The organism is Pseudomonas sp. 01L34 (assembly GCF_056400265.1).
Map to the genome: position 1 here is coordinate 112,716 of NZ_JBFTSX010000011.1, position 54,536 is coordinate 167,251.

A 54,536-nucleotide genomic window follows, 5' to 3' on the forward strand; every position below is an offset into this window, starting at 1 on the left:
ATGGACGCTGCCGGCAAGCTCGGTTTCAGCCACTTGCGCATGACCACTGTCGAGGCGGCGCCGGCGTCCTGATGGCCATGTCCGATCGATTGCTCGCCGCATGGTACGAAGGTCATCCGGCGTTGAAGCTGTTGCAGCCTCTTGAATGGCTGTATCGACGCGTGGTCAATGGCAAGCGCGAGCGCTTTTTGGCGGGCGAGGGCGAGATCTATCAGTCGCCGGTGCCGCTGATCGTGGTCGGCAACATCACGGTGGGCGGTACGGGCAAGACGCCGCTGATTTTGTGGATGATCCAGCACTGCCAGCGCAGCGGTCTGCGGGTCGGAGTGGTCAGCCGTGGTTACGGCGCCAAACCGCCGCAATTGCCGTGGCGGGTCGCGGCGGATCAAGGCGCGGACGTGGCGGGCGATGAGCCGCTGTTGATCGTCCAGCGCACCGGCGTGCCGCTGATGATCGACCCGGACCGCAGCCGTGCGGTCAAAGCCTTGCTGGCGAGTGAGCCGCTGGACCTGATCCTCTCCGACGACGGTATGCAGCATTACCGGCTGGCTCGAAACCTGGAACTGGTGCTGATCGACGCCGCTCGCGGCTTGGGCAACCGCCGTTGTCTGCCCGCCGGACCATTGCGCGAACCGGTCGAGCGCCTGCAAAGCGTCGATGCAGTGCTGTACAACGGCGCTGCCAATGATCGCGAAGACGGTTTTGCCTTTCAGTTGCAACCCACCGAACTGGTCAACCTGCACAGCGGCGAACGGCGGCCTCTGGACCACTTTCCCGCCGGTCAGGCCCTGCACGCCGTGGCCGGGATCGGCAATCCCCGGCGTTTCTTCACGACCCTCGAAACGCTACACTGGCGGCCAGTGCCCCATGCATTTGCCGACCACGCCGAATACAGCGTGCAGGCCTTGAATTTCACACCGTCATTGCCAGTGGTGATGACAGAAAAGGACGCGGTGAAGTGCCGTGCCTTCGCCGCCGCCGATTGGTGGTACCTGGCGGTCGATGCTGCGCCATCGCCGGCCTTCGTGGCCTGGTTCGATACACAGCTGATGCGCCTGTTGCCGGCTCGTCTTTTGCCTTAACTCCGTTTCTATCCAGGGAATGTACATGGACACCAAATTGCTCGACATCCTCGCTTGCCCAGTCTGCAAAGGCCCGCTCAAGCTCAGCGCCGACAAAACCGAGCTGATCAGCAAGGGCGCCGGCCTCGCGTACCCGATTCGCGACGGCATCCCGGTGATGCTCGAAAGCGAAGCGCGCACCCTGACCACCGATGAGCGTCTGGATAAATGACCACAGCCTTTACCGTTGTCATTCCATCGCGTTACGCCTCCACCCGCTTGCCGGGCAAGCCGCTGCTGCTGATCGCCGGCAAGCCGATGATCCAGCACGTCTGGGAACAGGCGAGCAAAAGCAGCGCCCAGCGCGTGGTGGTTGCCACTGACGATGCGCGCATCGTCGAGGCCTGCAAGGGCTTTGGTGCCGAAGTGGTGCTGACTCGCGAAGATCACAACTCCGGCACTGACCGCCTGGCTGAAGTTGCGGCGAAACTGGGCCTGGCCCCGGACGCGATCGTGGTCAATGTTCAGGGCGACGAGCCGTTGATCCCGCCAAGCGTGATCGATCAGGTCGCCGCCAACCTGGCTGCTCACACCGAAGCACGCATGGCCACCCTGGCCGAGCCGATCGAAGACGTCGAAACCCTGTTCAACCCCAATGTGGTCAAAGTGGTCAGCGACCTCAATGGCCTGGCGCTGACCTTCAGTCGTGCCACCTTGCCGTGGGCTCGGGACGCGTTTGCCAAGAGCCGCGAGCAATTGCCGGAAGGCGTGCCATATCGCCGCCACATCGGCATTTATGCTTACCGTGCCGGCTTCCTTCAGGACTTCGTCACCTGGGGCCCGTGCTGGCTGGAAAACACCGAGTCTCTGGAACAGCTGCGTGCCCTCTGGCACGGCGTGCGGATTCACGTCGCCGATGCGCTGATCGCACCGCCCACCGGCGTCGACACCGTTGAAGATCTCGAGCGCGTTCGTCGCCTGCTGGAGGCCTGATGCGGGTTCTGTTCGTCTGCCTGGGCAACATCTGCCGTTCCCCCACGGCTGAGGGCGTATTGCGGCACAAGCTGCGTGAGGCGGGGCTGGCCGATCAAGTCGAAGTGGCTTCTGCCGGCACCGGTGACTGGCACGTCGGCAAGGCCCCGGACAAGCGCAGCCAGGCTGCGGCGAAACTGCGCGGCTACGACCTGTCCGCCCAGCGCGCCCAGCAAGTGACCCGCGCCGATTTCGCCACTTACGACCTGATTCTGGCGATGGACAACAGCAACCTGCGCCACCTCAAGACCATGCAACCGGCCAAGGGCAAGGCCGAGCTGGATTTGTTCCTGCGTCGCTACCAGTCGGAAGTCGATGAAGTGCCGGATCCTTATTACGACGGCGACCAAGGCTTCGAACAGGTACTGGACCTGATCGAGCGCGCCAGCGATCTGCTGGTGATCGAATTGAAGGGACGGCTATGAGTTTGCAGGTTCAACCCCGGGTTTCGCTCAAACCGTACAACAGCTTTGGCGTGGACGTTCAGGCGCGGCTGTTTGCCGAAGCCCATAGCGATGCCGACGTGCGCGAAGCCCTGGCCTACGCGGTGGAACACGAAGTGCCGGTGCTGGTGATCGGTGGTGGCAGCAATTTGTTGCTGACCGCCGATGTGCCGGCACTGGTGTTGCGCATGGCCACACGGGGGATTCGCCTGCTGAGCGATGACGGCAACCAGGTGGTGATCGAAGCCGAGGCGGGCGAGCCGTGGCACCCGTTTGTGCAGCACACCCTGGCGCAAGGGTGGTCGGGGCTGGAAAACCTCAGCCTGATCCCCGGCACCGTCGGTGCGGCACCGATGCAGAACATCGGCGCTTACGGTGTCGAGATAAAGGACGTATTCGCCGGCCTGACAGCCCTCGATCGCCAGACCGGCGAGCTGCGGGACTTCACACTGGCCGAGTGCAACTTTGCCTACCGCGACAGCCTGTTCAAACAGGAGCCGGGGCGCTGGTTGATCCTGCGGGTGCGTTTCACCCTCACGCGCACCGCGCACCTGCACCTGGAATACGGCCCGGTGCGTCAGCGCCTGACCGAGCAGGGTATTGATCACCCGACGCCGACCGATGTCAGCCAGGCCATTTGCAGCATCCGCAGCGAAAAACTCCCGGACCCGGCGGTGCTCGGCAATGCCGGCAGCTTCTTCAAGAATCCGTTGGTGCCCGCCGCACTTGTGGCACAACTCAAGGGTGAATACCCGGATCTGGTGGCGTATGCGCAGCCCGATGGGCAAATGAAGCTGGCGGCGGGCTGGCTGATCGAACGCGCCGGCTGGAAAGGCTTTCGCGACGGCGATGCCGGTGTGCATAAATTACAGGCGCTGGTGCTGGTCAACTACGGCAGCGCAACGGGCCTGCAATTGCTGAATCTGGCGCAGCGCATTCAGAAAGACATTGCAGAGCGTTTCAAGGTCGACCTGGAAATGGAACCCAACCAGTATTGAGGCTACGCTTTCAGGCTGAATAAAAAGCCCTGCACATTTTCAAATGTGCAGGGCTTTTTTGTTAATGCTCAGTTAACTTAGCCAGCTAACGATGCAAACATTTGCTCCATCAAAGGCCCGGTGCAGACGTCGCGTCTACATATGAGAGCCGATTAGCCTGAGTCGATCTGCGTGTAGTGAACCGCGAACCCCAAGCGGCAGATTGCTCGACCCCATAACCTCTATAACTATGCGGGCGTGCCCATGATTACCCTGAAACTCAATGGTCAAGATCATCAACTCGATGTCACCGAGGACATGCCGCTGCTCTGGGCGATCCGTGACGTGGCTGGCTACAACGGCACCAAATTCGGCTGCGGCATGGGCCTGTGTGGCGCCTGCACCATTCATATCGACGGCGCGCCAGCGCGCAGTTGCATCACGCCGATCGGCTCGGTGGTCGGCCAGAATGTCAGCACCATCGACAACCTGCACGCCGACCCGGTGGGCAAAGTCGTCCAGCAAGCCTGGCTCGACAGCGCCGTGGCTCAGTGCGGTTATTGCCAGGGCGGACAGATCATGTCGGCCACCGCGCTGCTGAAAACCAACCCGAACCCCAGCGACGAGCAGATTGAAGAGGCGATGGTCGGCAATATTTGCCGTTGCGGCACCTACAACCGGATCAAGACCGCCATCCGCCAGGCATCCACTCACCTGAAGGAGGCCAAGGCATGAGCCAGCTACCGAATGATTTTGCGCTGAGTAATCTCAGCCGCCGCGGTTTCCTCAAGGGCGTGGGCGCCACCAGTGCGCTGGTGCTGGCCGCCAGTTGGGGCTGGCAGGATGCATTAGCCGCCGAAAAAGAGCAGAAATTCGGTGCCGACGGCATGCCCAACGGCTGGATCGATGATCCGAAGGTTTACATCAGCATCGCCGCCGATGGCAGCGTGACGGTGATTTGCAATCGTTCGGAAATGGGCCAGGGCGTGCGCACCAGTCTGTCCATGGTGGTGGGCGATGAACTGGACGCCGACTGGGCACAGGTCAAAGTGCAACAGGCGCCGGGCGACGAAGTGCGCTTCGGCAATCAGGACACCGACGGTTCACGCAGCATGCGTCACTGGTACGAGCCGATGCGCCGTTGCGGTGCTGCCGCGCGGACCATGCTTGAGCAAGCTGCCGCCGAACAGTGGAAAGTGCCGGTCGGCGAGTGTCATGCGCAGCTGCACAAAGTCATCCATAAGCCGAGCGGTCGTGAACTGGGCTACGGCGCATTGGCCGCGGCTGCCAGTGCGCTGGCGGTGCCGGCGCGCGACAGTTTGCGGCTCAAGCAACCGTCGGAGTTTCGTTACATCGGCAAGGAAGGCACCAAGGCTATCGACGGTGCGGACATCGTCAACGGTCGTGCGGTCTACGGCGCCGATGTGCATTTCGACGGCATGCTTTTCGCCACCATCGCCCGTCCGGCGGTCTACGGCGGCAAGGTCAAATCTTTCGATGCCAGCGCTGCGATGAAAGTCCCTGGGGTGATCAAGGTCCTTCAAGTCGAAAGTCGTCCACTGCCGTCCGAGTTCCAGCCTTTGGGTGGTGTGGCCGTGGTGGCCAGCAACACCTGGGCGGCGATCAAGGGCCGCGAAGCGCTGAAGATCGAGTGGGATGACGGCCCCAACGCCAGTTACGACTCGATCGCCTACCGCAAGGAACTCGAAGCCGCGTCGCTCAAGCCCGGCAAAGTGGTGCGCAACACCGGCAACATCGACCAGGCCATGAGCGCTGCCGACAGCACCCTTGAAGCTTCTTACTATCTGCCGCACCTGGCGCAATCGCCGATGGAGCCGATGGTCGCCATCGCCCGTTTCAAGGACGGTGTGTGTGAGGCCTGGGCGCCAAGCCAGGCGCCGCAAGTCACCCGCGAGCGGATTGGCGAGCGCCTGGGCATTCCGTTCGATAACGTCACGTTCAACGTCACCTTGCTCGGCGGCGGTTTTGGTCGTAAGTCCAAGCCGGACTTCGTGGTTGAAGCGGCGATCCTGGCCAAGGAATTCCCGGGCAAAGCGGTGCGGGTGCAGTGGACCCGTGAAGACGACATCCACCACTCGTATTTCCACACCGTGTCTGCCGAATACCTCAAGGCCAGTCTGAACAAGGACGGCTTGCCGTCTGGCTGGCTGCACCGCACGGTGGCGCCAAGCATCACCGCGCTGTTCGCGCCGGGGATGAACCATGAAGCGGCTTTCGAGCTGGGCATGGGTTTTACCAACATGGCTTATGCGATCCCCAGCGTGCGCCTGGAAAACCCTGAAGCAGCGGTCCACACGCGGGTCGGCTGGTATCGCTCTGTGTCGAACATCCCTCATGGCTTTGCGATTCAGAGCTTTGTCGATGAACTGGCACATAAGGCCGGCCAGGATCCGCTCAAATACCAGATCAAGCTGCTTGGCCCGGACCGTCAGATCGATCCGCGTACCTTGAGTGAAGAGTGGAACTACGGCGAATCCCCTGAGCGTTATCCGATTGATACCGCGCGGATGCGCACCGTGCTGGAAACCGCCGCTAAAGCCGCCGGATGGGGGCGTAAGCTACCCAAGGGCCGTGGCTTGGGCCTGGCGGTGCATTACAGCTTTGTCACTTATGTGGCAGCCGTGATCGAAGTCGAAGTCAAAGACGATGGCACACTGATCGTGCACAAAGCCGACATCGCCGTGGATTGCGGCCCGCAGATCAACCCCGAGCGAATTCGCTCGCAGTTCGAAGGCGCCTGCGTCATGGGCCTGGGCAACGCGGTGCTGGGGGAAATCAGCTTCAAGGACGGCAAGGTCCAGCAGGACAACTTTCACATGTACGAAGTGGCGCGCATGTCCCTGGCACCGAAGGAAGTCGCCGTGCACCTGGTCACGCCACCGGGCAATGTACCGTTGGGCGGGGTCGGTGAGCCGGGCGTGCCGCCGATTGCGCCAGCGCTGTGCAACGCGATCTTCGCGGCCACCGGCAAGCGCATCCGTGACTTGCCGGTTCGCTATCAGCTGCAAGGCTGGCAGAAGGCTGACGCCTGATGGATAGCGTCGATCTGAACGTCCTGCGCAGCGTGCTGGAATGGCGCCGCGCCGGTCAGCGGGTGATGTTGTACAGCGTGGTTCAGACCTGGGGTACCGCGCCCCGGGCACCTGGCGCCATGCTCGCCTTGCGTGGCGATGGCGTAGTGATTGGCTCGGTGTCCGGTGGCTGTGTCGAGGATGACCTGATTGCCCGGCTGCACGATGGCCGTATCCCGGCCGATGGGCCTCCGGTGCAGTTGATTACTTATGGCGTCACTCGTGAGGAGGCCGCGCGGTTTGGTTTGCCCTGCGGCGGCACGTTGCGCCTGACCGAGGAGCGCGTCGGCGATCCGGCGTGGGTCGCCCAGTTGCTGGCGCGCTGCGAGGCGCATGAAATTGTTGCGCGCTCGCTGGATATTGCGACCGGTGAAGTGGTTCTGCAGCCGGCGAACAAGCACGATGTGCTGAGTTTTGATGGCAACACACTGCGCGCCATTTACGGCCCGCGTTGGCGATTGTTGTTGATCGGCGCGGGGCAGCTATCGCGGTATGTCGCCGAGATGGCACGGTTGCTGGATTTCGAAGTGCTGATCTGCGATCCGCGCACTGAGTTCGTCTACGGCTGGGAAGAACAACACGGTCGCTTCGTTCCGGGCATGCCCGACGAAGCAGTGCTGACCATCCAGACCGACGAACGCACCGCCATCGTCGCACTCACCCATGATCCGCGCCTGGATGACATGGCGCTGCTCACGGCCCTGGATTCCAGGGCGTTTTATGTCGGTGCGCTGGGTTCGCGAGTCAACAGCCAGAAGCGCCGGGACAACCTGGCTCAGCTAGGCTTGTCCCAACAGGCCATCGAACGCTTGCACGGCCCGATCGGCTTGCACATCGGCAGCCATACTCCGGCGGAAATCGCCTTGTCGCTGCTGGCCGAGATTGTGGCGATCAAGAACGGCATCGAGCTCAAGCAGAAGAGGCCGTTGCAGGAGGGCGTATGAGTGACTCCATTGGCGTTATCGTTCTAGCCGCCGGGCAGGGCAGCCGGTTTCGACAGGTAGCGGGTGACGATAAGGACAAGTTGCTGGTGGACTGCACCGCCCGTGATGGCATCACCGTGCACTCAATGATCGAACAGGTGCTGGTGAATCTGCCAGCCACACTCGAGAAGCGTGTGCTGGTCACCACCGCGGACCGCCCGCAAGTGATTCGCATGGCGCAGGCTTATGGTTGCGAGATTGTGCGAATCGAGACGACCGGCCTGGGCGACAGCATTGCGGCGGGTGTGGCGGCCTGTTCGCACCTCGATGGCTGGCTGATCATGCTGGGGGATATGCCGTTTATCCTGCCGTCGAGCATTGAGCAGGTCGTCGCGGCCATTGCGGATGACACCATCAGCGTGCCGGTGCATGAAGGGCAATATGGGCATCCGGTGGGGTTTGGGCGAAGCTTCGGTCCGGGATTGATGGCGTTGACCGGCGATCAGGGCGCCAAGTCACTGTTTGCGCAGGCGAGGGTGGTCGAGGTGGCGGTGGAGGATCCGGGTGTGTTGTGGGATGTGGACACGCCAGAGAGGTTGGTCTTCGCCTGATGCACCGCCATCGCGGTTTTCCTGCGAAGCACGACATAAAAAAAGCCCCGCCTGGGATCGCCAGGCGGGGCTTTTTAGTGGCCGATGGAATCAGGCGAGGGGTTTAGGCTCGTGCTCTTTTTCCAGGGCTTGCTCGTGTTGCTCTACCGCTTCCTGTACGGAGCGCGGTGCTTCGTCGATCACGGATTCAACCGGCTCGGCAGACACTTCAGCGGCCGGGGCAGGGGCTGCCTCGACGACTTCAGCAACAACCGGTGCTGGCTCGGCAGCGGCCGGAGCAGCAGCGGCAGCCAGTTCGGCTTCCTTCTGCAGACGCTCGGCTTCACGCTTGCGACGACGTACTTCACGTGGGTCGTTCGGCGCACGGCCACTTGGAGTCAGAGCGCTGACAGGGGCAGCTTCGACCACGGGTGCAGCTTCGGCAGCCACCGGTGCTTCAAGCAGCGGAGCAGGCTCGGCAGCCGCAACCACTGGCTCGGAGACCGTGGCTTCAGCAGCCGGAGCTTCAGCGACTGGCGCTGGAGCTTCGACTGCCACAGGTGGCTCGGCAACCCAATTGAACGCGGTTTGCTCTTCACGAACTTCGCGCACAGCTTCGGTCACTGTTTCGGTCGATGTTTCGACAACCGGTTCTGCGGTAACCACAGTCTCGGCAACGAAAGCAGGCTCGGCGGCAGCCTGTACTTCCGGCTGTGCTTCACGAACCGGCGCCACTTCGATTTCCGGAGCGGCGGTGACGGCTACCGGCGTGGTCACTTCAACCACTGGCGCTTCAACCGGAGCGGTTTCCAGAGTGGCAGCAGTAGCGCGTTCGGCTTGCTCGTTGGCTTGTGCTTCAGCAGGTGCGCTGATCACGGTGCTGGCAACGGCTGCGGTAACAGCCAGGCCGGCGGCCAGATCGGCAGCGCTTGGGGCTTCGGCGTTTTCAGCGGATTCGGATTCTTCCGAACCTTCGATCACGTTGCCGTTGGCATCGCGCTGACGCTCACGACGGTTGCTGCGACGACGCTGGCCACGGGAGCGGCGGCGTGGACGATCGCCTTCGGCGACTTCCTGACCATCTTCCTGCAGTTGCTCTTCGTTGGTTGGCAGCTCTTCTTCGGCAGCGGCAGCAGTGGCTTGCTCGGTGCGTGGTTGACGTTCTTCACGCGGTGGGCGTGGAGCGCGCTCTTCGCGTGGCTGACGGGCCGGACGCTCTTCAGCGGTGGCAGCGGCGGCCGGAGCGGCATCCAGAGGCTCACGCAGTTCACGAACCGGACGTTCTTCACGATCGCCACGTGGCTTGCGATCTTCACGCGGTGCGCGCGGTGCACGTTCTTCACGAGGGGCACGTGGAGCGCGTTCTTCGCGGGCGACTGCTGGCGTTTCTTCGCGGGCTTCGCGTGGTTGACGCTCTTCGCGTGGCTCACGTGGTGCGCGCTCTTCACGCGGTGCACGTTCCTCACGAGGCTTGCGCTCTTCATCGCGGCGACCGTTACGGTTGCGGCTCTGCTGACGACCGTTGCGACGCTCTTCGTTGCGGGCAGGGCGCTCGGTAGTCGCTGGTTTTTCAACCACGACCGGCGCAACTGGCTCTTCCTTGGTCGCGAACAGGCTGATCAGCGACTTCACCAGGCCCTTGAACAGGCTTGGCTCAGGCGCGGCAACCGGCGCAGCTACTGGGGCGGCGACGACTTCGGTCGGCACCGGAGCATTGGCGCGAGCCGGTGCAGTCTTGACTGCGGCTTCCTGGCGAACCAAGGTGCGGGTCGCGGCGGCTGGCTGGACTTCTTCGACTTCCGCAGCGGCAGCAGCGATCTCGTAGCTGGACTGGTTGATGCTGGCTTCCGGGCTGTCATCACGCAGACGCTGAACTTCGAAGTGCGGCGTTTCGAGGTGATCGTTCGGCAGAATGACGATGCGGGCGCGGGTGCGCAGTTCGATCTTGGTGATCGAGTTGCGTTTTTCGTTGAGCAGGAACGCTGCCACCGGGATCGGCACTTGTGCGCGAACTTCGGCGGTGCGGTCTTTCAGGGCTTCTTCTTCGATCAGGCGCAGGATCGCCAGCGACAGCGATTCAACGTCACGGATGATGCCGGTGCCGTTGCAACGCGGGCAAACGATGCCGCTGCTTTCGCCCAGCGATGGACGCAGGCGCTGACGGGACATTTCCAGCAGGCCGAAGCGCGAGATGCGACCGACTTGCACGCGGGCGCGGTCGGCTTCCAGGCATTCGCGGACTTTCTCTTCCACGGCGCGCTGGTTCTTGGCAGGGGTCATGTCGATGAAGTCGATGACGATCAGGCCGCCGATGTCGCGCAAGCGCAACTGACGGGCGATTTCTTCGGCGGCTTCAAGGTTGGTCTGCAGAGCGGTTTCTTCGATGTCGCTGCCTTTGGTGGCGCGCGCCGAGTTGATGTCGATGGACACCAGGGCTTCGGTCGGATCGATGACGATGGAGCCGCCGGAAGGCAGTTCGACGACGCGCTGGAAGGCGGTTTCGATCTGGCTTTCGATCTGGAAGCGGTTGAACAGCGGAACGCTGTCTTCGTACAGCTTGATCTTGCTGGCGTACTGCGGCATCACCTGGCGAATGAAGGTCAGGGCTTCGTCCTGGGCTTCAACGCTGTCGATCAGCACTTCGCCGATGTCCTGGCGCAGGTAATCGCGGATGGCGCGGATGATCACGTTGCTTTCCTGGTAGATCAGGAACGGCGCGGCGCGGTCCAGCGAGGCTTCTTTGATGGCGGTCCAGAGTTGCAGCAGGTAGTCGAGGTCCCACTGCATTTCTTCGCTGCTGCGGCCAAGGCCGGCGGTGCGAACGATCAGACCCATGTCGGCCGGGGCAACCAGGCCGTTGAGGGCTTCACGCAGTTCGTTGCGCTCTTCACCTTCGATGCGACGGGAGATACCGCCGGCACGCGGGTTGTTCGGCATCAGAACCAGGTAACGACCGGCCAGGCTGATGAAGGTGGTCAGGGCGGCGCCCTTGTTGCCACGTTCTTCTTTTTCGACTTGAACGATGACTTCCTGGCCTTCGCTCAGGACGTCCTTGATGTTGACGCGGCCTTCGGGAGTTTTCTTGAAGTATTCGCGGGAGATTTCTTTGAGGGGCAGGAAGCCGTGGCGCTCAGAGCCGAAATCGACAAAGGCAGCCTCAAGGCTTGGTTCGATGCGAGTAATCCGGCCTTTATAGATGTTGGCCTTCTTCTGCTCGCGTGCACCGGATTCGATGTCCAGGTCGTAGAGACGTTGGCCATCTACCAGTGCAACACGCAACTCTTCAGGTTGAGTCGCGTTAATCAGCATTCTTTTCATGTAGTACCGTCGGTTTCCGGGCTGCCGGAAACGGCGTTCGGCACACACGACTTCTCACGGTCGGTGTCAGGTGCGTCGGGAGCGGTTGGCCATTCCCGTGTCCAGCGATGTCCGACCAATTGGGCCGGTATCGCGACGTACGCGTCCTGCTTGCTGTGGCTACTTAAGCACTCAGTCAGGAGGAGGAATCAACCGGCGGCTGTGGACGAGATGAAGCGTCTTGATAAAGCCTATTGCTACACAGTCCAGCGGTTGTGCATCTCCACCCTACACGTATCCCTGATAATTCGGGTGCTGCCGCGCGCAGAATCCGCAGCGGGTTGGCATTTACCGTGAGCTCCGAAAGGGGAGGTCACGCATCATGGCTAATTTAGGCGTTGTTTCCGAAGCGTTCGCTCGGGGTCGTTTGCAGCTGACTGCACTTTGTGAACTGGCCGTGAATATTTGCTCGGAAGGCGAGTGAAAACTCTGCTTTGCGGCATGATTCAGGCCTTATGTCACCTGCGCTTGTTACAACTGCAAACTCTGCCGTTACGTAGCGAAAGCCCCGTAGGACGGCCTCTCGTCCTCGTGAATTGCGTTGGTCAGGGCCGGTTTTTGACCGTTAGTCCGCTGTCCAGGCCACTTTTGGCGGCGTTCGCGACTATAGCAGCAATGATTAAGTGCTTCAATTCCATAAAAAATTGTTATCATCTGCACCATGACGACTACTGCCCCTTCGACCCCAGGCGTACAACTGCTTGAGGTCTCGCCGGAATATGCCGGCCAACGTATTGATAACTTCCTTCTCGCTCGGCTCAAAGGCGTGCCCAAGACCTTGATTTACCGCATTTTGCGTAAAGGCGAAGTGCGGGTGAACAAAGGTCGGATCAAGCCCGAATACAAGCTGCAGGCGGGCGACATCGTGCGCGTGCCGCCGGTTCGCGTGCCCGAACGCGACGAGCCCGTGCCACTGGCGCAGGGGCTGCTGCAGCGGCTCGAGGCCTCGATTGTCTACGAAGACAAGGCGCTGATCGTGATCAACAAGCCCGCTGGCATCGCGGTTCACGGCGGCAGCGGCTTGAATTACGGCGTCATCGAAGCCTTTCGTCAGTTACGTCCTGATGCAAAAGAGCTCGAGTTGGTTCACCGCCTCGACCGGGACACGTCCGGCCTGCTGATGATCGCCAAAAAGCGCAGCATGTTGCGTCACTTGCACGCCGCATTGCGCGGTGATGGCGTCGACAAGCGCTATATGGCGCTGGTGCGCGGCAACTGGGCGACCTCGATCAAACAAGTCCGTGCGCCGTTGCAAAAGAGCAATCTGCGCTCCGGCGAGCGCATGGTCGAAGTCGACGAAGAAGGCAAGGAGGCTCTTACCGTGTTCAAGGTGCTGCGCCGCTTCGGTGACTTTGCCACCATGGTCGAAGCCAAGCCAATCACCGGTCGCACTCACCAGATTCGCGTCCATACTTTGCATGCCGGGCATTGCATCGCCGGCGACACCAAGTACGGCAATGAAGATTTCAGCAAGGAAATTCGTGACCTGGGCGGCAAGCGTCTATTCCTGCATGCCTACATGCTGACCGTGCCGCTGCCTGATGGCGGCGAGCTGAAGTTGCAGGCGCCGGTCGACGAGATGTGGGCCAAAACCGTGGAGCGATTGAGTGCGCCCATCTGATTACAAACTGCTGATTTTCGATTGGGACGGTACGCTCGCAGACTCCATTGGTCGGATTGTCGAGGCGATGCACGTGGCGTCCAGGCGCTCTGGCTTCCCGTTGCGCGATGATTTTGCGGTCAAAGGCATTATCGGTCTCGGGTTGCCGGAGGCGATTCGGACTTTGTATCCCGAGATCGGCGATGGCGAGCTTATGGCTTTCCGTGACTATTATGCGGAGCACTACATCGCGGCAGAGGCTGTTCCTTCGCCGTTGTTCGAGGGCGTGCTTGAGTCGATGGAAGCGTTTCGTGCCGACGGCTATCACCTGGCGGTTGCCACCGGCAAGGCTCGGCGCGGGCTGGACCGGGTGCTGAAGGCTCACGGCTGGGAAGATTATTTTGATGTCACTCGCGCAGCCGATGAAACGGCCAGCAAGCCTCATCCGTTGATGCTTGAGCAGATTCTCGCCCATTGCGAGGTTCGTCCGGAGCAGGCGCTGATGGTCGGGGATTCGTCCTTCGATCTGCAGATGGCGCGCAACGCCGGCATGGATTCGGTGGCGGTCAGCTATGGTGCTCAATCGATTGAGGCGTTGCAGCAGTTCGAGCCACGGCTGTCCATTGATCGTTTTTCAGAATTGCGCGCCTGGCTGAGTCAGCGGGCATAACGGTTTTTTGCAGGGGTAAATGTCATGACCGACGAATGGAAAGCACCCGCCAAGGCGAGCGCGGAGAGCGGTGACGAAAAAAGCTGGAAGCTGCTGGAAAAGACCCTGCTGGCCAGTGTGCAGGAGCATCGCCGATCCCGTCGCTGGGGGATTTTCTTCAAGCTGCTGACCTTTGCATATCTGTTGCTTGCGTTGTTCTTGTTCTCGCCGCTGATGGATATGGAAAAAAGCGCCACTCGCGGTTCCGCTTACACGGCGCTGATCGATATAACCGGCATGATCGCCGACAAAGAACCGGCGAGTGCAGATAATATCGTAGGCAGTCTGCGTAAAGCCTTCGAGGACAACAAGGTCAAGGGTGTGATCCTGCGGATCAACAGTCCGGGCGGCAGTCCGGTGCAGTCGGGTTATGTCTATGACGAGATTCGTCGTTTGCGCGGCTTGCATCCGGATACCAAGGTTTACGCGGTGATCTCGGATCTGGGAGCTTCCGGTGCCTATTACATTGCCAGTGCGGCAGATCAGATCTATGCCGACAAGGCGAGCCTGGTGGGTTCCATTGGTGTGACCGCGGCCGGTTACGGTTTTGTCGGCACCATGGAAAAATTGGGTGTCGAGCGTCGTACCTACACCTCTGGCGAGCACAAATCATTCCTCGATCCGTTCCAGCCGCAGAAGCCTGAAGAAACTCAGTTCTGGCAGGGTGTGCTCGACACCACTCATCAGCAGTTCATCAGTAGCGTCAAGAAGGGGCGTGGCGATCGTCTCAAGGACAAAGATCATCCGGAGCTGTTCTCCGGGCTGGTCTGGTCCGGTGAGCAGGCGCTGCCGCTGGGCTTGATTGATGGTCTGGGCAGTGCCAGTTCGGTGGCGCGTGACGTGATTGGCGAGAAAGAGTTGGTGGACTTCACTATCGAGGAGTCGCCGTTTGATCGCTTCTCGAAAAAGCTCGGTGCCAGCGTGGCTGAGCATTTGGCAATGTGGATGGGCTTCCAGGGGCCGGCGTTGCGCTGATCGTTGGTTGCATAAGAAACCGGCCTGCGTGGCCGGTTTTTTGTGCGCTCGCAGTCGGTTCAGGGTATTTGCACGCCTTCAGCCAGCAACATGTCAACCAGGCGAATCAGTGGCAGGCCGATCAGGCTGGTGGCGTCAGGGCCTTCGGTGCTTTGAAACAGGCTCACCCCCAATCCTTCAGCCTTGAAGCTGCCAGCGCAGTCGTAGGGCTGTTCGGCGTGCAGGTAGCGTTCGATGCGTGCTTCGTCGAGTGCGCGCATGTGCACGGTAAACGGCACGCAGTCGACCTGGCAGTGGCCGGTCTGGCTGTTGAGCAATGCCAGGCCGGTGAGGAATGTCACGCTGGCACCGCTCGATGCCAGCAGTTGTTCGCGGGCCTTTTCGAAGCTGTGTGGCTTGCCGATAATTCGCTGGCCAAGTACCGCGACCTGGTCCGAACCGATGATCAGGTGAGCAGGATGACTGGCGGTAAGTGCCCGGGCTTTTTCTTCGGCGAGGCGCTTTACCAGTTCGATGGCTGACTCGTTCGGGCGATGGCTTTCGTCAATATCCGGCGAGCTGCAAGTAAACGGCAGCTGCAGGCGGGCCAGCAATTCCCGGCGATAAACCGAGCTTGAAGCGAGTAATAAAGGCAGCATGCGCATCTCCAAAGGGCAAGGGGCGAATTCTAACGCAGGCTCAAGTGGCGGACAGGGCTGAATTTCCTTTGACATGGCTGGGGGCATCCCTATAATGCTGCGCCTATGTTGAATGACCCGATTCCACCTCACGTTGACCCGCGCAAATTGGCTGACCGTGGCACCACCCTTCAAGGTGAAATGCTGCTGGCCGATTTGGAGAGACTCTGCGACCCGCTTTCCGACAATGTCGGTACGGTGCAGGCTAAATTCGTTTTTGAACGAGATGAACGTAAGTCTGTGGTAATCCACAGCTTTATCGACACCGAAGTCAAAATGGTTTGCCAGCGTTGTCTTGAGCTGGTCACCCTGCCGATCCATAGCGAATGCAGTTATGCTGTGGTGAAGGAGGGTGCGAATACCCAGTCGTTGCCGAAAGGTTATGACGTGCTGGAACTGGGCGAAGATCCATTGGATCTGCAGTCACTGATCGAGGAGGAGCTTCTGCTCGCCTTGCCCATTGTGCCTGCTCATCATCCGGAAGAATGCCAGCAGCCGGCGGGAGCAGATGAGCCCGAACCGAGCGAGGACGAGGTAACGCGGTCCAACCCGTTCAGTGTATTGGCGCAGTTAAAGCGTGACCCAAACGTTTAGGAGTTAATCAATTATGGCTGTTCAGCAGAACAAAAAATCCCGCTCTGCCCGTGACATGCGTCGTTCGCACGATGCTCTCGAGGCTAGCACCCTGTCTGTAGAAAAAACCACCGGTGAAGTTCACCTGCGTCACCACGTATCGCCAGAAGGCGTATACCGTGGCCGTAAAGTGATCGACAAGGGCGCTGACGAGTAATCCTTGTCCGCTCAAGTCATCGCGATTGACGCAATGGGCGGGGACTTCGGTCCCCGCAGCATTGTTCAGGCCAGCCTTGCTTGTCTGTCAGCTACGCCCTCGCTGCACCTGACCCTTGTCGGTCAACCCTCCCTACTTGAAGAACTGATCGCTGGCCAATCGGCTGCGGATCGCTCGCGCCTGTCGATTGTGCCGGCGTCCGAAGTCATCACCATGGACGAAAAGCCTGCCCAGGCCCTGCGCGGCAAGCCTGATTCGTCGATGCGCGTGGCGCTGGAGTTGTTGCGTGATGGCAAGGTCCAGGCGTGCGTCAGTGCCGGCAATACCGGTGCGCTGATGGCGTTGTCGCGGTTTGTGCTCAAAACCTTGCCGGGGATCGATCGGCCGGCCATGGTCGCCGCCATTCCGACCGAGAAAGGTTTCTGCCAGTTGCTCGATCTGGGCGCCAATGTCGATTGCAGTGCCGAGCATCTGTTGCAGTTTGCGGTGATGGGGTCTGTGGCGGCGCAAGCCCTGGGCGTCGTTCGTCCACGGGTCGCGTTGCTGAATATCGGCACCGAAGACATCAAGGGCAATCAGCAAGTCAAGCTGGCGGCGACCCTGCTGCAAAATGCGCGTGGCCTGAACTACATCGGGTTTGTCGAGGGCGACGGTTTGTACCGTGGCGAGGCGGATGTGGTGGTGTGTGACGGCTTTGTCGGCAATATCCTGCTCAAATCCAGCGAAGGCCTGGCGACCATGATCGCCGGGCGCATCGAGGCCCAGTTCAAGAAAAATTTCGCGTCGAAACTGGTAGGCGCACTGGCGCTGCCGCTGATGAAGCGCTTGCAGGCCGAGCTGGCGCCGGCACGCCATAACGGCGCAAGTTTTCTCGGTTTGCAGGGAATTGTCGTGAAAAGTCATGGTTCGGCGGGGGTTCAGGGCTTCCAGAGTGCGATTCAGCGCGCCTTGATCGAGATCCAGGAAAACTTGCCGGAACGTCTTCATGGGCGCCTGGAAGATTTGTTGCCTTAGGCGTTTTCGTCAGACAATGCTTAAATGTGACCGCTCAGTTCAATGAGCCATCCAACTGTCAGTTTCTTGCGTTCCCCTGGCGGGACGTCAATTCTCCGACGACAAGATCATTAGGGGCTTGTTACATGTCTGCTTCCCTCGCATTCGTCTTTCCAGGACAGGGTTCGCAGTCCCTCGGCATGCTGGCCGAGTTGGGCGCGCAACACCCGGTGGTCCTTGAAACATTCAAAGAAGCTTCCGATGCTCTGGGTTACGACCTGTGGGCGCTGACCCAGCAAGGGCCGGAAGAACTACTCAATCAAACCGATAAAACCCAACCGGCCATTCTGACTGCCTCGATCGCCTTGTGGCGTCTGTGGCTGGCTGAAGGCGGCGCGCGTCCGGCTTACGTTGCCGGTCACAGCCTGGGTGAATACAGCGCCCTGGTGGCTGCGGGCAGCCTGAGCCTGGGCGCCGCGGTGAAGCTGGTAGAGCGTCGCGGTCAATTGATGCAGGAGGCCGTTCCGGCCGGGCAGGGCGGCATGGCCGCTATCCTCGGTCTGGACGATGCTGATGTGCTGGCAGCCTGCGCCGAAGCGGCGCAAGGTGAAGTGGTCAGCGCAGTCAACTTCAACTCGCCGGGCCAGGTAGTGATTGCCGGCGCCAAGGCTGCGGTCGAACGCGCCATCGAAGGCTGCAAGGCGCGTGGTGCCAAGCGCGCCATGCCGTTGCCGGTCAGCGTGCCGTCCCACTGCGAGTTGATGCGTCCGGCCGCCGAGCGATTCGCTGAGTCGATCGCAGCGATCGACTGGCAGGCGCCGCAGATTCCGGTAGTGCAGAACGTCAGTGCCGACGTACCAGCCGATCTGGAAACCCTCAAGCGCGATCTGCTTGAGCAGCTTTACAAGCCTGTGCGCTGGGTCGAATCGGTCCAGGCACTGGCTGCCAAGGGTGCAACCCAACTGGTCGAGTGCGGTCCGGGCAAGGTCCTGGCCGGTCTGAACAAACGTTGCGCTGAAGGCGTGTCGACCTCTAACCTCAATACCCCAGATGCTTTCGCTGCCGCCCGTGCAGCGCTGGTCTGATCAAGGAGAAGCTTGCATGAGTCTGCAAGGTAAAGTTGCACTGGTCACCGGTGCCAGCCGTGGTATCGGCCAGGCTATCGCTCTGGAGCTGGGTCGTCAGGGTGCCATCGTTGTTGGCACTGCGACCTCCGCATCGGGTGCCGAGCGTATCGCCGCCACTCTGAAAGAAAACGGTATTCAGGGCACTGGCCTGGAACTCAATGTCACCAGCGACGAGTCCGTAGCGGCCGTGCTGGCGAGCATTCAGGAGCAGTTCGGTGCGCCGGCGATCCTGGTCAATAATGCCGGTATCACCCGCGATAACCTGATGATGCGCATGAAAGATGACGAATGGCATGACGTTGTCGATACCAACTTGAACAGTCTGTTCCGCCTGTCCAAGGGCGTTTTGCGCGGTATGACCAAAGCCCGTTGGGGACGAATTATCAGTATTGGCTCGGTTGTGGGTGCCATGGGCAACGCAGGCCAAGTAAACTACGCAGCCGCCAAGGCCGGTCTGGAAGGTTTCAGCCGTGCGCTGGCGCGTGAAGTCGGTTCGCGTTCGATTACGGTAAACTCGGTGGCCCCAGGGTTCATCGACACCGATATGACCCGCGAACTGCCCGATGCGCAGCGTGAAGCCTTGCAGACGCAAATTCCGCTGGGTCGTCTGGGGCAAGCTCAAGAGATCGCATCTGTGGTCGCTTTTCTTGCGTCCGACGGTGCGGCTTACGTTACTGGGGCTACAATCCCGGTGAACGGCGGGATGTACATGAGTTAAATGTGACGGATTGCTTCAAAAAAATGTCATACGAGCTGTCTAAAATCCGTTATAAAGCTGCAATCTATTTTATCGGCAGAGGGCCGCAGGGTTTGAGGAGTGAAGCTTTCAGTTGAAAAACTGAAAAGTCTTTCTATACACTTACCCACTGGCCAGCTGCCTGAATTTGTCCATTAGGAGTGAAAACAAGGTATGAGCACCATCGAAGAGCGCGTCAAGAAAATCGTTGCTGAGCAACTGGGCGTTAAAGAAGAAGAAGTGGTCAACACCGCTTCCTTCGTTGAAGACCTGGGTGCCGACTCCCTTGACACCGTTGAGCTGGTGATGGCTCTGGAAGAGGAATTCGAGACCGAAATCCCTGACGAAGAAGCTGAAAAGATCACTACTGTACAAGCAGCAATCGACTACGTTACCAGCCATCAGGCGTAATAGTTTTTAGTCGTCGCTCGCTGTCATGGAAAAACCGCACTGCCATCATGGCGTGCGGTTTTTTCTTTAGGCCTTGTGCGAAGTCGTCATTTGAAAAAAGGAGAGTGCTGTGTCGCGTAGACGCGTCGTAGTCACCGGTATGGGTATGTTGTCGCCACTGGGCACGGATGTGCCGAGCAGCTGGCAGGGCATTCTGGCTGGCCGCAGTGGCATTGGTCTGATCGAACACACCGACCTTTCTGCCTATTCCACCCGCTTTGGCGGCTCGGTAAAGGGCTTCAATGTCGAGGAATACTTGTCGGTCAAGGAAGCCCGCAAACTCGACCTGTTCATTCAATACGGTCTGGCTGCAGGTTTTCAAGCCGTGCGTAACGCAGGTCTTGAGGTTACCGACGCCAATCGCGAGCGTATCGGCGTGGCCATGGGGTCGGGTATTGGCGGTCTGACCAATATCGAAGACACCAGCCGCACACTGCATGATTCCGGCCCACGGCGGATTTCTCCGTTTTTCGTGCCTGGCTCGATCATCAATATGATTTCCGGTTTCCTGTCCATTCACTTGGGTGCACAGGGACCTAACTACGCCATCGCCACGGCGTGTACCACCGGTACGCACTGCATTGGCATGGCGGCACGTAACATCATGTACGACGAAGCCGACGTAATGATCGCCGGTGGCGCCGAGATGGCTGCATGTGGTCTGGGCATGGGCGGCTTTGGTGCCTCCCGCGCACTGTCGACCCGCAACGACGAGCCGGCCCGTGCCAGCCGTCCATGGGACAAGGGTCGTGATGGCTTCGTGCTGTCCGACGGTGCCGGCGCACTGGTTCTCGAAGAGCTGGAGCACGCCAAGGCCCGTGGCGCGACCATTTACGCCGAGCTGATCGGTTTCGGCACCAGTGGCGATGCCTACCACATGACCTCGCCACCGGCTGATGGCGCGGGTGCTGCGCGTTGCATCACCAATGCCTTGCGCGATGCGAAGATCAATGGTGATCAGGTGCAGTACATCAATGCCCATGGCACCTCGACCTCGGCTGGCGACCTCGCCGAAGCCTGTGCAATCAAATCGGTGTTCGGCGATCACGCCTACAAGCTGGCCGTCAGTTCGACCAAGTCCATGACCGGTCACCTGCTGGGTGCCGCAGGGGCGGTCGAGGCGATTTTCAGCGTGCTGGCAATCAACAGTCAGGTAGCCCCGCCGACCATCAACCTCGATGAGCCGGACGAAGGCTGCGACCTCGACTTCGTACCCCACACCGCGCGCGGCATGGATATCGACGTGGTGCTGTCCAACTCCTTCGGATTTGGCGGTACCAATGGCTCGCTGGTGTTCCGCCGGTTCGCTGACTGATGGACAGCTGGGTCGACGGTCAACCGGCTGACGCTTTGTCGCTGAAAGATCGCGGCCTGGCTTACGGCGATGGTCTGTTCGAGACCATCGCCGTCAAGGGCGGGCAGCCGTTGTTGCTGGATCGACATTTGTCGCGTCTGGCCGAGGGCTGTTCGCGCCTGGCGATTGCCGCCGATCATGAGCTGATCCGCGCGGAGCTGCTGGCCTATGCCGCCGCACTGGGCGAGGGCGTGCTCAAACTCATCCTCACCCGCGGCGACAGCCTGCGCGGTTACGCCCCCGATCCCTCGGCCCAGGCCCGGCGCATTCTGCAAGGCAATCCTCCTGCTGCCTATCCGGCTGTGCATGCGAAGCAGGGCGTGCGCCTGTTCCCTTGTACAACACGGCTTTCCAAGCAGCCATTGCTTGCCGGTCTCAAGCACCTGAATCGTCTGGAGCAGGTTATCGCCCGTTCCGAATGGCAGGACACCGAGCATGCTGAAGGCTTGATGCTGGATCAGGTCGGGCGAGTGATCGAAGGTGTGTTCAGTAATCTGTTCCTGGTGCGCGATGGCGTGCTGGTGACCGCCGATCTCAAACGTTGTGGCGTGGCAGGCGTGATGCGTGCCGAATTATTGTTTCAAGCCGAGTCATTGGGGATTCCCACACAAATCATCGACATTACCCTCGAACAGCTGCAATGGGCTGATGAGGTCTTTGTCTGCAACAGCGTTTATGGCGTTTGGCCGGTGCGCGCCTATGCCGCACTGAGCTGGCCGGTTGGGCCGCTCACCCGTAAACTCCAAACCATTGCCCGTGCGCTACTGGATGCCTGATTCGTGAGACGTAAATTATTGCTGCTGCTGGAAACCGGACTGGTTCTGGCGGGGCTGTTGGCGGGCGCTTGCGCCTGGAAAATCCATTCGGCGCTGGAACAGCCGCTGAACATCGCCCAGGAACAGCTGTTGGAAGTGCCCAAAGGCACTACGCCGAACCGCACTTTCATTCGACTTGAAGCCGATGGCGTCATCAAGGACGCTTTCTGGCTGCGTGTGTACTGGCGCTTCAACCTGGCGGGCCAACCGCTGCACAGCGGCGAATACCGCATGGTTCCCGGCATGACAGTCGAAGGGCTGATCGACCTGTGGAAGCGCGGGGAAATGGTTCAGTACAGCCTGACGCTGGTCGAAGGCTGGAATTTCCATCAGGTCCGCGCAGCCCTGGCCAAGGATGAAAAGCTCGAACAGACCCTCAACGGTTTGAGCGACAGCCAGGTGATGGACAAGCTCGGGCACGGCGGGATTTTCCCCGAAGGGCGCTTCTTCCCCGACACGTACCGTTTCGTGCGTGGCATGACTGACGTCGATCTGCTCAAGAAGGCTTACGACCGCCTCGACGAAGTCCTCGCCAAGGAATGGAGCCAGCGTGCTGCCGACGTGCCCTATACCGAACCCTATCAGGCACTGATCATGGCCTCGCTGGTGGAAAAGGAAACCGGCGTGCCGCAGGAGCGCGGGAAAATCGCCGGCGTGTTCGTGCGGCGTATGGAGATGGGCATGTTGCTGCAGACCGATCCGACGGTGATCTACGGCTTGGGCGATCGCTATAACGGCAAGTTGACCCGCGCCCATCTCAAGGAGCCGACGCCGTATAACACTTACCTGATCGCTGGCCTGCCGCCGACACCGATTGCGATGGTCGGCCGCGAGGCGATCCATGCGGCGTTGAATCCGGCGGACGGCAACAGCCTGTATTTTGTTGCGCGCGGTGATGGCAGCCACGTGTTCTCCGATGATCTGGACGCCCATAACAATGCGGTGCGGGAGTTCCAGCTCAATCGCCGTGCCGATTACCGTTCCAGCCCGGCACCGACTACCACGCCGCTGACGGAAGATGCCCAGGCGCCAATCCCGGCGGCTTCGCCTGATACGGCGGCCGAAGACGTGCCACAAGTAGCGCCGCAAGACTCTGCACAAGAGCCTGCGCCAGCACCCGAGCGGGATGCTCCGGCGCCGCAAAGCCCGCAATGACTCTGATTAAGGACTGCCTGTGACTGGCTTGTTTATTACCCTGGAAGGCCCGGAAGGTGCCGGCAAGAGCACCAATCGCGAATACCTGGCCGAGCGTCTGCGCGCCGCCGGGATCGAGGTGGTGTTGACCCGGGAGCCGGGGGGCACGCCCCTGGCCGAGCGGATCCGCGATGTGTTGTTGGCGCCGGTCGATGAGGTCATGAACCCTGACACCGAGCTGCTGTTGGTGTTCGCTGCGCGAGCCCAGCACCTGGCCGAGGTGATCCGCCCGGCGCTGGCCCGTGGCGCGGTGGTTCTGTGTGATCGTTTTACCGATTCGACCTATGCCTACCAGGGCGGTGGTCGCGGTTTGTCGCTGGAGCGCATCGCGACCCTCGAAACGTTCGTGCAGGGCGATCTGCGCCCGGACTTGACGCTGATCTTCGATCTGCCGGTGGAAGTGGGCCTGGCCCGCGCCAGCGCCCGCGGTCGCCTGGACCGTTTCGAGCTTGAAGGCCGCACGTTCTTCGATGCCGTGCGCAGTGCCTTCCTCGAGCGTGCCAAAGCGGATCCTGCGCGTTATGTCCTGGTGGATGCCGCTCAACCGCTGGCGCAGGTTCAGCAGTCTCTGGATGTCTTGCTGCCACGTCTGCTGGAGTTGACCCGTGGCTGAAGCCTATCCGTGGCAGGACAGTCTCTGGCAGCAATTGGCCGGTCGTGCCCAGCACGCCCATGCCTATCTGCTGCATGGCCCGGCCGGGATCGGCAAGCGTGCGCTGGCCGAGCGGTTGATGGCCAGTTTGTTGTGCCAGCGTCCGACCGCCCAGGGCGCCTGCGGTGAATGCAAATCCTGCCTTCTGCTCAAGGCCGGTAGTCATCCCGACAACTACGTCCTGGAACCGGAAGAGGCAGACAAGGCGATCAAGGTCGATCAGGTGCGTGACCTGGTCAGCTTCGTGGTTCAGACCTCGCAGATGGGCGGTCGCAAAGTGGTGCTGATCGAGCCGGTCGAGTCGATGAACATCAACGCCGCCAACGCCTTGCTAAAAAGCCTTGAAGAGCCGTCCGGCGACACCGTATTGCTGCTCGTCAGCCACCAGACCAGTCGTCTGCTGCCGACCATCAAGAGCCGTTGCGTACAGCAGGCCTGTCCTTTGCCGAGCGAAGCCATGAGTCTGGCGTGGCTGGCCAAGACGTTGCCGGACTGCTCGGAAGACGAGCGCATTGAACTGCTGACCCTTGCTGCCGGTTCGCCATTGGCCGCGGTCAAATTGCAGGCCCAGGGCGTGCGCGAGCAGCGGGCGCTGGTGGTCGAGGGCGTGAAGAAGTTGCTCAAGCAGCAGCAATCGCCGACGCAACTGGCCGAGGAATGGAAAACCATTCCCATGTTGCTGCTGTTCGACTGGTTCTGCGACTGGTCGAGCCTGATCCTGCGTTATCAGTTGACTCAGGATGAAGCGGGGCTGGGGCTGGCGGACATGCGCAAGGTCATTCAATACCTGGCGCAGAAAGCCGCTCAGGATAAAGTCCTGAATATTCAGGACTGGATTCTAGCCCAGCGGCAGAAAGTGATGAGCAAGGCCAACCTCAATCCGGCGCTGTTGCTGGAGGCGCTGTTGGTGCAATGGGTATCCTTGCCTGCCCAGAGGTGACTAGACTCTGATCATCAGAAATGGAGGTCAGCATGAATGAACCCATCAGTCCGGGGCCGCGCAATGGCATTTTGTCCTTGACCATCAAGGACAGGTCCGTGCTCTATGCGGCCTACATGCCATTCATCAAGAACGGTGGCCTGTTTATCCCGACCAACAAGAGCTACAAGTTGGGCGATGAGGTCTTCATGCTGCTGCACCTGATGGACGAACCGGAAAAGATCCCGGTCGCCGGCAGGGTCACCTGGATTACCCCCAAAGGTGCCCAGGGCAACCGCGCCGCTGGAGTCGGCGTGCAATTCAACGAAGGCGATAACACCGCGCGCAGTCGAATCGAAACCCATCTGGCCGGAGCCCTGAAGTCCGACCGTCCCACTCATACGATGTAAGTTGCAGCCCTTTTATGCTTGTAGATTCCCATTGCCACCTTGATCGCCTCGACCTCACCGCCCACGACGGCTCCCTGGATGCCGCGCTAGACGCAGCTCGTCAGAGGGGAGTAGGGCACTTTCTGTGCATTGGCGTCAGCGCCGATAACGCCGCCGATGTCAAAGCCCTGGCCGAACGCTACGACGACGTCGATTGTTCAGTCGGTGTGCATCCGCTGGACGTGCAGCCCGGTGCCGCTCCGGCGCTGGATTGGCTGTTGCGCGAACTCAATCATCCGCGGGTGGTGGCGATCGGGGAAACCGGCCTGGATTACCACTACGAACCGGAAGCGGCAGAGTTGCAGCAGGAGTCGTTCCGCCTGCACCTGCAAGCGGCGCAACAGACCGGCAAGCCGGTAATCATTCATACCCGGGGCGCCCGGGCCGACACCCTCGAACTGCTGCGTGAGGCGGCGCTGCCTCAAGCAGGCGTTCTGCATTGCTTCACCGAAGACTGGGAGATGGCCAAGGCCGCGCTGGATATGGGTTATTACATTTCCCTGTCCGGTATTGTCACTTTTCGCAATGCCGATGCCTTGCGCGATGTGGCCAGCAAAGTGCCGGCCGACCGCTTGCTGGTGGAAACCGACTCGCCGTACCTGGCGCCGATCCCGTATCGCGGCAAACCGAACCTGCCGCAGTACGTGCGTGAGGTAGCGGAATTTCTGGCAATGTTACGAGGCGAGCCCTACGAGCGATTTGCCGAGCAGACTACCGAGAATTTCAAGCGGTTATTTCCGTTGGCGCACGTCAGGGCATCGGCGTAACGTTGGAAAAAGTCGCAACCTGTGGCGGGCTTTGCTCCCAAATTGCAGGCAAAAAAAACCCGGGTTCTGGGGGGTGAATCCGGGTTAAGACCATTAGGAGTAAAACAAAGGCACGCAATCCTTTGGTACCTTCATCGGCGCGACACTTGGGGGAGATGCCTCGCCGACAGTTGAAGTATTGATCAGTATCGCGCCGAGTCCAGTTTGGTTGGTCGGGTTTTTAAACAAATTTGGAATACGTGCGCTTCGGTTGAGTTCTCATCAACCGGCGAGGTCGCGTGAATTCATCAAGAAACACATATATGGTCGGATGATCCGTGCATTTTGGCGTAAGTTAGGCATAATACGCGGCTTCGAATTTTGACCCCTACAGACCTTTTCTTATGCATAAAGAACCTCGTAAGGTCCGTGAGTTTCGTCGCCGCGAGCAAGAAATTCTCGATACCGCGCTCAAGCTGTTCCTCGAACAAGGTGAAGACAGTGTCACCGTCGAGATGATTGCTGATGCCGTAGGTATCGGCAAAGGCACGATCTACAAGCACTTCAAATCCAAGGCGGAGATCTACCTGCGCCTGATGCTCGACTACGAGCGTGATTTGAACGAGCTGTTGCATTCCGCCGATGTCGATAAGGACAAGGAAGCCCTGTCCCGGGCCTACTTCGAATTCCGCATGCGCGATCCGCAACGCTATCGGTTGTTCGATCGCCTGGAAGAAAAGGTGGTCAAGGGCAACCAGGTACCGGAGATGGTCGAGGAACTGCACAAGATCCGCGCCTCGAACTTCGAACGCCTGACCCTGCTGATCAAGGGCCGGATCAGCGAAGGCAAGCTCGAAGACGTGCCGCCTTACTTCCATTACTGCGCAGCCTGGGCGCTGGTGCATGGCGCCGTGGCGCTGTATCACTCGCCGTTCTGGAGCAATGTGCTGGAAGATCAGGAAGGTTTCTTCCAGTTCCTGATGGACATCGGCGTGCGCATGGGCAACAAGCGCAAGCGCGATACCGACACTCCGAGCAGCTGAGCCATCCAGTTGTCTAATTGCGCCATGAGCCATGATTTAGCTACGTGGCGCAGTATCGCAGGAATATACTCAGGCATAGGGCTTGCTAAAACTTGATTTGTGAGTCAAGTTTTGCGCGTTCGAATCTTCTTTCGCCGGAGTGATCCATGATCGTTGACCGTCAAGGCAGGCGTTTTCGCAATTTGCGGATCAGTCTGACCTCCGCCTGCAACTACGCCTGTACCTACTGCGTGCCCAACGGCAAACGGCTGGTGGCTGCGCAGGATGAGTTGTCGGCCGAGGCGATGGCACGCGGCGTGGCTTATCTGATCGAAGCAGCCGGCATCGAGCGTCTGCGCATTACCGGTGGCGAGCCACTGGTCAGCCCCAAGCTCGAAGCCTTCATGACCGCCGTCGGGCAGATGGGGCTGGCGGACATCAGCCTGACCACCAATGGCCAGCTGTTGGCGAAGAAGCTGCCGCTGCTGGTGGATGCCGGCATTCGGCGCATCAACGTTTCCCTCGATACCCTGGACGCCGGGGCTTTCCGCAGCATTGCCCGCGGCGGCGATCTGGCGACCGTGCTCGACGGCATGGCCCAGGCCGCGGCAGCCGGCATGAAGATCAAGGTCAATATGGTGCCGCTGCGTGGGCAAAACCTCGATCAGGTGATGCCATTGCTCGATTACTGCCTGGAACGCGGCTACGAACTGCGCTTCATCGAGTTGATGCGCATGGGGCACTTGGCCAGTGATTCCAACGCCTTCCTGCAACAGTTCGTCAGCCTTCAGCAATTGCTGAGCCTGATCGGCGAACACTACGAATACCTGCAGGCCGACGCGCCGGTCGATGCCACGGCGGTGCGCTACGAGATTCCGGGACAGGGCCACTTCGGCGTGATTGCCAACGAAAGCGTGCCGTTCTGCCGCACCTGCTCGCGTCTGCGCTTGTCGTCCACTGGCTGGCTGCATGGCTGCCTGTCGTCGAGCAATCGCCACTATGTCGGCGATCTGCTGGACAAACCCCGTCATCAGGCATTGCCGGCCTTGCAGCGACTGCTGGTGAAGGCTCTGGGGGACAAGCAGGAAGTGGCGTTCTCCGGTGGCGCGACCATCATGAAAATCATCGGCGGCTGAACGCGATCTGTAGCAGCCTTGGCAGCTGCTACAAAGATGATCCTGGCATGAGCTGGCGCGGAAGCTGCATCCCTCGGCCATTCGCCGGTTTTCCGTCACCGGCTTCTGGAGGGAAGGATGCGTAGCCTGGTTTTGCTGCTGGCCGTTTTGGCACTTGGCGGCTGCATGAATGTCAGCGATATGGCCGAAGGAACTCGCTACCACATGAGCGACGTGGGGCTGCTGGACCATAGCGACAGCCGTCGCGTGAATAACATCCGCATTCAGCCGGACTCCTTCATCTACATCGCCCAGGGCGCCTTCGCGCCACCGGGCATTGCTTCTCCGCGACCTAACGTGGTGGCCGAAGAAGCCTTCAACGGCTTTATCGAATATTTCCCGATGGTCCGCCGCGCCCGCGCACCGGAAGGCCTCGACGCCGCCATGGGAGAAGCCCGTGCCGCCGGTGCTCACTACCTGCTCTATACACGTTTTGCCAAGGCCGACGACCGCATCGGCAACGCGGACGATTTGATCGACCAGGAGCGCTCGGATCGCCTCGGGATCGACAGTGGCGTCATTCAGATCATGTTGATCGAGACCAGCACCCAGTATTTGATCGATACTGCACGTATCAAGAGTCGTGGCGGTTTACTGACGTTCTACGATAACAGGCCAGAAGATCTTCTGGGCCCGCCGCTGGAGCAATACGCTCGTAGCCTGTTGGGGCTCAGCGATCAGTAATTAAAAGGAGAACGCCATGAGTGGCCCGCAAAAAGCCAATGACCTGTTGGGACAAATCCCCAAAACCAAAGGTTTGCCACCGGTCCACTTGTGGAACCCCGACTTCTGCGGCGACATCGACATGCGCATCTCCCGCGACGGCACCTGGTATTACCTGGGCACGCCGATCGGGCGCAAGCCGATGGTCAAGCTGTTCTCCACCATCATTCGCCGCGACGGCGATGATTACTTTCTGATTACTCCAGTCGAAAAGGTCGGCATCAAGGTCGACGACGCACCGTTCGTGGCGATAGCCCTGGAAGTCGAAGGCGAGGGTGAGGCTCAGGTCTTGCGCTTTACCACCAACGTCGATGAAACCACCGACGCCGGTGTCGAGCACCCCATGCGCGTGGTGATCGACCCGGTGACTCAGGAGCCCGCGCCGTACGTGCATGTGCGCAGCAACCTTGAAGCGCTGATTCACCGCAATGTGTTCTACCAATTGGTAGAGCTGGCGGTGAGCCGTGAGATTGACGGGCAGGGCTGGCTCGGTGTCTGGAGCGGTGGCGAGTTTTTCCCGATCGGACTTGAGCCGTAAGCGCTGAACCCGAGAAATGAAACGGCCCGTTATTGCAACGGGCCTTTTTTTATGGGCTTACAAACCCTTGCTCTTCAGCCGGGCGGCATGTTCTAGGTAGAGCATCACCGGGCTCACGTTCCAGCTGTTGATCCCGGCCATCTGGTTGACTGCATCAAAGTGGTCCATGGGGTAATCCGAGCGGATCACTTTGCCCAAATGAGAGCTGTAGCGGCCGACCAGCCCATCATTGGCGTGCTTCTCTTTATAAAATAGCTGCGACAGCACTTTACAGTTCAAATGGGTCGGGTCGAGGAGTTGCAGGCTTTGAAAGTTCTGCACTATCCCGCTCCAGGAGTAGTAATACACGCCGTTCTCAACTTCGTTGCCTTCCCCGCCCCAAACCTTTGGCAGCCCTTGCGGGTACTTGCGATTGAAGGCGGCCAGGCCTGCGCTGGTCAGCGATTCGAACGCCGCTTGAGGGTCGATGGGGTTTTCCGGATGGCCACTGATCAACGAAATGAAGGTGCCGACTGCGCCTAACAGGGCTAATACCAAGGCTTCGGGTAATTCTCCGGGTGTCAGTGCCTTGTGCAGTTGGTCGGCAATCTCGGAGCCGTGGTTAGGGCAACTGACCGAGGTGACCGACGCAACCTTTTCCGGGTACAGGGCTGCGACGTAGCGTGCGGCCAGCGGACCTTGGCTATGGCCGATCAGATTGACCTTGGCGGCGCCCGTTTCCCGCAAAATACGGTCGACGTGTTCGAGCAGTTTTTCACCGCGTTCCTCATTACCGTTGACGGTTGGAATATTCACGGCAAACACCTGGGCACCAGCACGTTCCAGGGCTTCCTCGATTTCGAAGAAGTACGGATAGCCGGCGATTCTGTCGAAGCCGAAAAGACCGTGAACCAACACAATGGGGTATTTCGTAGACGCATCCATGTCCATGTTCATACCTGGCAATAGCGGATTTTAGTGAAACAGCCTGATCTGTTGCGGGCTAACCGTAGTTTACAAAGTGGGTGGGTTCAAAGCGCCGGGGGAGTAATCGGACGAACAGTCATGCCTGTGTTGGCAAGAACTCCAGAAAAATCCAATTGACACCCAATCATATGATGATTAGCGTGGGCATCCATTGCGAACGGCTTTCGTGTCGTTTCATTTTTATTTTCACCGGGCGGTGAGGTACCCATGTCCAGCAGTTTTCACGCGTCGACGGTTGATTGGCTAGGGTGCTGGATTGCCGCTGGCCAGGTGAAGCCCGGTCAGACCATCAAGGTTGAAGCCGACTTGGGCGAGCAGCTTGGGGTCAGCCGTACGGTCATCCGCGAAGCGATCAAAACCCTGGTCGCCAAAGGCATGCTCGAAGTCGGGCCGAAGGTCGGCACGCGGGTGTTGCCGGTACGGCGCTGGAACCTCTTCGATCCACAAGTCGTCGGCTGGCTGTCGCGCAGCGGTTTGCCGGAAAACTTCGTCGACGACTTGCTTGACCTGCGTCGTACCATCGAACCGATGGCGGTGCGTTGGGCCTGCGAGCGCGCGACGGTGGAACAAGTGCAAGCCGTGCTTCAGGCCTACAACGCGCTGGAACGAGCCGTAGACAGCGGCATCGATTACAACCGCGCCGACCAGTTCTTCCACGAGTGCATCCTCGCCGCCAGCCACAATCAATTCATCGAACAAATGGTCCCGGCCCTCGGCGCGCTGCTGGCGGTGTCGTTCGAAGTGTCTGCCGCCGACCCGGACGAACTGCGCCGCACCTTGCCGATTCACAAAGACATGGCCGACGCCATCGCCGCCCGGGATGCTGCGCGGGGTGTGTGGGCCTGCATGACCCTGATCGATAACGCCGACCTGGCGATCAAACGGTTTTACCCCCAAGTCATGGCCGACAAGAAGGCAAGCTGACCAGGCTCGCTCCCACATAAAAGCATAAAAAGGAGGTTTCATGACGTGGACTGCGGTTACCGAACACCGTGCGCGACTCGGTGAAGGTCCGTTCTGGGATGCACCGACCCAGGCGCTGTACTGGGTCGATATCGCCGGCCAACAGGCGCTGCGATTGATCGGCGCCAATGTGGAAATCTGGCAGATGCCGGAACACGTGTCCGCATTCATCCCCTGCGAAAGTGGCGATGCCCTGGTGACATTGAGCAGTGGGGTTTATCGGCTGGACCTGAACTCTCCCGGCCTGGAGCCTCGGCTGACCTTGCTCTGTGTGGCCGATCCGCAACCCGGCAATCGCGCCAACGAAGCCCGCTGCGATGCCTTGGGCCGGCTCTGGCTGGGCACCATGCAAAACAACATCGGCGAGCAGGGCGAAGATTTGCCGATCGTGCGCCGCTCCGGTGGCCTGTTTCGCATCGACCGCGATGCTCGGGTCACGCCGCTGCTTCGAGGGCTCGGTATCCCCAACACATTGCTATGGAGCGACGACGGCACAACCCTGTATTTCGCCGACAGCCTCGACGGTACGTTGTACCAACATTTCATCCATACCGACGGCAACCTCGACACCGCCTGCGTCTGGTTTGGCCCCCACGAACGGGGTGGCCCCGATGGCTCGGCGATGGATGCCGAGGGCTATATCTGGAACGCCCGCTGGGACGGCAGTTGCTTGCTCAGGCTGAGCCCGGACGGTCATGTCGATCGGGTGATCGAACTGCCTGTCAGTCGCCCCACCAGTTGCGTGTTTGGTGGCGAAGACTTCAAGACCTTGTACATCACCAGTGCGGCGAGCCCGCTCAACCACCCGTTGGATGGTGCTTTGTTGTCGGTTCGAGTCGATGTGCCCGGAAAGCCCTGTCAGAGATTTGCAGGCTGAATCCCAAAATATGGGATGCAAAATTATATATTGAGATTTATTGGTGGCCGGGTTTATAGTCGGCCCCATCAGTTACACGCACTCACACTTAAAAAAACAAAACAGGTGAAGTGATGCAGCGATATTCCACCGTCCTCCCTTGGGTCGACAGTGCTTCAGGCCGCCCCGGCGCCCGGGCGTTTGCACGCCTGCCTGCCTATTCCCAAAAGCCTTTTGACCGGACATCGACAGATGTCCGGTTTTCGTCGTGCCCTCGAACAGGAGTGTTGATCCATGGCTGAACCCCTTTCCTTGCCACCGGTGCCCGAACCGCCGAAGGGTGAGCGCCTGAAAAACAAGGTCGTGCTGTTGACCGGCGCCGCTCAGGGGATCGGCGAAGCGATTGTCGCGACCTTTGCGTCCCAGCAAGCCAAGCTGGTCATCAGCGATATCCAGGCCGAGAAAGTCGATAAAGTCGCGGCGCATTGGCGTGAACAAGGCGCGGATGTCGTGGCGATCAAGGCCGACGTATCGCGCCAGCAAGACCTGCACGCCATGGCCAAGTTGGCCATTGAGCTTCACGGTCGCATCGACGTGCTGGTCAACTGCGCCGGGGTCAACGTGTTCCGTGATCCGCTGCAAATGACCGAGGACGACTGGCATCGTTGCTTCGCCATCGACCTGGACGGCGCCTGGTATGGCTGCAAAGCCGTGCTGCCGCAGATGATCGAGCAGGGCATCGGCAGCATCATCAACATCGCCTCGACCCATTCCACTCACATCATTCCCGGCTGCTTCCCGTACCCGGTGGCCAAGCATGGCTTGCTCGGGCTGACCCGCGCCTTGGGCATCGAATACGCACCCAAGGGCATTCGCGTCAACGCCATCGCACCGGGCTATATCGAAACCCAACTGAACGTCGACTACTGGAACGGCTTTGCCGACCCTCATGCCGAACGTCAACGGGCCTTCGACTTGCATCCACCGCGCCGCATCGGTCAGCCAATCGAAGTGGCGATGACTGCCGTGTTCCTGGCCAGCGATGAGGCGCCATTCATCAACGCTTCGTGCATCACCATCGATGGTGGTCGTTCGGTCATGTACCACGACTGAATAACTTGGGTTTCAGGCGCAAAACTACGCCTGAAATACAATCATCATACGATATGACTATTGGCTACATGCTTCGACCGCTGTATTGGCTTTCAACTAACGCTCAAAAAAAATAACAAGGAGTCAGCTTATGAAACGTCGTCGTGGGATCCGTTCCCTGTGCTGTGCCGCTTTGGCGGTCACCGCGGTCAGCCTGAGCAGTACGTTGCTGGCGGCCGAGGAAGTGAAGATCGGTTTTCTGGTCAAGCAGGCCGAAGAGCCCTGGTTCCAGACCGAGTGGGCCTTCGCTGAAAAGGCCGCCAAGGACAAGGGCTTCACCGTCATCAAGATCGCTGTGCCTGATGGCGAGAAAACCCTTTCGGCCATCGACAGCCTGGCGGCGAACGGCGCCAAGGGCTTCGTGATCTGCCCGCCGGACGTCTCCCTCGGCCCGGCGATCATGGCCAAGGCCAAGCTCAACGGTTTGAAAGTGATCGCTGTCGATGACCGTTTCGTCGATGCCGGCGGCAAGTTCATGGAGGACGTGCCATACCTCGGCATGGCAGCTTTCGAAGTTGGCCAGAAGCAGGGTGCCGCCATGGCCGCCGAAGCGAAAAAGCGCGGCTGGGACTGGAAACAAACCTATGCGGTGATCAACACCTTCAACGAACTCGATACCGGCAAGAAACGCACCGACGGTTCGGTTAAAGCCCTGGAAGACGCCGGGATGCCGAAAGACCACATTCTGTTCTCGGCCCTGAAAACCCTCGACGTACCTGGCAGCATGGACGCCACCAACTCGGCGCTGGTGAAGCTCCCGAGCGGGGCGAAAAACCTGATCATCGGCGGGATGAACGACAACACCGTGCTGGGCGGCGTGCGCGCCACCGAAAGCGCCGGTTTTGCCGCCGCCAACGTAATCGGTATCGGCATCAACGGCACCGATGCCATCGGCGAACTGAAGAAAGCCAACAGCGGCTTCTTCGGCTCGATGCTGCCGAGCCCGCACATCGAGGGCTACAACACCGCCAGCATGATGCACGAGTGGGTCACCACCGGCAAAGAACCGCCGAAATACACCGCCATGGACGACGTGACGCTGATCACGCGCGACAACTTCAAGCAGGAACTGGAAAAGATCGGCCTGTGGAATTGAGGGTCGGTTGATTTCATTGGCGGCCCCGGCGACGGGGCCGCCTGATCGGTGTGATGAGGTGGGTTATGCACGCACACGTACAAACAGATGAACAGCGCATTGGCGGCAGCCTGCGCTTCAACGGGATCGGCAAAACCTTTCCCGGGGTGAAGGCGCTGGACGGCATCAGCTTCGTCGCGCATCCGGGGCAGGTTCATGCCTTGATGGGCGAGAACGGCGCCGGTAAATCCACACTGCTGAAGATCCTCGGCGGTGCTTACACGCCGAGCAGCGGCGACCTGCGGATCGGCGAGCAGACGAGGGTCTTCAAATCCACTGCCGACAGCATTGGCAGCGGGGTCGCGGTGATCCATCAGGAGCTGCACCTGGTGCCGGAAATGACCGTGGCCGAGAACCTGTTTCTTGGGCATCTGCCGGCAAGTTTCGGCCTGATCAATCGCAGCGTTTTGCGGCAACAGGCACTGGCCTGCCTCAAAGGCCTGGCCGATGAAATCGATCCACAAGAGAAAGTCGGGCGCTTGTCCCTCGGTCAGCGGCAACTGGTGGAAATCGCCAAGGCGCTGTCCCGTGGCGCGCATGTGATTGCGTTCGACGAACCCACCAGCAGCCTGTCGGCGCGGGAAATCGATCGCTTGATGGCAATCATCGGGCGCCTGCGCGACGAAGGCAAAGTGGTGCTCTACGTCTCCCATCGCATGGAGGAAGTGTTCCGTATCTGCAACGCGGTAACGGTGTTCAAGGACGGTCGCTTCGTGCGCACCTTCGAGGACATGAGCGCGCTGACCCATGACCAGTTGGTGACGTGCATGGTCGGTCGCGACATTCAGGATATCTACGATTACCGCAGCCGCCCGCGTGGCGCGGTGGCGCTCAAGGTTGACGGTTTGCTGGGGCCGGGTTTGCGTGAACCGGTGAGTTTCGAGGTGCACAAGGGCGAGATTCTGGGACTGTTCGGCTTGGTTGGCGCGGGCCGCACCGAGCTGTTTCGCATGCTCAGCGGACTTACCCGCAACACGGCCGGACGCCTGGAGTTGCGTGGACATGAACTGAAACTGCGTTCACCGCGCGATGCCATTGCGGCGGGGATTCTGCTGTGCCCCGAGGACCGCAAGAAGGAGGGCATCCTGCCGCTCGCCAGTGTCGCCGAGAACATCAACATCAGTGCTCGTGGTGCTCATTCCACCTTCGGTTGCCTGTTGCGCGGGCTGTGGGAAAAGGGCAACGCCGACAAGCAGATCAAGGCGCTGAAGGTGAAGACGCCCAACGCGGCGCAGAAAATCATGTACCTGTCCGGCGGCAATCAGCAGAAGGCGATTCTCGGTCGCTGGCTGTCGATGCCGATGAAAGTCCTGCTGCTCGATGAGCCTACACGCGGCATCGACATCGGCGCCAAAGCCGAGATCTACCAGATCATCCACAACCTGGCCGCCAGCGGTATAGCCGTGATTGTGGTGTCCAGCGACCTGATGGAAGTCATGGGCATTTCTGACCGCATCCTGGTGCTCTGCGAAGGCACGATGCGCGGCGAACTGACCCGCGAACACGCCAATGAATCCAACCTGCTGCAACTGGCTTTGCCACGCCAACGCGCTGCCGACGTGGCGAACTGAGAGGTGACTATGACCATCCAAAACAACGCTCTGCCAACCCCGCGCAAACCGCTGGACCTGCGACGCTTTCTCGATGACTGGGTAATGCTGCTGGCGGCCGTCGGGATCTTCGTGCTCTGCACCTTGCTGATCGACAACTTCCTGTCGCCGCTGAACATGCGGGGGCTGGGCCTGGCGATTTCCACCACCGGAATTGCCGCCTGCACCATGTTGTATTGCCTGGCTTCCGGGCATTTCGACTTGTCGGTGGGCTCGGTGATTGCCTGCGCCGGCGTGGTCGCGGCGGTGGTGATGCGCGACACCAACAGCGTGTTCCTCGGCGTCAGTGCGGCGCTGGTGATGGGGCTGATTGTCGGGCTGATCAACGGGATCGTGATCGCCAAGCTGCGGGTCAATGCGTTGATCACCACGCTGGCGACCATGCAGATTGTTCGTGGCCTGGCTTACATCTTTGCCAACGGCAAAGCGGTGGGCGTGTCCCAGGAGTCGTTTTTCGTCTTCGGCAACGGCCAGTTATTCGGCGTACCGGTGCCGATTCTGATCACCATCGTTTGCTTCCTGTTTTTCGGCTGGCTGCTGAATTACACCACCTACGGGCGCAACACCATGGCCATCGGTGGCAACCAGGAAGCGGCGTTGCTGGCTGGGGTCAACGTTGACCGAACCAAAATCATCATCTTCGCCGTGCACGGGGTGATTGGTGCATTGGCCGGGGTGATTCTGGCGTCGCGCATGACCTCGGGTCAGCCGATGATTGGCCAGGGTTTCGAGCTGACAGTGATCTCGGCCTGCGTGTTGGGCGGGGTGTCGCTGAGTGGCGGGATCGGGATGATTCGGCATGTGATTGCCGGAGTGCTGATTCTGGCGATCATCGAGAATGCGATGAACCTGAAGAACATCGATACCTTCTATCAGTACGTGATTCGCGGTTCGATCCTGTTGCTGGCGGTTGTGATCGACCGACTGAAACAACGCTGATTTTCCCCGGGGGAGCGGGATGTCCGGCACATGGATACTGGATGTGCCGACGCCTTCGCGGGCAAGCCTCGCTCCTACAGTACCGTGCAGATCCCCCTGTAGGAGCGAGGCTTGCCCGCGAAGGCGGTCTGTCTGTCACACAATCCAGCCACAAAATATCCCTTGCTCGCCCTAATCCCTTTCGGTTATCACTTTGTACATGGTTAGACAGGTACGATTTGACAAGAAACAACGGATTATCGATGAGCTTGTCCGGCGCATCGAAAGCGGCCTCATGGAGGACGGCTTGCTATTGCCGGGTGAACATCAGTTGGCTCAAGAATTCAAGGTCAGCCGCGGCACGCTGCGTGAAGCCCTGGCCGAACTGAAACGGCGTCACTACATCGCCACGCAAAGCGGAGTCGGTTCCATCGTTACTTACGACGGCGTAGTGCTCGATCAGAGCAGCGGCTGGGCCCAGGCACTGGCGGACAGCGGGGCGTTGATCAATACCGAAGTGCTGCGACTGGAGGCGGTGACCCGTCCTGACCTGCTGTCGCGGTTCGGCACCGATCAATTCATCACCCTCGACCGTCGCCGGCGCGCCACCGACGGTACGCTGGTGTCTCTGGAACGCGCGTTAATGCCCGCGACCGGAGGCCTGGAAGGCCTGCCGCGAGTGGGACTGATTGATAACTCCCTGACCATCACGTTGGCTGCCTACGGCTATGTCGGCGAGCACGGCGATCAGTGGATCGGTGCCGAACCCTTGAACGCCGAAGACGCCGAACTGCTCGGGCGCCCGGTCGGCACGGTATTTCTCAAGGCCCTGCGCACCACCTATGACCGTCAGAACCGTTTTATGGAGCAGGTCGAAAGCCTGCTCGATCCGGTGCACTTTCGTCTGCATTTGCAGTTTGGAGCTCCAAAATGACCGCGCTCAACCGTGCCCTCGGCGCGTTCTATGGACTGGCCCTGGGCGATGCGCTGGGCATGCCGACCCAATCCCTGAGCCGCGCCGACATCAAGGCGCGCTTCGTTGAAATCACCGATCTGCAAGACGCAGGCCCCGATCAACCGATTGCCGCGAACTTGCCCAAAGGTTCGATCACCGACGATACCGAGCAGGCGATTCTGGTCGCTCGGTTGTTGATCGAAGGCGAGGGCCGGATCGAACCGGCGGTACTGGCCCAACGATTGATCGAATGGGAAGCCGGGATGCAGGCCAAGGGCTCGCAAGACTTGCTCGGCCCTTCGACCAAACGCGCGATCGAAATGATCCTCGCCGGCCACTCGCTGGAAGAGGCGGGGCGCTATGGCGCCACCAATGGCGCAGCGATGCGCATCACCCCGGTAGGGATTGCGGCCGATGTCGCCGATCCAGAGCGTTTCATCCGCTCCGTGGTGCAAGCCTGTCAGGTGACCCACAACACCACGCTGGGGATTGCCAGTGCGGCGGCGGTGGCGGCAGTGGTTTCCGCCGGGATCAACGGTATGGACCTGGGTGAGGCGTTGAACCTTGGCCAGCAATTCGCGCAGCAGGCAGAAAGTCACGGCCACTGGGTCGCCGGCGGGCGGATTGCCTCGCGCATCAGTTGGGCGCGGAGTATCGGCATCGACAGCGACAAGGCGTTGCTGGCGGATTTGCTGTACGACGTGATCGGCACTTCGGTGGCCTCACAGGAATCGGTGGTGGTGTCGTTTGCGCTGGCCCAGCAAGTGGCCATCGGCGAGATGATGGCCTTTGAAGCGCTGTGCATGGCCGCGAGCCTGGGCGGTGACACCGACACCATCGCGGCGATGCTCGGCGCCATGCTCGGGGCCTGTCTGGGGCTTGAGAGCTGGCCGATGGCGATGATCGAGCAGGTTAAAGCGGTTAACTCGTTGGAGTTGGAACCGTTGGTAAAAGGACTGTTGGCTTTACGTTGACTGGACTGGCCCCATCGCGGGCTTGCCCGCGATGAACACGCCGCATACTTGAGTTTTTCACCCGCAATGGAACGCACAAACACGGGCAGGACGGCCGGCTGTTGTTTTGTCCTCCGAGATTGCCCACACCATAACAATTGCAAGGAGCATTTTCATGAGTTCATCGAACGCCGGGCAAAGCGCCGGACAACTGGAAACCCGTGGTATCGAACCGGTGCCGGAAGGGGAGTGCAACGGTCATCCGCTGCAACTGTTCTGGGTCTGGTTCGCGGCCAACATTTCCATTCTCGGCTTGCCGTTGGGTGCCACGCTGGTGGCCTTTCGCGGCCTGGCGATCTGGCAAGCGATCATCGTCGCGATCCTTGGTGCCGCCGGCTCTTTCGCGGTGGTCGGGATCATCTCCATTGCCGGTCGTCGTGGCCGCGCACCGAGCCTGACACTGTCGCGAGCGATCTTCGGCGTACGTGGCAATATCGGCCCGACGTTGGTCTCGCTGATGTCGCGCCTGGGTTGGGAAACGGTCAATACCACCACCGCCGCGTTCGTCCTGCTGTCGCTGTGCTCGATAGTGTTCGGCTCGCCGGTGGAAGCCAAAAGCGCGCCGCTGCTGACCCTGGTGTTCATCGCGATTTTCGTGCTGCTGACGTTGTCGGTGTCCGGTCTCGGCCACGCCACATTGTTGGTGATCCAGAAATGGGCAACCTATGTGTTCGGTGCGCTGAATATCCTGGTCGGTGGTTTCCTCTGCGCGACCATCGATTGGAGCGCCGTATTCAATGCCACGCCAGCACCGCTGAGCGCGATGATCATCGGCATCGGCACCATGGCCGCCGGCACCGGGATCGGTTGGGCCAACGCCGGCGCGGACATGTCGCGCTACCAGCACCGCAGCGTCAAAGCGGTGCGCCTGGTGGCGTCGGCGGCGTTCGGTGCGGGGATTCCGCTGGTGCTGCTGATCACCCTTGGCGGTCTGCTGTCGGTGGGTAACAACGATCTGGCCTCGGCCACTGACCCGATTGTCGCGATCCGCGACATGCTGCCGAGCTGGATGGCGGTGCCGTACCTGATCACCGCGTTCGGCGGGCTACTGCTGTCGAACAACCTGTCGGTGTACTCCGCCGGGCTGACCACCTTGACCCTCGGTCTGAAGGTCAAGCGCGTGTACGCGGTGGTGGTCGATATCGTGGCGATCTTCGCCGGCTCGATCTACTTCATGCTGATCGCCGAGAGCTTCTACGGTCCGTTCATTACCTTCATTTCCTTGCTGGCGGTGCCCATCACGGCGTGGGTCGGAATCTTCGTGGTCGACCTGATCCATCGTCATTACTACAGCCCCAAGGACCTGCTGGACGTCAGCCCGAGCAGCGCCTACTGGTATCGCGGCGGCGTCGAGTGGCGTGCATTCGGTGCGTGGGCGGTGGCGATTGTGTTGGGTTTCAGCTTCACCACCATTGGCACCACTGAACAAGATGTCTGGTTCCGGGGCTTCCTGTCCGACTCATGGCTGGGCCACAACGGCTTGGGCTGGATCGTGACGTTCGTGGTGGCTGGCGGGATTTACTGGGTGCTCGGCGGCGCCAAGGACCGTCGTACCGCGTTGCTCGAGCCTGCGCATGTCTAGGCTGCTGCACACCGGCCAGGTCATCATCGACCTGGTCATGGCCGTGGACAAATTGCCTCATTCGGGCGGTGACGTGCTGGCGCAATCCGCCCGTTTCGAGGCGGGCGGCGGTTTCAATGTGATGGCCGCGGCCCGACGGAACGGCTTGTCGGTGGTCTACCTCGGGCGCCATGGCAATGGCCGTTTTGGTGATCTGGCCCGGGAGGCGATGACGGCAGAAGGCATTCGGATCGGCATCGCTCACCGTGCTGAGCGCGACACCGGGTTGTGTGTCGCACTGACTGAAGCCTCGGCCGAACGCACGTTCATTTCCTACATCGGTGCCGAAGGCGAATTGACCGCCGAAGACCTGGCGAGTGTGCCGGCCGAGGCGGGCGACTTTGTCTATGTCAGCGGCTACAGCCTGCTGCATGCCGGCAAGGCTCAGGTGCTGGTGGATTGGGTGCTGGAGTTGCCGGACGGGATCAAAGTGGTATTCGATCCGGGACCGTTGGTGGATTCGCCGGACGCACCGCTGATGAAGGCCTTGCTGCCGCGCATCGATCTGTGGACCAGCAACCGTGTCGAGGCGCTGCGGTTTACCGGGGCGTCGGACATTGCCGAGGCGTTGAATATTTTGGCGGATCAGTTGCCGACGGACGCCCTGATGGTGGTTCGCGATGGGCCGCAGGGTTGCTGGATCAGCCAGCATGGCGACCGTCAGCAGGTGCCGGGATTCAAGGTCTCGGCCGTCGACAGCAACGGTGCGGGGGATGCCCATGCCGGGGTGTTTGTGGCCGGGTTGGCGCAGGGCTTGTCGGCGGCTGAAGCGGCACGGCGGGCGAACGCGGCAGCGGCGTTGGCGGTCACTCGTTGGGGGCCGGCGACTTCGCCGGGGGCGGTGGAGGTGGACGCGTTGATCCGCGAAACTTTCAGCGCCTGATCAGCCGCCATCGGGCCTCAAATTCACCCTTAATCCTGACTTTCAACCCGCCTTGCGCAACGCCTCGATCAACTCTTGCTTGCGCATGCTCGAGCGCCCCGGAATCTTCTTCGCCCGGGCTTCCCTCATCAGGCTGTCCACCGTCTGGGTATCGCGTGACGCCTTGCTGTTGCGCGGTTTGCCCTCACGGGTGGCGACTGCACGGCGGGCTGATTCCTTGCGATCGGCAGACTTGGCAGCGGCCGGTTTCTTGCGTCCCGAGCCGCCGGCGCGCTCACCGCCACCCGACTGCTTGTTTACCGTCGCCCAGGCGCGGGCCTCGGCTTCATCTTTCGACACGCCTTTGCGTTCGTAGCTTTCTTCGATGTGTTCGGCCTTGCGTTTCTGCTCGGCGGTGTATTTGTCTTTGCTTCCACGAGGCATGGGATTTCTCCTGGCTATAGGAGCTGGCGCAGGCTTCGCCAGCTCCTGCTCGGTTAGTTATCCAGTTTGCGCGCCGCCTCAACCCCAGCGGCGCTGAGTTTGATCGGCAGGTTCAGCGAGTGCTCGCCGGCTTCGTTGCAGATCACATGACCGTGCTGGATCAGCCCACGCTCCTGCAGCGTCGCAAGGGTGCTGGCCACGACTTTCTCCCCCCGGTAATTGTCCAGAACCTCCTTGCCCAAGCCGCTTGGATGGGCATGCAGCAGGCGGGTCAGGACTTCTTTTTCCAGGTTTTTATCGACGTTCATGGTGACCTCTTGGTTGGGATGGACGAGTGTTGCTCCTCGCTCGCATTGGCGAGCCCTTACTCGATATTGGTCCGTCCCCGACCGGGATTGGTGCCTGATGAACGACGAGCGGTGTGGCTCTGGCTCCTCAGCCGACACCGATTTCTTCTTTAAACAGCTCCATGAATCCCTTCAAGCGTTGATGGCGAACCAGTGCCAGGCGCTGGCCGGTGGTCGTTTGGAAGCCGTCTGCCAGGTGCAGCAGCTTGGTCTGGAAATGATCGAGGCAAAAGCGTTTGTCGTCGTAGTCCCGCTCGTCTGCCTCCGGGTCCACAGGGTCGTACAGCGCGCTGCCCATGCGCCCGGCAATGTAGAAGGTACGCGCCACGCCGAGCATGCCAAGCGAGTCGAGGCGGTCGGCGTCCTGGATGATTCGGGCTTCGAGGGTCGTGGGTGTGATGTTGGCGCTGAAGCTATGGGCCTCAATGGCATGGACGACCGCGGTGATTTTTGCGTCAGGCCAATCCACGGCTGTCAGCACTGTCGACGCTTTCTGCGCCGCCAGCCGTGACGCCTGGGAACGCAGCGGCGAGTTCTTCTCCACCGCCACGCAATCGTGCAACAGCACGGCGGCCAGCAGCACCTCAAGATCACCGCTTTCTTCAGCATGAAGCGTGCGCACGTTGTGCCATACCCGTTGCAAGTGCGACAGATCGTGGGCGCCATCCTCGCCAGGTTCCAGCGCATGGGGCAGCAGTTCAGAAGCCAGATTCTGCAGAGGTGCGAAAGCAGCGGTGCTCATAAATGTCCTAAGTATGAAAACGCTTTTGTGGCGAGGGAGCTTGCTCCAATGCTAGTAAGTTAAACCGTAAATGCAATCCGTAGCAGCTGCCGAGCCTGCGAGGCTACGTTCGGCTGCGCAGCAGTCGTGAATCCGGCTGACGCGGTCTGCCTGACGCACCGCAAGTTCTGGTTTGACGACTGCTTTGCAGCCGAACGCAGCCTCGCAGGCTCGGCAGCTGCTACGGAGAGTGTGTTACGGCTGAGATTACTTAGCGAATCGACATTAGCCACAAAGGCCCCCTCCATCATTTCAAATGTGACGAGCGCCGCGCGCGGACTTAGTATGGCGTTTTCAACTTTTGACAAGGCACGTCCATGACGATCGAAATCCGCCCGGCAACCCCCAGCGATGCTCCGCAAATACTCGCGTTCATCACTGAACTGGCCGACTTCGAACGTGCCCGCCACGAAGTCATCGCCAGCGTCGCCGACATCGAGCGCAGCCTGTTCAGCGAAGGCGCCACCGCCCATGGCCTGATCTGCCTGCGCGATGGCCTGCCGATCGGCTTCGCAGTGTTCTTCTTCAGCTATTCCACGTGGCTGGGCAGCAATTGCCTGTACCTCGAAGACCTCTACATCACCCCTGAACAGCGGGGCGGCGGCGCCGGTAAAACCTTGCTGCGCCACCTGGCAAAAATCGCCTGTGCCAATGACTGCGGCCGTTTCGAATGGAGCGTGCTGGACTGGAACAAACCGGCGATTGAATTCTACAAATCCCTCGGCGCACAACCGCAGGAAGAGTGGGTGCGGTATCGGATGGATGGGGCGGTGCTAAGGGATTTTGCCGCCGGTAATTGATCCTCTAAAAGATCGCAGCCTTCGGCAGCTCCTGCACGGGATTGTGTTTCGACCGCGATATTGCGGGCGTACATCGAATCTGTAGGAACTGCCGAAGGCTGCGATCTTTTTTTGTGATATCTCAATATGTGGGATTGATATTTATATATTGAGATTGTCCCTCGTCCAGGTCTATAGTCCAGCTCACTCACTGCCAAAAAACAAAACAGGTGAAGCGATGCTGGCGCAATTGATCGCGCTCGATTGGGGGACAACCTCATTACGTGCTTACAAACTCGGCTTCGGTGGCCAGGTGCTGGAACAGCGTGCGCTGTCGTCCGGGATCATGCAGTTGCCCAAGACGCCGCGAACCATCGCCGGTCAGGCATGCGCCGACGGTTTTGAACTGGCCTTTGATGAGGCTTGCGGTGACTGGCTCGACGCGCAGCCCGATGTGCCGGTGATTGCCTGTGGCATGGTCGGCAGTGCTCAGGGCTGGCGCGAAGCGGCCTACTGCGACACGCCGGCGAACGTCGCCAATCTCGGAACTTCCCTACAAACCGTTCGCAGTCTTCGCGGTGTCGATGTGCACATCGTGCCGGGTGTGATTCAGCGTTCGCGCTTGCCCAACGTCATGCGCGGCGAGGAAACCCAGGTCCTCGGCGTATTGCAGAATCTGCCGGGCGAGGCGGGTAGGGATCTGCTGATAGGCCTGCCGGGCAGTCATTCGAAATGGGTGGAAGTGGCCGACGGCTGCATCGTGCATTTCGATACCTTCATGACCGGCGAAGTCTTCGCCGTACTCAGCGAACACAGCATTCTGGGGCGCACTCAGCAGCGCGGCGGGGCTTTTGATGGCGATGCTTTTGACCGTGGCGTGCAAGTGGCGCTGTCGGCGGATGGCGAGATCGGGCCGCTGTCCACGTTGTTCAGTGCCCGCAGTCTGGGGCTGACCGGCGAGCTGAGTGCCACCGCTCAGCCGGACTATCTGTCCGGCCTGCTGATCGGCCATGAACTGTCGGCCCTGGCCACCGTTCAGCGACGTCGGCGCAACAGCGTGCACCTGCCCTCGATCATCCTCATCGGCAACGCTCAACTCTGCGCTCGCTACAGCCGGGCGCTCGACGCCTGCGGTTTTACCCGGGTGACCCTGGCCGAGCAGGCTACCGAACGCGGCTTGTGGCAGTTGGCGGTCGCCGCTGGACTGATCACGACATCCTCATCCCGTTAAACCTGAATGGAGGTCTGACATGCTCAAGCAAGCACTGGCACAAAACGGTCTGATCGCGATTCTGCGTGGCCTGCGTCCGCAAGAGGCGGCAGCCGTCGGCGAAGTCCTGTATTCGGCCGGATTTCGCGTCATCGAAGTGCCGCTTAATTCCCCTGAACCGTACGAAAGTATCCGCATCCTGCGCAGCACATTACCCGCCGATTGCCTGATCGGCGCGGGCACGGTGCTGACGCCGGAACAGGTCGAGCAAGTGAAAGCGGCGGGCGGCCAGGTGATCGTCATGCCCCACAGCGATGCCAAGGTATTGCGCGCGGCGAAGGCAGCGGGGCTGTTCCTGTCGCCGGGCGTGGCAACGCCGACCGAAGCCTTTGCCGCGCTGGCCGAAGGGGCGGATGTGCTGAAGATGTTCCCGGCCGAGCAGATGGGCCCAGCCGTAGTAAAAGCCTGGCTGGCGGTGTTGCCCGCGGGGACGGTGCTGGTGCCGGTGGGCGGGATTACGCCAGACAACATGCAGGTGTTTGTCGAGGCCGGCGTCAAAGGTTTCGGTCTCGGCTCCGGGTTGTTCAAACCGGGCATGACGGCTGACGAGGTAGCGGTGCGCGCCAAGGCATATGTCGCTGCATGGAACGCTCTGCGTTAAGACTTTCTGGCGCTGTGAGCGCTGCATCTACAAGAGAGACAATAGAGATGAAAATCACCAAACTCACCACCTTCATCGTTCCGCCGCGCTGGTGCTTCCTCAAGGTCGAGACCGACGAGGGCGTGAGCGGTTGGGGCGAGCCCGTGGTCGAAGGCCGCGCGCACACCGTCGCTGCTGCGGTCGAGGAATTGTCCGACTACCTGATCGGTAAAGATCCACGCAACATCGAAGACATCTGGACGGTGCTCTACCGTGGCGGCTTCTACCGGGGCGGGGCGATCCACATGAGCGCGCTGGCCGGTATCGACCAGGCGTTGTGGGACATCAAGGGCAAGGCGCTGGGGGTGTCGGTCAGCGATTTGCTGGGCGGCCAGGTGCGGGACAAGATCCGGGTTTATTCGTGGATCGGTGGTGATCGTCCGGCGGACACTGCTCGCGCCGCGAAAGAAGCGGTCAGCCGTGGTTTCACCGCAGTGAAAATGAACGGCACCGAAGAACTGCAATTCCTCGATTCCTTTGAGAAAGTCGACCTGGCGCTGGCCAACGTTGCCGCTGTGCGCGATGCGGTGGGCCCGAATGTCGGCATCGGCGTGGACTTCCATGGTCGGGTGCACAAGCCGATGGCCAAGGTGCTGATGAAGGAACTCGACCCGTACAAACTGATGTTCATCGAAGAACCGGTGCTCAGTGAAAACTACGAAGCGCTGAAGGAGCTGGCGCCGCTGACCAGCACACCGATTGCTCTTGGTGAGCGGTTGTTCTCGCGTTGGGATTTCAAGCGTGTGCTCAGCGAAGGCTACGTCGACATCATCCAGCCTGATGCGTCCCACGCGGGCGGCATCACCGAAACCCGCAAGATCGCCAACATGGCCGAAGCCTACGACGTGGCGCTGGCGCTGCATTGCCCGCTGGGCCCGATTGCCCTGGCGGCGTGCCTGCAACTGGATGCGGTTTGCTACAACGCGTTCATTCAGGAACAGAGCCTGGGCATCCATTACAACGAGAGCAACGACCTGCTCGATTACGTGAAAGACCCGCGGGTATTCGACTACGACAAAGGCTTTGTGAAGATCCCCAATGGGCCGGGTTTGGGGATCGAGATCAACGAGGAGTATGTGATCGAACGCGCCGCTGTCGGCCACCGCTGGCGCAACCCGATCTGGCGCCATGCCGATGGCAGTTTTGCCGAGTGGTGATACTCACGCGGTGATCGTTCCCACGCTCTGCGTGGGAATGCCTCACCGGACGCTCTTGGGTCGCATGGCTGCGTTCCCACGCAGAGCGTAGGAACGATCAACCACCATGACCTCAATAAACATAAGAAGAGGCACCCCCATGCAACCGCAAACCCTCACCGGGCAGGCGTCGTTGGTGACGCCCAGTCGCAAGCGTTTTTTCATCATGGTCCTGTTGTTCATCACGGTGGTGATCAACTACCTGGACCGCAGCAACCTGTCCATTGCCGCCCCGGCGCTGACCAGCGACCTGGGCATCGATCCGATTCATGTGGGGCTGATTTTTTCCGCATTCGGCTGGACCTACGCCGCCATGCAGATCCCCGGCGGCTGGCTGGTGGACCGGGTGCCGCCGCGCATTCTCTATAGCGTTGCATTGCTGCTGTGGTCGCTGGCCACGGTGATGCTCGGTTTCGCCGCCAGTTTTATCGCATTGTTCGTGCTGCGCATGGCGGTCGGAGCGCTGGAAGCGCCGGCGTACCCGATCAACAGCCGCGTAGTGACAACCTGGTTCCCCGAGCGCGAACGCGCCACAGCCATCGGTTTCTACACCTCCGGGCAGTTCGTCGGCCTGGCGTTCCTGACGCCGGTGCTTGCCTGGCTGCAACACCAATATGGCTGGCACATGGTGTTTGTCAGCACTGGTGTTGTGGGCATTCTTTGGGCGGTGATCTGGTACGCGGTGTATCGCGAACCACGGGATTTCAAGGGCGCCAATGACACGGAAATCGAGCTGATCCGTGAGGGTGGCGGGTTGGTGGATATTCAGGCCGAAGCCGCCAGGGCCAAGGCGAAATTCAGCTGGATCGACCTCGGAATTGTCCTGAGCAAGCGCAAATTGTGGGGCATTTACCTCGGCCAGTTCTGCCTCAATTCGACTTTATGGTTCTTCCTGACGTGGTTCCCGACTTACCTGGTGAAATATCGCGGCATGGACTTCATCAAGTCTGGCTTGCTGGCGTCACTGCCGTTTCTCGCAGCGTTTGTCGGCGTGCTGTGCTCGGGGTTCTTCTCGGACTTTTTGATCCGTCGCGGCTACACCGTAGGCTTCGCCCGCAAGCTACCGATCATTGGCGGACTGCTGATTTCCACCTCGATCATCGGCGCCAACTTCGTCGAATCGACGCCGCTGGTGATTGCCTTCCTCGCGCTGGCTTTCTTCGGCAACGGTCTGGCCTCGATCACCTGGTCGCTGGTGTCGACCCTGGCCCCGGCACGCTTGCTCGGACTGACCGGTGGGGTGTTCAATTTCATCGGCAACCTGGCGGCGATTACCACGCCAATCGTCATCGGTTTCCTTGCCTCCGGTGATTCGTTTGCCCCGGCGATCACCTATATCTCTGTTCTGGCGTTGCTGGGTGCGCTGTCCTACGTGTTGCTGGTGGGCAAGGTCGAGCGTATCAAGTTGTAGTCGCAGCCGTCCGGCGACCATAATGCCGCCCGTTCCCTCGCTCAACGGTAAAGGCTGGATATGCAGGAAGACGCCCCAAAAATCGCCAAGGACGCCGCGCCGACCGGCACCCAGACACTGCTTCGTGGCCTGGGTGTGGTGCAGGCGGTGGCCAGTGGCGCCCGCGATCTCAAGGAAATCGCCCGGCTGATCGGCACGACGCGCAGCACCACCCATCGTCTGGCCAGTTGCCTGGTGGACGAGCGTTATCTGCGGGTGGTGCCGCAGGTCGGCTATCTGTTGGGGCCGAAACTGATCGAACTGGGTTTTCAGGCGCGCGAAGAGCTGCCGTTGGTGACGCTGGCCGGGCCGTATCTGGATGAGTTGTCGGCATTGACCGGCGACACCATCCACCTGGCGATTCGTGAAGGCGACGAGGTGCTGTACCTGCTCAAGAATCCGGGGCGCAATGGCCCGGAAATGCGTTCGCGGGTCGGCCATCGCATGCCGTTGGCGCGTACCGGGATTGGTAAGGCGCTGATGCTTGATGACTCGCAGGAAGAATGGCAACGGCTGTATGAAATCAGCTTGCCGGTGGGCGGAAAAAATCAGTTCTGGCCGCAGCACCCAGAGCAATCCTGGGAGCAGTTTCAGCAGCGCATGATCGAGTACGTGGCCGGCGGTTACGCCTTCGACCTGGAAGACAACGAACCGTCGATCCGCTGCGTGGCGGCACCGATTCGCGATGCCAGCAAGCGCATTGTCGCCGGCATCAGCATCGCCAGCACCGTGCCGTACATGCCGCTGGAAAAAATGGCCGAGCTGATTCCCCTGATCAAAGGGGTCACAGCCCGGCTGTCGGCGGAATTGGGCCTGAAGGTTTAGAGTTTCAGCGTCGCCATGTCGATCACGAAGCGGTATTTCACGTCACCGGCGATCATGCGGGTGTAAGCCTCGTTGATCTGGCGGATGTCGAGCATTTCGATGTCGCAGGAGATGCCGTGCTCGGCGCAGAAGTCCAGTACTTCCTGGGTTTCGGCGATGCCGCCGATCAGTGAGCCGGCCAGCATGCGACGACCCAATACCAGTTTGGCAGCATGCACCGGCGGATCGATCGGCTCGATCAAGCCCACCAGAATGTGCACGCCGTCGAAACGCAGGGTATCGAGGTAGGGGTTGAGGTCGTGCTGCACCGGAATGGTGTCCAGCAGGAAGTCGAATTGTCCGGCGGCGGCCTTCATCTGTTCGGCATCGGTGGACACGATCACGTGGTCCGCGCCTTGGCGACGACCTTCTTCAGCCTTGCTCGCCGAGCGGGTGAACAAGGTCACCTCAGCGCCCATCGCCTTGGCGAACTTGATCCCCATGTGACCGAGACCGCCCATGCCAAGAATCCCGACCTTGTCACCGGCCTTCACACCGTAGTGCTTGAGCGGCGAGTAGGTGGTGATGCCGGCACATAGAATCGGCGCGGCGCTGGCCAGGTCGAGCTTCTCCGGGATGCGCACGACAAAGTGCTCGCTGACCACGATGCTGTCGGAGTAACCGCCCATCGTGTTGCTGCCATCGACCCGGTCCGGGGTGGCGTACGTCATGGTCGGGCCTTCGAGGCAGTATTGCTCCAGATCGGCCTGGCAGGCTTCGCAATGGCGGCACGAGTCGACCATGCAACCGACGCCGACCAGATCGCCGACTTTGTGTTTAGTAACGTTCGCGCCGACGGCGGTCACTTTGCCGACGATCTCATGGCCGGGCATCAGCGGGTAAACCGCAATGCCCCACTCGTTGCGCGCCTGGTGGATGTCGGAATGGCAGACGCCGCAGTAGAGAATCTCGATTGCGACGTCGTCGGGCCGTGGACTGCGGCGTTCGAATTTCATCGGGGCGAGGGGAGTGGTGGGCGACTGAGCGGCGTATCCGATGGCGGTGTACATGGTGAACCTCGCAAAGCAGTGACAGGTGAGGCGAGCCATTCTGGGCACCGCACGGGTGACCGGCCATGGCGATTCCTCCGGGTGTCATGCCTAATCCTCCGGTATGTGCCGTTGATTGGCCGCATTGGCGTTCAGACCTGCGATGATGTTTTCATCCCTTTTTTCGCGACTTTTTTGTGAAGAGCTCTCCATGTTGTTGACCCGTCATCTCGATGCCAATGCCACGCTGGTTTCGCTGATCCAGCGGCTGACCACCCGCGATGGTTTCACGCCTACCACGTTGCCGGGCGTGCAGATTTTGCGGGCCAGTTGTGATTTGGCCCGTGGCCCGCAAATCTACGAGCCAAGCCTGGTCATCATCGCCCAGGGCAGTAAGTTGGCGTATCTGGGGTCGCGTACTCTGGAATACGGTGCCGGGCATTATTTGATTCAGGCGCTGCCGGTGCCGTTCGAGTGCGAGACGTTTTCCGCGCCCGATGGCCCGATGCTGGGCATTTCCATCGCCATTGACCGGGTGTTGCTCGGTGAGTTGGTGTTGGCCATGGGGCTGGCGTCGGGGCGCTGTATCGCGGCGCAGACGCCAGAGTCCATGACTTCGGCGGTGCTCGATGATGCGATGCGGGGTTGTGTTGAGCGGCTGTTGCGCTGTCTGCACGACCCGCTGGAGAGCCAGGTTATGGGACAGGCGCGATTGCGTGAGTTGTTGTTCGTCGCCTTGCGTGGGCCGCAAGCTGATGTATTGCGGGCGCTGGTGGAGCAACAGGGGCAGTTCGCCCGGATCGCGGCCTCCCTGAGCCATCTGCATGCGCATTACACCGAGCCGCTGAACGTCGACGCCCTGGCCAGTTGCGCGAACATGAGCGCGTCGACGTTTCATGAGCATTTCAAACGCTGCACCTTGTTGTCGCCAGTGCAGTATCTGAAGCGTTTGCGCTTGCTCAAGGCCCAGCGCTTGCTGCAGGGCGAAGGATTGGGCGTGGCCCAGGTGGCGCATCGGGTGGGGTATCAGAGCACGTCGCAGTTCAGCCGTGAGTACAAGCGCTACTTCGAGCGTAATCCGGGGGATGAGCGCGCTGCCTGATCCACAGGTTCTTGTGGTGACGCTTGAATTGCGGGCAACAAAAAGGCCCCCGTTCAGGGAGCCTTGTTGTTCAGATGGTCGACTTACATGTTCGGATAAGTCGGGCCGCCGGAGCCTTCCGGCGCCACCCAGGTGATGTTCTGTGCAGGGTCCTTGATGTCGCAGGTCTTGCAGTGAACGCAGTTCTGGGCGTTGATCTGGAAGCGCTTCTCGCCGTCTTCCTGGGTGACCACTTCGTACACGCCGGCCGGGCAGTAACGCTGGGCAGGTTCATCGTACAGCGGCAGGTTCTTGCTGATCGGGATGCTCGCGTCGGCCAGCTTCAGATGGCACGGCTGCTCTTCTTCGTGGTTGGTACCGGAGATGAACACCGAGCTGAGTTTGTCGAAGCTGATCTTGCCGTCCGGTTTCGGGTAGTCGATCTTCTTGCAGTCGGCCGCCAGTTTCAGGCACGCGTAATCCGGCTTGGTGTCGTGCAGGGTGAACGGCAGTTTGCCGCCGAAGATGTTCTGGTCGATCCAGTTGAAACCGCCGCCGACAATGGCGCCGAACTTGTGGATCGCTGGGCCGAAGTTGCGGCTGGCGAACAGTTCGTCGTAGAGCCAGCTCTTCTTGAATGCTTCGACATAAGTGGTCAGCTCTTGCGTGCCGTCCAGATCGGCGAACAGCGCATCGGCCACCGCGTCAGCGGCGAGCATGCCGGACTTCATCGCCGTGTGGCTGCCCTTGATCTTGGCGAAGTTCAGGGTGCCGAGGTCGCAACCGATCAGAGCGCCGCCCTTGAAGACCATTTTCGGCAGCGAGTTCAGGCCGCCTTTGCAGATGGCGCGAGCGCCGTAGCTGACGCGCTTGCCGCCTTCCAGGTATTGCTTGAGCACCGGGTGATGCTTGAGGCGCTGGAACTCATCGAACGGCGACAGGAAGGTGTTGCTGTAGGAAAGATCGACGATCAGACCGACCACCACCTGGTTGTTTTCCAGGTGATAGAGGAACGAGCCCCCGGTGTTCTCGGTGCCCATGATGTCCAGCGGCCAGCCGGCGGTGTGGACCACCAGGCCAGGCTGGTGCTTGGCCGGGTCGATTTCCCAGATTTCTTTCAGGCCGATGCCGTAATGCTGGGCGTCGGCTTCGCTGTCGAGGTTGAAACGCTTGATCAGCTGTTTGCCGATGTGGCCGCGGCAACCTTCGGCGAACAGCGTGTACTTGGCGCGCAGTTCCATGCCTGGGGTGTACAGGCCTTCTTTCGGATTGCCTTCGCGGTCAACGCCCAGATCGCCGGTGATGATCCCGCGGACTACGCCGTTCTCGTCGAACAGCGCTTCCTGGGCGGCGAAGCCCGGGTAGATTTCCACGCCCAGGTTCTCGGCCTGCTGGGCCAGCCAGCGGCACAGGTTGCCCAGGGAGATAATGTAGTTACCTTCGTTGTGCATGGTCTTGGGCACAAAGAAGTCTGGAATCTTCTGCGCGCTGTCAGCGTTTTTCAGAACGAAGATGTCATCGCGGGTGACTGGCGTGTTCAGCGGCGCGCCGAGTTCTTTCCAGTCCGGGAACAGTTCGTTCAGGGCCCGTGGTTCGAACACGGCACCGGACAGGATATGAGCGCCGACTTCGGAGCCTTTTTCGACCACGCAGACGCTGATTTCCTTACCGGCTTCGGCGGCCTTCTGCTTCAAACGGCAGGCGGCGGACAGGCCAGCGGGGCCGGCACCGACGATGACCACGTCGAATTCCATGTATTCGCGTTCCACAGGCTATCTCCTACTCAAGGCTCAACAGTTTTTTTTCTAATTGGAGGTTGGGTGTCGCATTCATGAATTCCCCATAGTGCGGCACAGAGGACAATCGATGAACCACCTTTCTCTTTGGGTGGCGCATTATATCTACACCACTCTTAGCGTCCAATACAAACGTTTGTTTGAATCGGCTCAAAGCCAGATAAATCAAAGTCACGCGGCTTATGACTGGCCATTTTGCCGTATTGACCGGAATAGGTGTTCCGGTCAAGATACGGGCGGTTTTGCGCTCGCCGTAGGCTGAATGTAGGTTTCAAGAGCACCTCTAAAGACAGGGCGATGGCAGTACAAGGTGAAGCGCCGCGCAGGTATCGCGCGCAGTTTACACGCCACGGTAATGAATGACTTGTCGGTCACCCCTGACGAACGGTCATCAGTCTCGTGAGCAAGGTTCACCCGATACACCTGCCAGCGTTTTTAGAGGTGCCCTTGCGCCGATGAGCATCAACCGCCAGGTTCGCCTAGGCGACTTTCTTTTCACCGGAGAGTAACGAGGAATCCATGAAGGTTCTTGTAGCTGTCAAACGCGTTGTGGATTACAACGTCAAGGTTCGCGTCAAGGCGGACAATTCCGGCGTCGACCTCGCCAACGTCAAGATGTCGATGAACCCGTTCTGCGAAATCGCAGTGGAAGAAGCCGTACGTCTGAAAGAGAAAGGCGTGGCGACTGAAATCGTCGTCGTCTCCATCGGCCCATCCACCGCTCAAGAGCAACTGCGCACCGCGCTGGCTCTGGGTGCCGACCGCGCCATCCTCGTCGAATCCGCTGAAGATCTGACTTCCCTGGCCGTGGCCAAGCTGCTCAAGGCAGTGGTCGACAAGGAGCAGCCACAGCTGGTGATCCTCGGTAAACAAGCCATCGACAGCGACAACAACCAGACTGGCCAGATGCTCGCGGCATTGAGCGGCTACGGTCAGGGCACGTTCGCGTCGAAAGTCGAAGTGTCCGGCGATACAGTTGCCGTGACCCGCGAAATCGACGGCGGCGCGCAGACGGTTTCCCTGAAACTGCCGGCCATCGTCACCACCGACCTGCGTTTGAACGAGCCGCGCTACGCGTCCCTGCCAAACATCATGAAAGCCAAGAAGAAGCCTCTCGAAGTGCTGACTCCGGACGCTTTGGGCGTTTCCACCGCCTCCACCAACAAGATCCTGAAAGTCGAAGCGCCAGCTGCACGCAGCGCGGGTATCAAGGTCAAGTCGGTGGCTGAACTGGTCGAGAAACTGAAAAACGAAGCGAAGGTAATCTAATCATGACTATCTTGGTAATCGCCGAACACGACAACAAAGTGCTGGCCCCGGCCACGCTGAACACCGTTGCTGCTGCCGCCAAGATCGGTGGCGACATCCACGTTCTGGTTGCAGGCCAGGGTGCCGGCGCCGTGGTTGAAGCCGCTGCGAAAATCGCTGGCGTGAGCAAAGTCCTGAACGCTGACAATGCTGCTTACGCGCATCAGCTGCCGGAAAACGTTGCTCCACTGGTAGCCGAGTTGGGCAAGGGCTACAGCCACATCCTGGCTGCCGCCACTTCCAACGGCAAAAACATCCTGCCGCGCGTCGCCGCTCAGCTGGACGTTGACCAGATCTCCGAGATCATCTCGGTAGAAAGCGCCGATACCTTCAAGCGCCCGATCTACGCCGGTAACGCCATCGCTACTGTGCAATCGAATGCTGCAGTGAAAGTGATCACCGTGCGTGCGACCGGTTTCGA

Annotated in this window: 56 protein-coding genes and 1 pseudogene (1 of these 57 only partly in view); 49 read left to right on the forward strand and 8 right to left on the reverse strand. The window is 60.3% G+C overall.

The genetic code is table 11. The annotated features are described in order from the left end of the window. The 10 genes from AC1DQM_RS27960 to AC1DQM_RS28005 all read left to right on the forward strand — a co-directional run. Nucleotides 1-72, forward strand: partial view of an ExbD/TolR family protein gene (locus tag AC1DQM_RS27960; RefSeq protein WP_105342963.1) — the final stretch only. Its footprint begins 357 nt before the window's first position; only the last 72 of its 429 coding nucleotides appear in the window; its start codon lies off the left edge, out of view; it ends in the stop codon at nt 70-72. Next, entirely contained in the window at nt 72-1,082 is a 1,011-nt protein-coding gene (gene lpxK, locus AC1DQM_RS27965) for a tetraacyldisaccharide 4'-kinase (protein WP_138866993.1), read from the forward strand. The genes AC1DQM_RS27960 and lpxK overlap by 1 nt, the downstream gene beginning before the upstream one ends. A gap of 25 nt (nt 1,083-1,107) precedes the next feature. Beyond that, nucleotides 1,108-1,293, forward strand: a complete 186-nt coding sequence (locus AC1DQM_RS27970; protein WP_003179363.1) for a Trm112 family protein — start codon at nt 1,108-1,110, stop codon at nt 1,291-1,293. Further along, nucleotides 1,290-2,054: a 3-deoxy-manno-octulosonate cytidylyltransferase gene (gene kdsB, locus AC1DQM_RS27975; RefSeq protein WP_018926233.1), complete on the forward strand. Its 765-nt coding sequence runs from the start codon at nt 1,290-1,292 to the stop codon at nt 2,052-2,054. Before AC1DQM_RS27970 ends, kdsB begins: the two co-directional genes overlap by 4 nt. Then, on the forward strand, nt 2,054-2,518 hold the full coding sequence (locus tag AC1DQM_RS27980; protein WP_018926232.1) for a low molecular weight protein-tyrosine-phosphatase: 465 nt from the start codon (nt 2,054-2,056) through the stop codon (nt 2,516-2,518). The genes kdsB and AC1DQM_RS27980 overlap by 1 nt, the downstream gene beginning before the upstream one ends. Then, complete coding sequence (gene murB, locus AC1DQM_RS27985) at nt 2,515-3,534, forward strand: UDP-N-acetylmuramate dehydrogenase (RefSeq protein ID WP_064616576.1); 1,020 nt, start codon at nt 2,515-2,517, stop codon at nt 3,532-3,534. Before AC1DQM_RS27980 ends, murB begins: the two co-directional genes overlap by 4 nt. Before the next feature lie 243 nt (nt 3,535-3,777). Continuing rightward, complete coding sequence (locus AC1DQM_RS27990; RefSeq protein WP_007941956.1) at nt 3,778-4,248, forward strand: (2Fe-2S)-binding protein; 471 nt, start codon at nt 3,778-3,780, stop codon at nt 4,246-4,248. Further along, complete coding sequence (locus AC1DQM_RS27995) at nt 4,245-6,566, forward strand: xanthine dehydrogenase family protein molybdopterin-binding subunit (RefSeq protein ID WP_442115299.1); 2,322 nt, start codon at nt 4,245-4,247, stop codon at nt 6,564-6,566. The genes AC1DQM_RS27990 and AC1DQM_RS27995 overlap by 4 nt, the downstream gene beginning before the upstream one ends. Continuing rightward, on the forward strand, nt 6,566-7,549 hold the full coding sequence (locus AC1DQM_RS28000) for an XdhC family protein (RefSeq protein ID WP_018926228.1): 984 nt from the start codon (nt 6,566-6,568) through the stop codon (nt 7,547-7,549). Before AC1DQM_RS27995 ends, AC1DQM_RS28000 begins: the two co-directional genes overlap by 1 nt. Beyond that, nucleotides 7,546-8,139 (forward strand): nucleotidyltransferase family protein, encoded by a 594-nt coding sequence (locus tag AC1DQM_RS28005; protein ID WP_442115300.1) that lies wholly within the window; start codon nt 7,546-7,548, stop codon nt 8,137-8,139. The genes AC1DQM_RS28000 and AC1DQM_RS28005 overlap by 4 nt, the downstream gene beginning before the upstream one ends. A 90-nt stretch (nt 8,140-8,229) precedes the next feature. Here AC1DQM_RS28005 and rne read toward each other — a convergent pair whose 3' ends face one another. After that, nucleotides 8,230-11,436, reverse strand: coding sequence for a ribonuclease E (rne, locus tag AC1DQM_RS28010; protein ID WP_442115301.1), 3,207 nt, complete (start codon nt 11,434-11,436; stop codon nt 8,230-8,232). A gap of 700 nt (nt 11,437-12,136) precedes the next feature. Between rne and rluC the strand changes: the two genes are divergently transcribed. From rluC to sppA, 3 genes are read left to right on the forward strand one after another with little or no spacing between them, the layout of a single operon-like run. Next, nucleotides 12,137-13,096, forward strand: a complete 960-nt coding sequence (gene rluC, locus AC1DQM_RS28015) for a 23S rRNA pseudouridine(955/2504/2580) synthase RluC (protein ID WP_442115302.1) — start codon at nt 12,137-12,139, stop codon at nt 13,094-13,096. Then, a complete protein-coding gene (locus tag AC1DQM_RS28020; RefSeq protein ID WP_018926225.1) occupies nt 13,083-13,745 on the forward strand; it encodes an HAD-IA family hydrolase in 663 nt (220 codons plus the stop codon). Before rluC ends, AC1DQM_RS28020 begins: the two co-directional genes overlap by 14 nt. A 24-nt stretch (nt 13,746-13,769) precedes the next feature. Beyond that, nucleotides 13,770-14,759 (forward strand): signal peptide peptidase SppA, encoded by a 990-nt coding sequence (sppA, locus tag AC1DQM_RS28025; protein WP_064616586.1) that lies wholly within the window; start codon nt 13,770-13,772, stop codon nt 14,757-14,759. 59 nt (nt 14,760-14,818) lie between these two features. On the opposite strand, the gene AC1DQM_RS28030 is transcribed toward sppA, so the two are convergent. Next, nucleotides 14,819-15,397 carry a Maf family protein gene (locus AC1DQM_RS28030; RefSeq protein WP_442115304.1) on the reverse strand — a complete coding sequence of 193 codons (579 nt, stop codon included), beginning with the start codon at nt 15,395-15,397 and terminating at the stop codon, nt 14,819-14,821. 105 nt (nt 15,398-15,502) lie between these two features. Here AC1DQM_RS28030 and AC1DQM_RS28035 point away from each other — a divergent pair, with 105 nt between their 5' ends. The 17 genes from AC1DQM_RS28035 to AC1DQM_RS28115 all read left to right on the forward strand — a co-directional run bounded on the left by AC1DQM_RS28035 (nt 15,503) and on the right by AC1DQM_RS28115 (nt 29,119). Then, nucleotides 15,503-16,030, forward strand: coding sequence for a YceD family protein (locus tag AC1DQM_RS28035; protein WP_007942001.1), 528 nt, complete (start codon nt 15,503-15,505; stop codon nt 16,028-16,030). Nucleotides 16,031-16,043: 13 nt separating this feature from the next. Continuing rightward, nucleotides 16,044-16,226: a 50S ribosomal protein L32 gene (gene rpmF / locus AC1DQM_RS28040; protein WP_003179396.1), complete on the forward strand. Its 183-nt coding sequence runs from the start codon at nt 16,044-16,046 to the stop codon at nt 16,224-16,226. Nucleotides 16,227-16,229: 3 nt separating this feature from the next. Next, the gene (plsX, locus tag AC1DQM_RS28045; protein ID WP_018926222.1) at nt 16,230-17,240 is read left to right on the forward strand and encodes a phosphate acyltransferase PlsX; all 1,011 of its coding nucleotides are present in this window, start codon (nt 16,230-16,232) and stop codon (nt 17,238-17,240) included. A gap of 125 nt (nt 17,241-17,365) precedes the next feature. Further along, nucleotides 17,366-18,304, forward strand: a complete 939-nt coding sequence (fabD, locus tag AC1DQM_RS28050) for an ACP S-malonyltransferase (RefSeq protein WP_026286430.1) — start codon at nt 17,366-17,368, stop codon at nt 18,302-18,304. Nucleotides 18,305-18,320: 16 nt separating this feature from the next. Next, nucleotides 18,321-19,064, forward strand: coding sequence for a 3-oxoacyl-ACP reductase FabG (fabG, locus tag AC1DQM_RS28055; RefSeq protein WP_064616588.1), 744 nt, complete (start codon nt 18,321-18,323; stop codon nt 19,062-19,064). A 192-nt stretch (nt 19,065-19,256) separates the two neighbouring features. After that, nucleotides 19,257-19,493, forward strand: coding sequence for an acyl carrier protein (gene acpP / locus AC1DQM_RS28060; protein WP_003175607.1), 237 nt, complete (start codon nt 19,257-19,259; stop codon nt 19,491-19,493). A gap of 109 nt (nt 19,494-19,602) precedes the next feature. Continuing rightward, nucleotides 19,603-20,847, forward strand: coding sequence for a beta-ketoacyl-ACP synthase II (fabF, locus tag AC1DQM_RS28065; protein WP_026286429.1), 1,245 nt, complete (start codon nt 19,603-19,605; stop codon nt 20,845-20,847). Next, nucleotides 20,847-21,662, forward strand: coding sequence for an aminodeoxychorismate lyase (gene pabC, locus AC1DQM_RS28070; protein ID WP_064616590.1), 816 nt, complete (start codon nt 20,847-20,849; stop codon nt 21,660-21,662). The genes fabF and pabC overlap by 1 nt, the downstream gene beginning before the upstream one ends. Before the next feature lie 3 nt (nt 21,663-21,665). Next, nucleotides 21,666-22,856: an endolytic transglycosylase MltG gene (gene mltG / locus AC1DQM_RS28075; RefSeq protein WP_442115305.1), complete on the forward strand. Its 1,191-nt coding sequence runs from the start codon at nt 21,666-21,668 to the stop codon at nt 22,854-22,856. Nucleotides 22,857-22,875: 19 nt separating this feature from the next. Further along, nucleotides 22,876-23,508, forward strand: a complete 633-nt coding sequence (gene tmk, locus AC1DQM_RS28080; protein ID WP_064616594.1) for a dTMP kinase — start codon at nt 22,876-22,878, stop codon at nt 23,506-23,508. After that, nucleotides 23,501-24,487, forward strand: a complete 987-nt coding sequence (locus AC1DQM_RS28085) for a DNA polymerase III subunit delta' (protein WP_018926215.1) — start codon at nt 23,501-23,503, stop codon at nt 24,485-24,487. Before tmk ends, AC1DQM_RS28085 begins: the two co-directional genes overlap by 8 nt. A gap of 32 nt (nt 24,488-24,519) precedes the next feature. Continuing rightward, a complete protein-coding gene (locus AC1DQM_RS28090; protein ID WP_018926214.1) occupies nt 24,520-24,876 on the forward strand; it encodes a PilZ domain-containing protein in 357 nt (118 codons plus the stop codon). Nucleotides 24,877-24,890: 14 nt separating this feature from the next. Then, nucleotides 24,891-25,682 (forward strand): TatD family hydrolase, encoded by a 792-nt coding sequence (locus AC1DQM_RS28095; protein WP_018926213.1) that lies wholly within the window; start codon nt 24,891-24,893, stop codon nt 25,680-25,682. 383 nt (nt 25,683-26,065) lie between these two features. Continuing rightward, entirely contained in the window at nt 26,066-26,704 is a 639-nt protein-coding gene (locus tag AC1DQM_RS28100) for a TetR/AcrR family transcriptional regulator (RefSeq protein WP_007942012.1), read from the forward strand. 146 nt (nt 26,705-26,850) lie between these two features. Continuing rightward, a complete protein-coding gene (locus AC1DQM_RS28105; protein WP_018926212.1) occupies nt 26,851-27,819 on the forward strand; it encodes a GTP 3',8-cyclase MoaA in 969 nt (322 codons plus the stop codon). Nucleotides 27,820-27,936: 117 nt separating this feature from the next. Continuing rightward, the gene (locus AC1DQM_RS28110) at nt 27,937-28,542 is read left to right on the forward strand and encodes a DUF4823 domain-containing protein (RefSeq protein ID WP_064616596.1); all 606 of its coding nucleotides are present in this window, start codon (nt 27,937-27,939) and stop codon (nt 28,540-28,542) included. A 16-nt stretch (nt 28,543-28,558) separates the two neighbouring features. Further along, nucleotides 28,559-29,119: a DUF1285 domain-containing protein gene (locus AC1DQM_RS28115; protein ID WP_442115306.1), complete on the forward strand. Its 561-nt coding sequence runs from the start codon at nt 28,559-28,561 to the stop codon at nt 29,117-29,119. Between the two features lie 57 nt (nt 29,120-29,176). Here AC1DQM_RS28115 and AC1DQM_RS28120 read toward each other — a convergent pair whose 3' ends face one another. Beyond that, nucleotides 29,177-30,049 carry an esterase/lipase family protein gene (locus tag AC1DQM_RS28120; protein WP_019582740.1) on the reverse strand — a complete coding sequence of 291 codons (873 nt, stop codon included), beginning with the start codon at nt 30,047-30,049 and terminating at the stop codon, nt 29,177-29,179. 243 nt (nt 30,050-30,292) lie between these two features. Here AC1DQM_RS28120 and AC1DQM_RS28125 point away from each other — a divergent pair, with 243 nt between their 5' ends. The 10 genes from AC1DQM_RS28125 to AC1DQM_RS28170 all read left to right on the forward strand — a co-directional run bounded on the left by AC1DQM_RS28125 (nt 30,293) and on the right by AC1DQM_RS28170 (nt 41,191). Beyond that, a complete protein-coding gene (locus AC1DQM_RS28125) occupies nt 30,293-31,009 on the forward strand; it encodes a FadR/GntR family transcriptional regulator (RefSeq protein ID WP_018926208.1) in 717 nt (238 codons plus the stop codon). A gap of 40 nt (nt 31,010-31,049) precedes the next feature. Then, complete coding sequence (locus AC1DQM_RS28130) at nt 31,050-31,925, forward strand: SMP-30/gluconolactonase/LRE family protein (RefSeq protein ID WP_442115307.1); 876 nt, start codon at nt 31,050-31,052, stop codon at nt 31,923-31,925. A gap of 273 nt (nt 31,926-32,198) precedes the next feature. Next, nucleotides 32,199-33,017: an SDR family oxidoreductase gene (locus AC1DQM_RS28135; protein ID WP_442115308.1), complete on the forward strand. Its 819-nt coding sequence runs from the start codon at nt 32,199-32,201 to the stop codon at nt 33,015-33,017. 130 nt (nt 33,018-33,147) lie between these two features. Continuing rightward, nucleotides 33,148-34,152 (forward strand): substrate-binding domain-containing protein, encoded by a 1,005-nt coding sequence (locus tag AC1DQM_RS28140; RefSeq protein WP_018926205.1) that lies wholly within the window; start codon nt 33,148-33,150, stop codon nt 34,150-34,152. Nucleotides 34,153-34,217: 65 nt separating this feature from the next. Further along, the gene (gene araG, locus AC1DQM_RS28145) at nt 34,218-35,762 is read left to right on the forward strand and encodes an L-arabinose ABC transporter ATP-binding protein AraG (RefSeq protein WP_019650447.1); all 1,545 of its coding nucleotides are present in this window, start codon (nt 34,218-34,220) and stop codon (nt 35,760-35,762) included. 9 nt (nt 35,763-35,771) lie between these two features. Further along, entirely contained in the window at nt 35,772-36,740 is a 969-nt protein-coding gene (gene araH, locus AC1DQM_RS28150; RefSeq protein ID WP_018926203.1) for an L-arabinose ABC transporter permease AraH, read from the forward strand. Between the two features lie 199 nt (nt 36,741-36,939). After that, a complete protein-coding gene (locus AC1DQM_RS28155) occupies nt 36,940-37,653 on the forward strand; it encodes a GntR family transcriptional regulator (RefSeq protein WP_026286427.1) in 714 nt (237 codons plus the stop codon). Beyond that, entirely contained in the window at nt 37,650-38,648 is a 999-nt protein-coding gene (locus AC1DQM_RS28160) for an ADP-ribosylglycohydrolase family protein (protein WP_442115310.1), read from the forward strand. Before AC1DQM_RS28155 ends, AC1DQM_RS28160 begins: the two co-directional genes overlap by 4 nt. Nucleotides 38,649-38,802: 154 nt before the next feature. Further along, nucleotides 38,803-40,269 carry a purine-cytosine permease family protein gene (locus AC1DQM_RS28165; protein WP_018926200.1) on the forward strand — a complete coding sequence of 489 codons (1,467 nt, stop codon included), beginning with the start codon at nt 38,803-38,805 and terminating at the stop codon, nt 40,267-40,269. Then, complete coding sequence (locus AC1DQM_RS28170; RefSeq protein ID WP_442115311.1) at nt 40,262-41,191, forward strand: PfkB family carbohydrate kinase; 930 nt, start codon at nt 40,262-40,264, stop codon at nt 41,189-41,191. Before AC1DQM_RS28165 ends, AC1DQM_RS28170 begins: the two co-directional genes overlap by 8 nt. Before the next feature lie 42 nt (nt 41,192-41,233). Here AC1DQM_RS28170 and AC1DQM_RS28175 read toward each other — a convergent pair whose 3' ends face one another. The 3 genes from AC1DQM_RS28175 to AC1DQM_RS28185 form a co-directional block, all read right to left on the reverse strand. Next, nucleotides 41,234-41,614 carry a Rho termination factor N-terminal domain-containing protein gene (locus AC1DQM_RS28175; protein ID WP_018926198.1) on the reverse strand — a complete coding sequence of 127 codons (381 nt, stop codon included), beginning with the start codon at nt 41,612-41,614 and terminating at the stop codon, nt 41,234-41,236. A gap of 53 nt (nt 41,615-41,667) precedes the next feature. Then, a complete protein-coding gene (locus AC1DQM_RS28180; protein WP_018926197.1) occupies nt 41,668-41,922 on the reverse strand; it encodes a hypothetical protein in 255 nt (84 codons plus the stop codon). 127 nt (nt 41,923-42,049) lie between these two features. Then, nucleotides 42,050-42,703 carry an HD domain-containing protein gene (locus AC1DQM_RS28185; protein WP_477747132.1) on the reverse strand — a complete coding sequence of 218 codons (654 nt, stop codon included), beginning with the start codon at nt 42,701-42,703 and terminating at the stop codon, nt 42,050-42,052. Between the two features lie 356 nt (nt 42,704-43,059). On the opposite strand from AC1DQM_RS28185, the gene AC1DQM_RS28190 reads away from it, so the two are divergent. From AC1DQM_RS28190 to AC1DQM_RS28215, 6 genes are all read left to right on the forward strand, one after another. Next, nucleotides 43,060-43,542 (forward strand): GNAT family N-acetyltransferase, encoded by a 483-nt coding sequence (locus AC1DQM_RS28190; RefSeq protein WP_111455360.1) that lies wholly within the window; start codon nt 43,060-43,062, stop codon nt 43,540-43,542. A gap of 217 nt (nt 43,543-43,759) precedes the next feature. After that, complete coding sequence (locus AC1DQM_RS28195) at nt 43,760-44,752, forward strand: 2-dehydro-3-deoxygalactonokinase (protein WP_442115313.1); 993 nt, start codon at nt 43,760-43,762, stop codon at nt 44,750-44,752. Between the two features lie 19 nt (nt 44,753-44,771). Beyond that, complete coding sequence (locus tag AC1DQM_RS28200) at nt 44,772-45,392, forward strand: 2-dehydro-3-deoxy-6-phosphogalactonate aldolase (RefSeq protein ID WP_018926189.1); 621 nt, start codon at nt 44,772-44,774, stop codon at nt 45,390-45,392. Between the two features lie 47 nt (nt 45,393-45,439). After that, on the forward strand, nt 45,440-46,588 hold the full coding sequence (gene dgoD, locus AC1DQM_RS28205) for a galactonate dehydratase (RefSeq protein WP_442115314.1): 1,149 nt from the start codon (nt 45,440-45,442) through the stop codon (nt 46,586-46,588). 139 nt (nt 46,589-46,727) lie between these two features. Then, entirely contained in the window at nt 46,728-48,038 is a 1,311-nt protein-coding gene (locus tag AC1DQM_RS28210; protein WP_442115315.1) for an MFS transporter, read from the forward strand. Nucleotides 48,039-48,098: 60 nt separating this feature from the next. Further along, nucleotides 48,099-48,902, forward strand: coding sequence for an IclR family transcriptional regulator (locus tag AC1DQM_RS28215; RefSeq protein ID WP_018926186.1), 804 nt, complete (start codon nt 48,099-48,101; stop codon nt 48,900-48,902). Here AC1DQM_RS28215 and AC1DQM_RS28220 read toward each other — a convergent pair. Beyond that, nucleotides 48,899-49,951 (reverse strand): NAD(P)-dependent alcohol dehydrogenase, encoded by a 1,053-nt coding sequence (locus AC1DQM_RS28220; protein WP_019650465.1) that lies wholly within the window; start codon nt 49,949-49,951, stop codon nt 48,899-48,901. The two genes, AC1DQM_RS28215 and AC1DQM_RS28220, sit on opposite strands and share 4 nt — an antisense overlap. 190 nt (nt 49,952-50,141) lie before the next feature. On the opposite strand from AC1DQM_RS28220, the gene AC1DQM_RS28225 reads away from it, so the two are divergent. After that, complete coding sequence (locus AC1DQM_RS28225; protein ID WP_442115316.1) at nt 50,142-51,032, forward strand: AraC family transcriptional regulator; 891 nt, start codon at nt 50,142-50,144, stop codon at nt 51,030-51,032. An 83-nt stretch (nt 51,033-51,115) separates the two neighbouring features. Here the strand turns inward: AC1DQM_RS28225 and AC1DQM_RS28230 are convergent, their stop codons facing one another. After that, nucleotides 51,116-52,780, reverse strand: coding sequence for an electron transfer flavoprotein-ubiquinone oxidoreductase (locus AC1DQM_RS28230; RefSeq protein WP_018926183.1), 1,665 nt, complete (start codon nt 52,778-52,780; stop codon nt 51,116-51,118). Nucleotides 52,781-53,326: 546 nt separating this feature from the next. Between AC1DQM_RS28230 and AC1DQM_RS28235 the strand changes: the two genes are divergently transcribed. Beyond that, the gene (locus AC1DQM_RS28235) at nt 53,327-54,076 is read left to right on the forward strand and encodes an electron transfer flavoprotein subunit beta/FixA family protein (protein WP_477747133.1); all 750 of its coding nucleotides are present in this window, start codon (nt 53,327-53,329) and stop codon (nt 54,074-54,076) included. Between the two features lie 2 nt (nt 54,077-54,078). Continuing rightward, nucleotides 54,079-54,536: pseudogene (locus AC1DQM_RS28240) on the forward strand (electron transfer flavoprotein subunit alpha/FixB family protein); the annotation flags it as partial.

Coding starts and splice junctions, on each gene's coding strand:
- AC1DQM_RS28190 (WP_111455360.1), top strand. CDS start 43,060: ATGACGATCGAAATCCGCCCGGCAACCCCCAGCGATGCTCCGCAAATA.
- rluC (WP_442115302.1), top strand. CDS start 12,137: ATGACGACTACTGCCCCTTCGACCCCAGGCGTACAACTGCTTGAGGTC.
- AC1DQM_RS28130 (WP_442115307.1), top strand. CDS start 31,050: ATGACGTGGACTGCGGTTACCGAACACCGTGCGCGACTCGGTGAAGGT.
- pabC (WP_064616590.1), top strand. CDS start 20,847: ATGGACAGCTGGGTCGACGGTCAACCGGCTGACGCTTTGTCGCTGAAA.
- AC1DQM_RS28110 (WP_064616596.1), top strand. CDS start 27,937: ATGCGTAGCCTGGTTTTGCTGCTGGCCGTTTTGGCACTTGGCGGCTGC.
- AC1DQM_RS28160 (WP_442115310.1), top strand. CDS start 37,650: ATGACCGCGCTCAACCGTGCCCTCGGCGCGTTCTATGGACTGGCCCTG.
- AC1DQM_RS28175 (WP_018926198.1), bottom strand. CDS start 41,614: ATGCCTCGTGGAAGCAAAGACAAATACACCGCCGAGCAGAAACGCAAG.
- AC1DQM_RS28105 (WP_018926212.1), top strand. CDS start 26,851: ATGATCGTTGACCGTCAAGGCAGGCGTTTTCGCAATTTGCGGATCAGT.
- AC1DQM_RS28170 (WP_442115311.1), top strand. CDS start 40,262: ATGTCTAGGCTGCTGCACACCGGCCAGGTCATCATCGACCTGGTCATG.
- lpxK (WP_138866993.1), top strand. CDS start 72: ATGGCCATGTCCGATCGATTGCTCGCCGCATGGTACGAAGGTCATCCG.
- AC1DQM_RS28030 (WP_442115304.1), bottom strand. CDS start 15,397: ATGCTGCCTTTATTACTCGCTTCAAGCTCGGTTTATCGCCGGGAATTG.
- AC1DQM_RS28135 (WP_442115308.1), top strand. CDS start 32,199: ATGGCTGAACCCCTTTCCTTGCCACCGGTGCCCGAACCGCCGAAGGGT.
- AC1DQM_RS28115 (WP_442115306.1), top strand. CDS start 28,559: ATGAGTGGCCCGCAAAAAGCCAATGACCTGTTGGGACAAATCCCCAAA.
- AC1DQM_RS28185 (WP_477747132.1), bottom strand. CDS start 42,703: ATGAGCACCGCTGCTTTCGCACCTCTGCAGAATCTGGCTTCTGAACTG.
- AC1DQM_RS28000 (WP_018926228.1), top strand. CDS start 6,566: ATGGATAGCGTCGATCTGAACGTCCTGCGCAGCGTGCTGGAATGGCGC.
- AC1DQM_RS28090 (WP_018926214.1), top strand. CDS start 24,520: ATGAATGAACCCATCAGTCCGGGGCCGCGCAATGGCATTTTGTCCTTG.
- fabG (WP_064616588.1), top strand. CDS start 18,321: ATGAGTCTGCAAGGTAAAGTTGCACTGGTCACCGGTGCCAGCCGTGGT.
- araH (WP_018926203.1), top strand. CDS start 35,772: ATGACCATCCAAAACAACGCTCTGCCAACCCCGCGCAAACCGCTGGAC.
- AC1DQM_RS28180 (WP_018926197.1), bottom strand. CDS start 41,922: ATGAACGTCGATAAAAACCTGGAAAAAGAAGTCCTGACCCGCCTGCTG.
- dgoD (WP_442115314.1), top strand. CDS start 45,440: ATGAAAATCACCAAACTCACCACCTTCATCGTTCCGCCGCGCTGGTGC.
- AC1DQM_RS27970 (WP_003179363.1), top strand. CDS start 1,108: ATGGACACCAAATTGCTCGACATCCTCGCTTGCCCAGTCTGCAAAGGC.
- rpmF (WP_003179396.1), top strand. CDS start 16,044: ATGGCTGTTCAGCAGAACAAAAAATCCCGCTCTGCCCGTGACATGCGT.
- AC1DQM_RS28120 (WP_019582740.1), bottom strand. CDS start 30,049: ATGGACATGGATGCGTCTACGAAATACCCCATTGTGTTGGTTCACGGT.
- AC1DQM_RS28005 (WP_442115300.1), top strand. CDS start 7,546: ATGAGTGACTCCATTGGCGTTATCGTTCTAGCCGCCGGGCAGGGCAGC.
- AC1DQM_RS28095 (WP_018926213.1), top strand. CDS start 24,891: ATGCTTGTAGATTCCCATTGCCACCTTGATCGCCTCGACCTCACCGCC.
- murB (WP_064616576.1), top strand. CDS start 2,515: ATGAGTTTGCAGGTTCAACCCCGGGTTTCGCTCAAACCGTACAACAGC.
- fabD (WP_026286430.1), top strand. CDS start 17,366: ATGTCTGCTTCCCTCGCATTCGTCTTTCCAGGACAGGGTTCGCAGTCC.
- AC1DQM_RS28235 (WP_477747133.1), top strand. CDS start 53,327: ATGAAGGTTCTTGTAGCTGTCAAACGCGTTGTGGATTACAACGTCAAG.
- AC1DQM_RS28100 (WP_007942012.1), top strand. CDS start 26,066: ATGCATAAAGAACCTCGTAAGGTCCGTGAGTTTCGTCGCCGCGAGCAA.
- AC1DQM_RS28155 (WP_026286427.1), top strand. CDS start 36,940: ATGGTTAGACAGGTACGATTTGACAAGAAACAACGGATTATCGATGAG.
- rne (WP_442115301.1), bottom strand. CDS start 11,436: ATGAAAAGAATGCTGATTAACGCGACTCAACCTGAAGAGTTGCGTGTT.
- AC1DQM_RS28140 (WP_018926205.1), top strand. CDS start 33,148: ATGAAACGTCGTCGTGGGATCCGTTCCCTGTGCTGTGCCGCTTTGGCG.
- AC1DQM_RS28195 (WP_442115313.1), top strand. CDS start 43,760: ATGCTGGCGCAATTGATCGCGCTCGATTGGGGGACAACCTCATTACGT.
- AC1DQM_RS28165 (WP_018926200.1), top strand. CDS start 38,803: ATGAGTTCATCGAACGCCGGGCAAAGCGCCGGACAACTGGAAACCCGT.
- AC1DQM_RS28125 (WP_018926208.1), top strand. CDS start 30,293: ATGTCCAGCAGTTTTCACGCGTCGACGGTTGATTGGCTAGGGTGCTGG.
- sppA (WP_064616586.1), top strand. CDS start 13,770: ATGACCGACGAATGGAAAGCACCCGCCAAGGCGAGCGCGGAGAGCGGT.
- AC1DQM_RS27995 (WP_442115299.1), top strand. CDS start 4,245: ATGAGCCAGCTACCGAATGATTTTGCGCTGAGTAATCTCAGCCGCCGC.
- kdsB (WP_018926233.1), top strand. CDS start 1,290: ATGACCACAGCCTTTACCGTTGTCATTCCATCGCGTTACGCCTCCACC.
- AC1DQM_RS27980 (WP_018926232.1), top strand. CDS start 2,054: ATGCGGGTTCTGTTCGTCTGCCTGGGCAACATCTGCCGTTCCCCCACG.
- AC1DQM_RS28210 (WP_442115315.1), top strand. CDS start 46,728: ATGCAACCGCAAACCCTCACCGGGCAGGCGTCGTTGGTGACGCCCAGT.
- AC1DQM_RS28215 (WP_018926186.1), top strand. CDS start 48,099: ATGCAGGAAGACGCCCCAAAAATCGCCAAGGACGCCGCGCCGACCGGC.
- araG (WP_019650447.1), top strand. CDS start 34,218: ATGCACGCACACGTACAAACAGATGAACAGCGCATTGGCGGCAGCCTG.
- AC1DQM_RS28035 (WP_007942001.1), top strand. CDS start 15,503: ATGTTGAATGACCCGATTCCACCTCACGTTGACCCGCGCAAATTGGCT.
- AC1DQM_RS28225 (WP_442115316.1), top strand. CDS start 50,142: ATGTTGTTGACCCGTCATCTCGATGCCAATGCCACGCTGGTTTCGCTG.
- acpP (WP_003175607.1), top strand. CDS start 19,257: ATGAGCACCATCGAAGAGCGCGTCAAGAAAATCGTTGCTGAGCAACTG.
- AC1DQM_RS27990 (WP_007941956.1), top strand. CDS start 3,778: ATGATTACCCTGAAACTCAATGGTCAAGATCATCAACTCGATGTCACC.
- AC1DQM_RS28200 (WP_018926189.1), top strand. CDS start 44,772: ATGCTCAAGCAAGCACTGGCACAAAACGGTCTGATCGCGATTCTGCGT.
- AC1DQM_RS28220 (WP_019650465.1), bottom strand. CDS start 49,951: ATGTACACCGCCATCGGATACGCCGCTCAGTCGCCCACCACTCCCCTC.